At 62.4% G+C, this 55,799-nt stretch carries 55 protein-coding genes, 2 pseudogenes and 1 riboswitch (2 of these 58 cut by a window edge); of the genes and pseudogenes, 20 read left to right on the top strand and 37 right to left on the bottom strand.

The window, feature by feature from the left end; translation table 11 throughout:
- The 6 genes from LPA36_RS23485 to LPA36_RS23460 all read right to left on the bottom strand — a co-directional run.
- On the bottom strand, positions 1 to 252 hold the start of the coding sequence (locus LPA36_RS23485; protein ID WP_228882144.1) for an ATP-binding protein. 1,482 nt of this gene lie to the left of the window's left edge; only the first 252 of its 1,734 coding nucleotides appear in the window; the start codon lies at positions 250 to 252; its stop codon lies beyond the left edge, outside the window.
- A complete protein-coding gene (locus LPA36_RS23480) occupies positions 249 to 1,316 on the bottom strand; it encodes a SpoIIE family protein phosphatase (protein WP_228882142.1) in 1,068 nt (355 codons plus the stop codon). The genes LPA36_RS23485 and LPA36_RS23480 overlap by 4 nt, the downstream gene beginning before the upstream one ends.
- The gene (locus tag LPA36_RS23475) at positions 1,304 to 1,756 is read right to left on the bottom strand and encodes an anti-sigma regulatory factor (protein WP_228882139.1); all 453 of its coding nucleotides are present in this window, start codon (positions 1,754 to 1,756) and stop codon (positions 1,304 to 1,306) included. The genes LPA36_RS23480 and LPA36_RS23475 overlap by 13 nt, the downstream gene beginning before the upstream one ends.
- Before the next feature lie 40 nt (positions 1,757 to 1,796).
- A complete protein-coding gene (locus LPA36_RS23470; RefSeq protein ID WP_228882137.1) occupies positions 1,797 to 2,156 on the bottom strand; it encodes an STAS domain-containing protein in 360 nt (119 codons plus the stop codon).
- Positions 2,157 to 2,161: 5 nt separating this feature from the next.
- A complete protein-coding gene (locus LPA36_RS23465) occupies positions 2,162 to 3,070 on the bottom strand; it encodes an STAS domain-containing protein (protein ID WP_228882136.1) in 909 nt (302 codons plus the stop codon).
- Between the two features lie 363 nt (positions 3,071 to 3,433).
- Entirely contained in the window at positions 3,434 to 4,171 is a 738-nt protein-coding gene (locus tag LPA36_RS23460) for a hypothetical protein (RefSeq protein WP_228882134.1), read from the bottom strand.
- A gap of 75 nt (positions 4,172 to 4,246) precedes the next feature.
- Between LPA36_RS23460 and LPA36_RS23455 the strand changes: the two genes are divergently transcribed.
- The 3 genes from LPA36_RS23455 to LPA36_RS23445 all read left to right on the top strand — a co-directional run bounded on the left by LPA36_RS23455 (position 4,247) and on the right by LPA36_RS23445 (position 6,084).
- Entirely contained in the window at positions 4,247 to 4,462 is a 216-nt protein-coding gene (locus tag LPA36_RS23455; RefSeq protein ID WP_228882131.1) for a hypothetical protein, read from the top strand.
- A gap of 285 nt (positions 4,463 to 4,747) precedes the next feature.
- Complete coding sequence (locus LPA36_RS23450) at positions 4,748 to 5,422, top strand: HAD family hydrolase (protein WP_228882129.1); 675 nt, start codon at positions 4,748 to 4,750, stop codon at positions 5,420 to 5,422.
- 284 nt (positions 5,423 to 5,706) lie between these two features.
- Entirely contained in the window at positions 5,707 to 6,084 is a 378-nt protein-coding gene (locus tag LPA36_RS23445) for a DUF2917 domain-containing protein (protein ID WP_228882126.1), read from the top strand.
- Between the two features lie 52 nt (positions 6,085 to 6,136).
- On the opposite strand, the gene cuyB is transcribed toward LPA36_RS23445, so the two are convergent.
- Genes cuyB through LPA36_RS23430 form a run of 3 tightly spaced genes read right to left on the bottom strand, consistent with a single transcriptional unit; the run spans position 6,137 to position 8,620 of the window.
- The gene (gene cuyB / locus LPA36_RS23440) at positions 6,137 to 6,859 is read right to left on the bottom strand and encodes a cysteate racemase (protein ID WP_228882123.1); all 723 of its coding nucleotides are present in this window, start codon (positions 6,857 to 6,859) and stop codon (positions 6,137 to 6,139) included.
- 19 nt (positions 6,860 to 6,878) lie between these two features.
- Positions 6,879 to 7,100 (bottom strand): hypothetical protein, encoded by a 222-nt coding sequence (locus LPA36_RS23435; RefSeq protein ID WP_228882121.1) that lies wholly within the window; start codon positions 7,098 to 7,100, stop codon positions 6,879 to 6,881.
- Between the two features lie 20 nt (positions 7,101 to 7,120).
- The gene (locus LPA36_RS23430) at positions 7,121 to 8,620 is read right to left on the bottom strand and encodes an RNA polymerase factor sigma-54 (RefSeq protein WP_228882119.1); all 1,500 of its coding nucleotides are present in this window, start codon (positions 8,618 to 8,620) and stop codon (positions 7,121 to 7,123) included.
- A gap of 501 nt (positions 8,621 to 9,121) precedes the next feature.
- Here LPA36_RS23430 and LPA36_RS23425 point away from each other — a divergent pair.
- Complete coding sequence (locus LPA36_RS23425) at positions 9,122 to 9,460, top strand: BON domain-containing protein (protein WP_228882117.1); 339 nt, start codon at positions 9,122 to 9,124, stop codon at positions 9,458 to 9,460.
- Positions 9,461 to 9,654: 194 nt separating this feature from the next.
- On the opposite strand, the gene LPA36_RS23420 is transcribed toward LPA36_RS23425, so the two are convergent.
- Positions 9,655 to 10,107, bottom strand: coding sequence for a PA2169 family four-helix-bundle protein (locus LPA36_RS23420; RefSeq protein ID WP_228882115.1), 453 nt, complete (start codon positions 10,105 to 10,107; stop codon positions 9,655 to 9,657).
- A gap of 336 nt (positions 10,108 to 10,443) precedes the next feature.
- Here LPA36_RS23420 and LPA36_RS23415 point away from each other — a divergent pair, with 336 nt between their 5' ends.
- Entirely contained in the window at positions 10,444 to 10,680 is a 237-nt protein-coding gene (locus LPA36_RS23415) for a hypothetical protein (protein ID WP_228882113.1), read from the top strand.
- 99 nt (positions 10,681 to 10,779) lie between these two features.
- Here the strand turns inward: LPA36_RS23415 and LPA36_RS23410 are convergent, their stop codons facing one another.
- From LPA36_RS23410 to LPA36_RS23395, 4 genes are all read right to left on the bottom strand, one after another.
- Positions 10,780 to 11,355, bottom strand: coding sequence for a hypothetical protein (locus LPA36_RS23410; protein WP_228882111.1), 576 nt, complete (start codon positions 11,353 to 11,355; stop codon positions 10,780 to 10,782).
- A gap of 61 nt (positions 11,356 to 11,416) precedes the next feature.
- Positions 11,417 to 11,761: a DUF1488 family protein gene (locus LPA36_RS23405; RefSeq protein WP_228882109.1), complete on the bottom strand. Its 345-nt coding sequence runs from the start codon at positions 11,759 to 11,761 to the stop codon at positions 11,417 to 11,419.
- Positions 11,758 to 12,294 carry a DUF4142 domain-containing protein gene (locus tag LPA36_RS23400; protein ID WP_228882108.1) on the bottom strand — a complete coding sequence of 179 codons (537 nt, stop codon included), beginning with the start codon at positions 12,292 to 12,294 and terminating at the stop codon, positions 11,758 to 11,760. Before LPA36_RS23400 ends, LPA36_RS23405 begins: the two co-directional genes overlap by 4 nt.
- A 27-nt stretch (positions 12,295 to 12,321) precedes the next feature.
- Positions 12,322 to 12,873: a type 1 glutamine amidotransferase domain-containing protein gene (locus tag LPA36_RS23395; protein ID WP_228882106.1), complete on the bottom strand. Its 552-nt coding sequence runs from the start codon at positions 12,871 to 12,873 to the stop codon at positions 12,322 to 12,324.
- A gap of 354 nt (positions 12,874 to 13,227) precedes the next feature.
- Here LPA36_RS23395 and LPA36_RS23390 point away from each other — a divergent pair, with 354 nt between their 5' ends.
- From LPA36_RS23390 to LPA36_RS23380, 3 genes are all read left to right on the top strand, one after another.
- Positions 13,228 to 13,758 carry a PRC-barrel domain-containing protein gene (locus LPA36_RS23390; protein WP_228882104.1) on the top strand — a complete coding sequence of 177 codons (531 nt, stop codon included), beginning with the start codon at positions 13,228 to 13,230 and terminating at the stop codon, positions 13,756 to 13,758.
- Positions 13,759 to 13,885: 127 nt separating this feature from the next.
- A complete protein-coding gene (locus LPA36_RS23385; RefSeq protein ID WP_228882102.1) occupies positions 13,886 to 14,296 on the top strand; it encodes a DUF3175 domain-containing protein in 411 nt (136 codons plus the stop codon).
- 90 nt (positions 14,297 to 14,386) lie between these two features.
- Complete coding sequence (locus LPA36_RS23380) at positions 14,387 to 15,706, top strand: cation:proton antiporter (protein WP_228882100.1); 1,320 nt, start codon at positions 14,387 to 14,389, stop codon at positions 15,704 to 15,706.
- 31 nt (positions 15,707 to 15,737) lie between these two features.
- Here LPA36_RS23380 and LPA36_RS23375 read toward each other — a convergent pair whose 3' ends face one another.
- Together LPA36_RS23375 and LPA36_RS23370 are read right to left on the bottom strand one after the other, a co-directional pair.
- A complete protein-coding gene (locus LPA36_RS23375) occupies positions 15,738 to 16,796 on the bottom strand; it encodes an aldo/keto reductase (RefSeq protein WP_228882099.1) in 1,059 nt (352 codons plus the stop codon).
- A gap of 211 nt (positions 16,797 to 17,007) precedes the next feature.
- A complete protein-coding gene (locus LPA36_RS23370) occupies positions 17,008 to 17,931 on the bottom strand; it encodes a LysR family transcriptional regulator (RefSeq protein WP_228882097.1) in 924 nt (307 codons plus the stop codon).
- Positions 17,932 to 18,433: 502 nt separating this feature from the next.
- Between LPA36_RS23370 and LPA36_RS23365 the strand changes: the two genes are divergently transcribed.
- From LPA36_RS23365 to pdeR, 5 genes are all read left to right on the top strand, one after another.
- Positions 18,434 to 21,271, top strand: a complete 2,838-nt coding sequence (locus tag LPA36_RS23365) for an ATP-binding protein (protein WP_228882096.1) — start codon at positions 18,434 to 18,436, stop codon at positions 21,269 to 21,271.
- A 3-nt stretch (positions 21,272 to 21,274) separates the two neighbouring features.
- Positions 21,275 to 22,312, top strand: coding sequence for an L-idonate 5-dehydrogenase (locus tag LPA36_RS23360; RefSeq protein WP_228882095.1), 1,038 nt, complete (start codon positions 21,275 to 21,277; stop codon positions 22,310 to 22,312).
- 79 nt (positions 22,313 to 22,391) lie between these two features.
- Entirely contained in the window at positions 22,392 to 23,159 is a 768-nt protein-coding gene (locus LPA36_RS23355) for an SDR family oxidoreductase (RefSeq protein WP_228882094.1), read from the top strand.
- A 123-nt stretch (positions 23,160 to 23,282) separates the two neighbouring features.
- Complete coding sequence (locus tag LPA36_RS23350) at positions 23,283 to 27,767, top strand: DEAD/DEAH box helicase (RefSeq protein WP_228882093.1); 4,485 nt, start codon at positions 23,283 to 23,285, stop codon at positions 27,765 to 27,767.
- Between the two features lie 241 nt (positions 27,768 to 28,008).
- Positions 28,009 to 30,012 (top strand): cyclic di-GMP phosphodiesterase, encoded by a 2,004-nt coding sequence (gene pdeR / locus LPA36_RS23345; RefSeq protein WP_228882087.1) that lies wholly within the window; start codon positions 28,009 to 28,011, stop codon positions 30,010 to 30,012.
- A 115-nt stretch (positions 30,013 to 30,127) separates the two neighbouring features.
- On the opposite strand, the gene LPA36_RS23340 is transcribed toward pdeR, so the two are convergent.
- The 3 genes from LPA36_RS23340 to LPA36_RS23330 all read right to left on the bottom strand — a co-directional run bounded on the left by LPA36_RS23340 (position 30,128) and on the right by LPA36_RS23330 (position 34,139).
- Positions 30,128 to 31,015, bottom strand: a complete 888-nt coding sequence (locus LPA36_RS23340) for a crotonase/enoyl-CoA hydratase family protein (RefSeq protein WP_228882084.1) — start codon at positions 31,013 to 31,015, stop codon at positions 30,128 to 30,130.
- 510 nt (positions 31,016 to 31,525) lie between these two features.
- Positions 31,526 to 32,632 carry a malate/lactate/ureidoglycolate dehydrogenase gene (locus tag LPA36_RS23335; RefSeq protein ID WP_228882082.1) on the bottom strand — a complete coding sequence of 369 codons (1,107 nt, stop codon included), beginning with the start codon at positions 32,630 to 32,632 and terminating at the stop codon, positions 31,526 to 31,528.
- 43 nt (positions 32,633 to 32,675) lie between these two features.
- Positions 32,676 to 34,139, bottom strand: a complete 1,464-nt coding sequence (locus LPA36_RS23330; RefSeq protein WP_228882080.1) for a M20 family metallopeptidase — start codon at positions 34,137 to 34,139, stop codon at positions 32,676 to 32,678.
- A 155-nt stretch (positions 34,140 to 34,294) separates the two neighbouring features.
- Here LPA36_RS23330 and LPA36_RS23325 point away from each other — a divergent pair, with 155 nt between their 5' ends.
- From LPA36_RS23325 to LPA36_RS23315, 3 genes are all read left to right on the top strand, one after another.
- A complete protein-coding gene (locus LPA36_RS23325; protein ID WP_228882078.1) occupies positions 34,295 to 34,615 on the top strand; it encodes a superinfection immunity protein in 321 nt (106 codons plus the stop codon).
- 43 nt (positions 34,616 to 34,658) lie between these two features.
- The gene (locus tag LPA36_RS23320) at positions 34,659 to 35,813 is read left to right on the top strand and encodes an epoxide hydrolase family protein (protein WP_228882076.1); all 1,155 of its coding nucleotides are present in this window, start codon (positions 34,659 to 34,661) and stop codon (positions 35,811 to 35,813) included.
- Between the two features lie 62 nt (positions 35,814 to 35,875).
- A riboswitch (ZMP/ZTP riboswitch) is annotated at positions 35,876 to 35,990 on the top strand.
- A 50-nt stretch (positions 35,991 to 36,040) separates the two neighbouring features.
- Positions 36,041 to 36,673, top strand: coding sequence for a LysE family translocator (locus LPA36_RS23315; protein WP_228882074.1), 633 nt, complete (start codon positions 36,041 to 36,043; stop codon positions 36,671 to 36,673).
- A 177-nt stretch (positions 36,674 to 36,850) separates the two neighbouring features.
- Here the strand turns inward: LPA36_RS23315 and LPA36_RS23310 are convergent, their stop codons facing one another.
- The 3 genes from LPA36_RS23310 to LPA36_RS23300 all read right to left on the bottom strand — a co-directional run bounded on the left by LPA36_RS23310 (position 36,851) and on the right by LPA36_RS23300 (position 40,154).
- On the bottom strand, positions 36,851 to 37,135 hold the full coding sequence (locus LPA36_RS23310) for a YodC family protein (RefSeq protein ID WP_228882072.1): 285 nt from the start codon (positions 37,133 to 37,135) through the stop codon (positions 36,851 to 36,853).
- 825 nt (positions 37,136 to 37,960) lie between these two features.
- Positions 37,961 to 39,442 carry an MFS transporter gene (locus LPA36_RS23305; protein ID WP_228882364.1) on the bottom strand — a complete coding sequence of 494 codons (1,482 nt, stop codon included), beginning with the start codon at positions 39,440 to 39,442 and terminating at the stop codon, positions 37,961 to 37,963.
- An 85-nt stretch (positions 39,443 to 39,527) separates the two neighbouring features.
- Positions 39,528 to 40,154 carry a TetR/AcrR family transcriptional regulator gene (locus LPA36_RS23300; RefSeq protein ID WP_228882070.1) on the bottom strand — a complete coding sequence of 209 codons (627 nt, stop codon included), beginning with the start codon at positions 40,152 to 40,154 and terminating at the stop codon, positions 39,528 to 39,530.
- A 138-nt stretch (positions 40,155 to 40,292) separates the two neighbouring features.
- Between LPA36_RS23300 and LPA36_RS23295 the strand changes: the two are divergent.
- Positions 40,293 to 40,376, top strand: a pseudogene (locus LPA36_RS23295) (tyrosine-type recombinase/integrase); the annotation flags it as partial.
- 97 nt (positions 40,377 to 40,473) lie between these two features.
- Here LPA36_RS23295 and LPA36_RS23290 read toward each other — a convergent pair.
- The 5 genes from LPA36_RS23290 to LPA36_RS23270 form a co-directional block, all read right to left on the bottom strand.
- Entirely contained in the window at positions 40,474 to 40,881 is a 408-nt protein-coding gene (locus LPA36_RS23290; RefSeq protein ID WP_228882068.1) for a hypothetical protein, read from the bottom strand.
- A gap of 64 nt (positions 40,882 to 40,945) precedes the next feature.
- The gene (locus LPA36_RS23285; RefSeq protein ID WP_228882065.1) at positions 40,946 to 42,031 is read right to left on the bottom strand and encodes a porin; all 1,086 of its coding nucleotides are present in this window, start codon (positions 42,029 to 42,031) and stop codon (positions 40,946 to 40,948) included.
- 108 nt (positions 42,032 to 42,139) lie between these two features.
- Positions 42,140 to 43,456: an MFS transporter gene (locus LPA36_RS23280; RefSeq protein ID WP_228882063.1), complete on the bottom strand. Its 1,317-nt coding sequence runs from the start codon at positions 43,454 to 43,456 to the stop codon at positions 42,140 to 42,142.
- A gap of 66 nt (positions 43,457 to 43,522) precedes the next feature.
- Positions 43,523 to 44,629: a M14 family metallopeptidase gene (locus LPA36_RS23275; RefSeq protein WP_228882062.1), complete on the bottom strand. Its 1,107-nt coding sequence runs from the start codon at positions 44,627 to 44,629 to the stop codon at positions 43,523 to 43,525.
- 15 nt (positions 44,630 to 44,644) lie between these two features.
- A complete protein-coding gene (locus LPA36_RS23270; protein ID WP_228882059.1) occupies positions 44,645 to 45,433 on the bottom strand; it encodes a gamma-glutamyl-gamma-aminobutyrate hydrolase family protein in 789 nt (262 codons plus the stop codon).
- 110 nt (positions 45,434 to 45,543) lie between these two features.
- Here LPA36_RS23270 and LPA36_RS23265 point away from each other — a divergent pair, with 110 nt between their 5' ends.
- Positions 45,544 to 46,452, top strand: coding sequence for a LysR family transcriptional regulator (locus LPA36_RS23265; RefSeq protein ID WP_228882057.1), 909 nt, complete (start codon positions 45,544 to 45,546; stop codon positions 46,450 to 46,452).
- Positions 46,453 to 47,190: 738 nt separating this feature from the next.
- Here LPA36_RS23265 and LPA36_RS23260 read toward each other — a convergent pair.
- The 4 genes and pseudogenes from LPA36_RS23260 to LPA36_RS23245 all read right to left on the bottom strand — a co-directional run.
- Positions 47,191 to 47,328 (bottom strand): annotated as a pseudogene (locus LPA36_RS23260) (alanine--glyoxylate aminotransferase family protein); the annotation flags it as partial.
- 105 nt (positions 47,329 to 47,433) lie between these two features.
- Positions 47,434 to 47,787, bottom strand: a complete 354-nt coding sequence (locus LPA36_RS23255) for a DOPA 4,5-dioxygenase family protein (protein WP_228882056.1) — start codon at positions 47,785 to 47,787, stop codon at positions 47,434 to 47,436.
- Positions 47,788 to 47,904: 117 nt separating this feature from the next.
- Positions 47,905 to 48,267 carry a translation initiation factor Sui1 gene (locus LPA36_RS23250; protein ID WP_228882054.1) on the bottom strand — a complete coding sequence of 121 codons (363 nt, stop codon included), beginning with the start codon at positions 48,265 to 48,267 and terminating at the stop codon, positions 47,905 to 47,907.
- Positions 48,268 to 48,420: 153 nt separating this feature from the next.
- On the bottom strand, positions 48,421 to 48,828 hold the full coding sequence (locus LPA36_RS23245; protein WP_228882052.1) for a GFA family protein: 408 nt from the start codon (positions 48,826 to 48,828) through the stop codon (positions 48,421 to 48,423).
- Positions 48,829 to 48,946: 118 nt separating this feature from the next.
- Between LPA36_RS23245 and LPA36_RS23240 the strand changes: the two genes are divergently transcribed.
- The gene (locus LPA36_RS23240) at positions 48,947 to 49,468 is read left to right on the top strand and encodes a hypothetical protein (RefSeq protein WP_228882050.1); all 522 of its coding nucleotides are present in this window, start codon (positions 48,947 to 48,949) and stop codon (positions 49,466 to 49,468) included.
- Between the two features lie 144 nt (positions 49,469 to 49,612).
- Here the strand turns inward: LPA36_RS23240 and LPA36_RS23235 are convergent, their stop codons facing one another.
- Together LPA36_RS23235 and LPA36_RS23230 are read right to left on the bottom strand one after the other, a co-directional pair.
- Entirely contained in the window at positions 49,613 to 50,068 is a 456-nt protein-coding gene (locus LPA36_RS23235; protein WP_228882049.1) for a YdhR family protein, read from the bottom strand.
- 96 nt (positions 50,069 to 50,164) lie between these two features.
- A complete protein-coding gene (locus LPA36_RS23230) occupies positions 50,165 to 51,547 on the bottom strand; it encodes an FAD-dependent oxidoreductase (RefSeq protein WP_228882046.1) in 1,383 nt (460 codons plus the stop codon).
- A gap of 176 nt (positions 51,548 to 51,723) precedes the next feature.
- Between LPA36_RS23230 and LPA36_RS23225 the strand changes: the two genes are divergently transcribed.
- Positions 51,724 to 52,134 (top strand): hypothetical protein, encoded by a 411-nt coding sequence (locus tag LPA36_RS23225; RefSeq protein WP_228882045.1) that lies wholly within the window; start codon positions 51,724 to 51,726, stop codon positions 52,132 to 52,134.
- Here the strand turns inward: LPA36_RS23225 and LPA36_RS23220 are convergent.
- The 4 genes in view from LPA36_RS23220 to LPA36_RS23205 are tightly spaced (at most 19 nt apart) and all read right to left on the bottom strand, a layout consistent with a single transcriptional unit that may run on beyond the window.
- On the bottom strand, positions 52,121 to 52,990 hold the full coding sequence (locus tag LPA36_RS23220) for an amidohydrolase family protein (protein WP_228882043.1): 870 nt from the start codon (positions 52,988 to 52,990) through the stop codon (positions 52,121 to 52,123). The two genes, LPA36_RS23225 and LPA36_RS23220, sit on opposite strands and share 14 nt — an antisense overlap.
- Before the next feature lie 6 nt (positions 52,991 to 52,996).
- Complete coding sequence (locus tag LPA36_RS23215) at positions 52,997 to 54,019, bottom strand: hydroxyacid dehydrogenase (protein ID WP_228882041.1); 1,023 nt, start codon at positions 54,017 to 54,019, stop codon at positions 52,997 to 52,999.
- Complete coding sequence (locus LPA36_RS23210) at positions 54,016 to 55,101, bottom strand: LacI family DNA-binding transcriptional regulator (RefSeq protein ID WP_228882039.1); 1,086 nt, start codon at positions 55,099 to 55,101, stop codon at positions 54,016 to 54,018. The genes LPA36_RS23215 and LPA36_RS23210 overlap by 4 nt, the downstream gene beginning before the upstream one ends.
- A gap of 19 nt (positions 55,102 to 55,120) precedes the next feature.
- A protein-coding gene (locus tag LPA36_RS23205) for a TRAP transporter large permease (protein ID WP_228882037.1) crosses the window boundary here: on the bottom strand, positions 55,121 to 55,799 show its end. The gene runs 1,214 nt beyond the window's last position; 679 of the gene's 1,893 nt are visible here — the last part of the coding sequence; the start codon falls outside the window, past its right edge; the stop codon is at positions 55,121 to 55,123.

Below are 55,799 nucleotides of genomic sequence, written 5' to 3'. Positions count from 1 at the left end.
CATGCCGGGCCCGGCGTCGGCGATACGCACCGTCAGCAGTTGCGGCGGCACGCTGCCTTCGACCTCGAACGATACGCGGCCGCCATTTGCAAACGCGAGCGCATTGCGGGCTATCTCGAGCACGGCTGTGGCAATACGCGCGCGGTCCTGCTGGCCGAATCCGAGCGCCGAGCTGATCTCGTGCGCACGGCGGCGCACTGCGACCAGATCCTGTTCGGTACTGACAACGAGCGTGAGGACCGGCAGCGTCATGCGACCCCCGCCTGCGCGCGTGAACGCGCCACCAGAACCGTGACGTCATCGCGGCCACGCGAGCAGTCGCGATACAGCACGCCCGCAATCAGCGAAGGATGGCGAAGCGCGAGCCCCGGATAGTGACCGGTATCCCAGCGTGTCAGCAGTCCGTCCGAGTGCATGACGAGCTGCGAATGCGGGGACCACGGCGCATCGACTTCCTGCGCGCGACGCATGTTGTGACCGACGATGCCGTTGTGCGACATCATCTGGCGCCGTGTGCCGTCGTTCTGTATCACGACCGCCGAGATGTTGCCGACGCCCGCGAATTGCAGCTTGCCGTTCGCGCCATCGAAGCGCGCGATGCCGATTGCCGCGCCGCGCGTAGACCGCAGTGCCTCGTGTGCGCGATCCATGATCTCGACGACTGGCAATCGCGCGTTGCCGCTCAGCGCATGCACCGCTGCGACCGACGCCGTATTCGCCAGCGGACCGTGGCCGAGCCCGTCGGCCACCATGATCGTCACGCCGTCCTCATTCGACTCCACGCCCCACGCGTCGCCGCACAGCGTTTCGTCCGCTACGGGCAGATTCACCACGCCGAATTCGAACGGGCCACGCGGCTGTGCAAGCCGGCCGTCATCGCCCCATATCACGGCGCGCAGCGCCATGCCGTGACCGGGCTGGCTCCAGATATCGAACTCATCGGACTGCCGCTGGATCGCCCCCATGCCGCTGCCTGCACTGCCTGCCGTCGTATAGCCATCCTCGAAACACGCCTGCAGATCGCGGACGCCCGGGCCCTTGTCCAGCGCAAGAAGCTCGATGCCAACACGGACGTGCGCCGGATGCGGTTGAGCGAACGCGATGCGCCGCACCAGCAGCTCGCCGTGGCCGGCATGCTTGAGAATGTTCGTTGCACATTCTGTGACGACAATCGCGACACGCCCGGCCGCCGTTTCGGAAAATCCGAGCCCGCGCGCCAGATCACCCACGCTGCGTCGCGCGTGAGCCACCTGGCTGGTATCGATGACCAGAAACTGCTGCTGTGCCGTCGTGCCGTCGTTCACTAGGGCTTCCATTTTGTAATCGTCACCGTCGTTCCCACGCCGGGCGTGGAATGGATGCTGAATTCATCGCACAACCGCTTCGCACCGCCCAGCCCGAGACCGAGACCGCTGCCCGATGTAAAGCCGTCGGTCATCGCGCGGGGCACGTCGGCTATGCCAGGCCCCCCATCGACGAACGCAAGCCGCACGCCACGGCGGCCGTTGCGCTCAAGCACGTAGCATTGCGCTTCGCCGCCCCCGCCATAAAGCAGCGTATTGCGTGCGAGTTCGCTCGCCGCCGTCACGAGCTTCGTCTGGTCGACAAGCGACAAACCCTGCTCGACGGCCCGTTCACGCACGTACTGACGCAGCCGCACGATCTGCTCATCGTTTGTGATCGGCAGAATCTGTGCGGGCGCGGTAGCGTCGCGCGCGGATTCGCCACTCAGTCCACCCGTGTCGGCGTAATTCATGAAGCACTACGCTGCGGGGGGCGCATATCGCTCCCGATCGTCATGACCACTCCCCGTCTGCGAGAAGCGCCATGCCTTTTTCCACGTTCAACGCCGTACGCACGCCAGTCAGCGTGAGCCCGAGTTCGACCAGCGTAATGGCGACGGCCGGCTGCATGCCAACCACAACCGTGCGCGCGTCGAGCACGCTCGCCATCGCCGCGGTGTTGCTGATCATCCGGCCGATGAACGAGTCGACCACGTCGAGTCCGGAGATATCGATCAGCACGCCCTTTGCGCGATCCTTGACGATGCGGTTGGTCAGATCGTCCTGCAACGTCATCGCGAGGCGGTCATGCATGTCCACCTGAATCGTCACGATCAGGTTGCTACCCATGCGCAGGATCGGAATGCGTTCCATCGCGGCTACCGGAAGGACGGCATGCCGGCCGTCCCGTTCGACGGTTCGGCGGCAAGGTCCATGGGCGTCGTGACCGACTTGCCCGAACGTTTCAGCGCGATCACGAACGCGTCGGCGAGCGTGGCCTTGGTGATCACATTGGAGAGGTTCACGCCGAGATGCACGATGGTCTGAGCAATCTGCGGACGAATGCCGCTGATGATGCAGTCAGCGCCCATCAGCCGCGCAGCGGCAACGGTGCGTAGCAGATGCTGTGCAACCAGGGTATCGACGGTAGGCACACCGGTAATATCGATGATCGCGATCGCCGCGCCCGTCTCCACGATTTTCTGCAGCAGGCTCTCCATCACGACCTGCGTTCGTGCCGAGTCGAGCGTGCCGATGAGCGGCAGCGCGACGATGCCTTCCCACAGTTGCACGACGGGCGTAGAGAGTTCGAGCAGCTCCTGCTGCTGCCGCGCGATGACCTGCTCGCGGCTCGCCTGGAACACCTCGGTCGTATAGAGGCCGAGTTCATCGAAGAGGGCGCTGATCTGCCACGTGAGATCGGCGAGCGCAGCGGACTCGCTCACGAGATTCTCGCGCAGCACCGAGAAAAGCGGCTGTTTCAGCGAGAAAACGAAGCGCGCGGTCTCCGCGGGCGTGAAGCCCTGACGTGCACGCTGGGCGGAAAAGTCGGCGAGGAAACTTCGTACTTCGGCCCACGCGGGCTGCTGGATGTCAGTGGATGTCGACGCGGCAAAAGCCGGAGCAACAAGCGCAACGAACTGGGAAAACTGGTTGCGCAACTGCGCTTCGTCCACGAGCCCACGGCGCGCTACCGACGCATAGTGTTGACTCATCCACTCCGACAGCAACCTGGCCTGATTGTCGGAAAAAATACCAGCCAGTCGCGCGCCGCCGATGGTGTTCATGAGGCAATCCTTTATTCCTTGTATGGTCCATGCATGAGCATCTTCGCCCGCTGCAGGTCCAGCCTGAATGTCGTGCTTCACTGCCGCCGACAATAGCACAGCGGTACTGCGTTGGAAATGCACCAGCGCCCTTGCGTGAAGCCTTTTGATGGGTACGTGTCCACGTTTCGTACCGATACGCTGCGCGACGCGTACGCGCAAAACTGCCGCGCGTGACGGTATCGTCAAGCGCGGCACGTTTGCCGCAAGCGGAGCTTCCATGGCACACCACGTCAATGCACTGCGATGTGCCCGGGCATGCCCCGGGGCCGCAACCCTTTCACCGTCAGGTCATTCTCCGGTTCTTCCCTGTTTCGCCCTCCATCAGACAGGTCGGCGCACGCCGGTCGTCGTCGTGCGTTCGGTGTAGGTCGTCGTTGTCACCGGCACTGAATCGGCATGCTCGCGCTCGCCCGTTTCGACTACCGGTTGATGACGGAAACCGAGTTGCGCCGCAGCGGTCGCGATGATCGCGCCGAGCACAAGCAGCGCGAATGCCCACCATGTCGTACGGGCGACCTGCCTGGATGCCGAGTCGGCGGACTCGCGCATCTGCGTATCCGAGGGCGCAGCCGCTTGCGCGTTTTCACCTGGCACGTTGATGCCGTGCTGCTGCAACGTCTGCTTCGCGGAATTGATCAGCGAGTTTGCGGTCTTGCCGATTTGCCCGTTATCCGAGGTGGCCTCAGCCGTCGTCGCTGCCACGTTGCCGATGAAGTTGACCGTGTTGCCGACCAGCGCGGTCGCGAAGTAGCCGGTAAGCAGCACCACGACTGCCCACGCAAGAATGCCGTGCAGCCAGCCGAGCGCAGGCGCGCAGCGTCCCGCGAAATAGGCGCCGGTCAGCACCGCTGCGACGGTCATGAAAACGGCCCAGATGCCCGTGCCGAAAGCGAATCCCCTGGCCGGGTCCTGATACTGCAGCGGGGCAAGTGCCGATGCACCGATCGCCGCGCCCAGGATTCCCAACACGAGAAGAACGACCAGCGAAAGGATCACGCCCGCGAAGACAGCGCCCCATGAGATGCGCGGAAGCCTGTCATGCGTCACAAGAGTAGTCATGGTTGCCTCACTACTTGTAGATGAAGGCGAGCGGCACGCCTCAGTTAAAGGTGGACCGCCCGCGATTGCATCAGGGTGAGCCTGCAGCTGGCTGAAAATCCTGAACCTGCTGCCAGGGCCGTCATTGCCTTAAGTGCGATCAAGGAAAACAACGAAAAGTGCTTAATGGAAAACCAGGTAGAGCAAAACCAGAACGATGAGCGGTACACCGAGGAACCAGCCAAGGATGTAAGGCATGATCTCTCCTCCCTTATTACTGTTTTGAAGTTGCTTCTCCAGCTTTGTGGATGAAGCCCGTAGCAAACAGTCAGCAAAAAGTGTGCCCTTCTGCAGGGTACGCTGATGCATAAGGGGTTCCGGGATTTACACAGAGGGAAAAACAGCGCAACGGCAGGTATTTTTCTGGCCCCGGCGCGTCGGTTTTACGCGCCCGGGGCAAAACTTCCACGGGCACGTTTCAGGGCCATTGACACCTTGCCGTGCCGCACAATCCGTTCGATACTGGATCGCGCTTCAAGCGACGTGCTGCGTGTGCACATCGTTCGATGTATTTCCCACCTGCCCCGGAGACGCCCCATGCGAATGGAAACGGCCTTCCTGTTCGACCTCGACGGCACACTCGTCGACAGCGTGTATCAACATGTCCTTGCATGGAAAGAAGCACTCGACGCGGAAGGCATCGAACTGTCGGTGTGGCGCATTCATCGAAAGATCGGCATGAGCGGTGGCCTCTTCACGAACCAGTTGCTGCGTGAAACGGGTGGCGATATCAGCCAGGAACGCGTCGACCGCCTGCGCCGTACGCATGCGGAAGCCTACAAGCGGCTGCGCGCGCAGGTCTGTCCGCTGCCAGGCGCGCGCGAACTGCTTGCAACACTGACGCAGACCGGCACACGCTGGGCCATCGCCACGAGCGGCCGCATGGAAACTGCGGCGGTCAATCTCGAAGCGCTGGGCGTCGATCCGTCAAAGGAAGTGGTCGTCACGCGCGACGACGTGAAGTATGCGAAGCCCGACCCTGATCTTTTCATTGCTGCGGCCGCGCGCCTTGGCGTGCCGGTTGAACAGTCCGTCGTGGTCGGCGACAGCATCTGGGACATGCTCGCCGCGCGTCGCTGCCGCGCGCTTGGCGTGGGCCTTCTGTCGGGCGGCTACGGGCTCGACGAACTGGAGCGTTCGGGCGCGCTGCGTGTCTATGAGGATCCGCACGACCTGCTGCTGCATCTGGATGAAGTTGCGGCACGGCCTTGAACGGCCATGAGGGTCAATGAAGGGCATCCAACGCATGCGTCGTGTCGTCACAATAATTTCTTGACAAGATATCCGCGTCCTAAGACACTCAGCGACATGCTCAAGCTCCTGTCTATCGCGAACGCGATTAATCACCCAATTCACGCCATCATCGGCGGGTTTTGGTCAGGACGCGTGCGCTAGATTCATCGATACACGCAGATTCCCCAAGGCCCCGCCGGAAACGACGGGGCCTTTTTCTTTATATACGTCCCCGTTGTGCCGGCATTCAGACGGAGACGATAATGGACAGGAGCAGTCAGCAACCCCGCGCTTTACCGCGTGACGCAGAGGATTCGCAGGAGCAACGCCGCTATGTGATTCAGTTTGCAGTCGCGGCGGGCGAGACGGTGGCGTTGAAGATTCGCCATGACACAGTCGTGTCGTCGGCAGGCGCACGACTGTGGGTGACACGTGCCGGCGACAAATGGGACTACTGGCTCAAACCGGGCGAGACATTACGTCTGCTGCGAGGCGAGCGCATCTGGGTGACGGGCGATATCGATGCACACGCAACGACCGGCGCCCAGCCGGACGCCGACGTGACGTTGACAATGCAGCTCGCGCGACCGAGGCGCGTCCGCTGGAAGTGGGCGCGACAACCGGTATTCGCGGTGTGGTGACGAAGCACGTCGAAACGGGCCTCATGCGCAGGCGACGCTTACTGCATGCCGCTCAAATGCGATCCAGCGCAACCTGCTGGGGCGCATTCCAGCCGCGTGCAACGGCAAACGCAACGGTGGCGCGCGCGAGTTCGAGCGTGCTGTCGATCAGTGTGACCGGCGGCGCGGAGAGATTGCGTGCGGCGAGCGGAATTTCGGTGCAGGCCATCACGGCTGCACGCACGCCCTGTGCAATCAGGATCGCAAGTGCGGCCGAAAGCTGGACTGTGGATTCGTCCACGTCATTCGCCTTTGCTGCCCTGACGCTCGCGTCAAGTCGCGCCTGCGTGATTTCGTCCGGGACGACCGGCATGATTCCGCGCGAGGCGAGCGCTTCCTGATAGAAGCCGGAGGCGATCATGCCGCTTGTGCCCAGTATGGCGACGCGCTGCCGGAGGTCGGGAATCGCGTTGACGCAGGCTTCGCCGATATGCAGGATCGGGGCGGCGCTACGCGCCTGCAGTTGCGCATACCAGTGATGGGCGGAATTGCACGGAATCGCGATCACGCCGACTTCATTGCGGTTGAGCAGATCGATGCCCGAGAGCATCGCGGGCAGCGGATCTTCGCCGCCATCGAGAATCGCGAGCGAACGGTCGGGGATGTAAGGCAGGTTGGCGACCAGCATCGGCAGATGCGCCTGATCGCAGTCGGCGCGCGTGAGACGCACGACCTTTTCCATGAAATCGACAGTCGCAAGCGGGCCCATCCCGCCGAGAACTCCGATGAGTGCCATCCCTGAGGCTCCAGTGACTTCAACGGACGCGGCCCACATACTGGATGAGCCGCGGCATCGCCTGCACAGTGCGGCAGGCGTGCGCAGCATAACGCAGAATGGTCGGTTTAATACAGTCGGTGGCGCACAGAAAGCGCGAGGCCAGGTTAAACCATGAGACGCCGGTCGCGGCCCGCACGTATCCACCGTCCGACGGGCCGCCCTGCCCATGAAAAAGGTCTCGCGAGGAGACCTTTTTCATGGGCAAGCCGCGAGGGCCGCTTAAATCTGGCGACGCAGTTCTGCGGGCGGCACCTTCATCAGATGCCGGTATTTCGCCACGGTGCGGCGCGCGACGAGCACGCCCTGGTCGGCCAGCATTCTTGCGAGCGTGACGTCCGAAAGCGGATCCCGGGTATTTTCCGCGGCGATCATTTCCTTGAGCAGCGCGCGCACCGCCGCCGCCGAACAGGTCCCCCCGCTTTCTGTGCCGAGTTCGCGCGGGAAGAAGTGCTTGAACTCGAAAATGCCGCGCGGCGTGGCCATGTACTTGTTGCCCGTCGCGCGGGAGATCGTCGATTCGTGCAGGCCGAGTTCGTCCGCCACGTCGCGCAGCACAAGCGGCTTCAACGCAATCTCGCCGTACTGGAAGAACGCGCGTTGATGGGCCACGATACATTCGGCCACACGCTGGATCGTGTCGAAACGCTGCTGCGCGTTGCGGATCAGCCAGCGCGCCTCCTGCAGCTGCTGCGCAAGCGGCGAGCGGCTCGCGCCAGCCGATTGCGCAAAGAGCTCCGCATACTTGCGATGAATCCGCGCGCGCGGCATCACGGCAGGATTGATCGTCACGACCCACTTGTTGCGAACCTGACGCACAATCACATCGGGCACGACGTAATTGTCTTCCGCGCTACCGTAGTAGTGACCCGGTTTCGGATTGAGCTTGCGCACAAGCGCGCATGCAATCCGCAGTTCGTCCGCACTGCATCCGATCTGCTTTTGCAGTTCCGCCTGCTCACGTCGCGCGAGGCGCTCGAGATGATGCTCGACCACCTGGATCGCAACATCGCGGCCCGGCGTATCGCTATCCATGCAGTCGAGCTGCAGCTTCAGACATTCGGACAGCGAGCGCGCGCCGAGGCCCGGCCGGTCGAGCGACTGCACGAGTCGCAGCGCGACGAGCAGTTCGTGTCCGCTCAGTGCCGGTTCGACATCGAATACGTCCGCGAGATCGGCGAGATCCTGACGCAGATAGCCGTCATCGTCGAGCGATTCGATGATCAGACGCGCGACTTCGCGATCGCGCGCGTTCAGCGGATACAGGCGCAGTGCGTCGTGCAGCTGTTCGTGCAACGAAGGCTGCGAGCGCGCCCACTCCGCGGGATCACTGCCTTCGCTATCTCCGTTGTGACGCGACGATCCGCGATCGAATGAATCCCCGCCGTAGTCGCTCGCGTAGTCGTTGCCGTAGTCGCCTGCCGGTTCGTCCTGTGACGAGGCGTCGACGCTGTCCCGCGATACAGGTGCTTCGGCAACCACTTCCGCGCCCGCGGACATCGGCGCATTGATCGCTTCGGTGGCTTCGCCCGTGTTTTCCGCTGAAAGCGCGGCGTCCTCGGTTTGCGACGCGTCGTATTCAAGGAACGGATTCGTATCGAGTGCCGTGCGCAACTCCTGCTGGAACTCGAGCGAAGACAGCTGCAACAGGCGCACCGATTGCTGCAGACGCGGGGTCAGTGCAAGCGATTGTCGTGTGCGTAGCTCGATTGAAGGCGGCATGGTAGTGCGATCCCTGTTAAAGACTCTGGTTCAGACAACCCGAAGCACATTGCTTTCGGGCAACTGTCGTTTGTCTGAATAGAGCAATCGCCATACCAGGTTTCGCAAGGCGCTGTTTTTACAGCAATTTGATACTTATATCCGGTGTTTCCCAAGCGTGGCGGGGCGCCCCCGCGCGACATTTTTACAAGCGCCCGGAAAAAACCGGGCCTGCGGACGACTCCGTTTCAAAACGCCTCCTGTGCGATCTACTTCATCTGCCCGGCCCTGCTAGCCGGGCCGTGAGCATGACGGACCGCGTCACGGCGCCGGCGTGGCACGCGGCTTGCGCTTCCCGGATGTGGACGAATGCAGACACAGTGCATTCGATGTCGACCACGGGGCTGACGGAACCGTCATGCGGCCACCCTCCCCCAAGCGTGTCATCAACGGCGACTGCCGCGATCGACCGCACAGGCAACAAGACCGCAGCACTCTTCAACAACCCGAAAGGAGAAGTCCATGAAAACGATCCAGTTCCTCAAAGCCGCAGGCAGCGTTGCATGTATCGCATTTGCCCTTAACGCGAACGCACAGTCGACCGCATCGGCACCGGCTGGCGTGTCGGAATCGATGGGAGCTCACGTCGATGACACGACCATCACCACCAAGGTCAAGGCCGATCTGCTTGCTAACAAGAACGTCAAGTCGACCCATATCCACGTGAAGACGGAAAAGAGCGTCGTCTGGCTGACGGGGACCGTGCCGTCGGCGGCAGACAAGACTGCTGCTGAAGATGTCGTGAATCAGGTCAATGGCGTGAAGGGCATCAAGAACCACCTGAAGGTTGCTGCAGAATAAACGCTGCATCTGCGTCAGGCCCCGGCCGGTGTCGAGGCCTGACCGATGAAAGCCGTTCGTGCAATGCGAACGGCTTTTTGTTTTTGCAGCGCGGGCTGTTTTAACGCCACGCGTGCCGCAAACGGAATCGGGCGGCAGGAATGATCCCGCCGCCCGACTCTCTTTCCCCCCGTTATTACAGAGTGACGCCCCGGCTAGCGCGCACGCGCCGCATACTGGTCGCGCAGGTCGCGAATGCGATCGTGGTTTTGCAATACGCCCTGATACTGACGTTCCACGATCGCGCGGACATCGGCCGGCAGGTCTTTTTCAAGTGCGTCGTGGTAACGCTTCTTCGCGACGTCCTCGCCCTTTTCGCATTCGGCGAGGATTTCATGGTCGCTACGATTGCTCACCGCCGACTTCAGATCGACCCAGCCGCGATGCAGCGCGCCCGTCATCGAGCCGCCGGTATCCGGCTTGCCGCCGAGCTGCTGAACCGTGTCCTGAAGTTCGCGTGCGCCGCGTGCGCAATCATCGGCGCGACTGACGAAAAGCGATTTCAGCTGCGAATCGTGAGCGTCTTCTGCTGCCTTGCGAAAGCCCTTCTCGCCATCCTTCGAAGTCTCGACCAGATCATTCAGTTCGGAAACAACGTTCGTAGCCATGTAACGCTCCTTAAGTCCGGTTGAAAACGGTTGCCGCGATCTCTCCGCGGTCAGTCAGGAAGACGCACGTGGCGTGCCCGCGTCACGACGCGTGCAGAACGCCCTGCGGCTACGTAAAAGTTGCCTCAACGCGCTGACGATCGAGCGGCCGCCATAAATCGTCGCGACGATAAAACCCGCATAACCAGCGCATTTTTCTGCGATTTTCATGCGCCTGGGTCGAATGGCACGGTGTTTGCTGAATGAAGCGGGTGCGGTGTTGCGTGCTGTGTTGACGACGGAACATCAGCCAGTCAAGACAAGGGCAGACAGGATCGACAGGTCAGGGAGAAAAACATGAAAATCAGACGGACTGGGTGTCTGGTGCTGGTCGCACTGGTGAGTTCAGCGGCTGTGATGGAACTTCGGCTGAATACCCTCGATACCACGCCGCAATCCACAACGCAGGCAACGCGGTGCGCGACGATCCAGCAACAAGGCGTCGCGCCGGCAGGATGCGGCCTGAAGCAGCACGAGCATCGCGTGGAAGGGACCGTTCCGCAATCGCATCGCGCGTCGGCGCTTTGGGTTTAGACGGCGCGATACCCGAAGGAGATTCGTCGTCAACGCAAACGGCCCGGAGAACCGGGCCGTCTGTCTAACCATTGAAGCATCCAGCGATCCGCTTCGCCCTTATGCGCGACCTTCGTTCAACTCGCTGATGGGTGTCGGCGGCCGGGTCGGATCGAAGTCGGCCCAACGGCCCTGCTGCCAGCGACCCGTTGCGCGCTCTATCGTGCTGCCGCCACATTCGCGCAATACGCGCGCGGCCTCCATTTGCGTATCCGGCGAAACATGGACCGCCAGCAATACGCCGGAATCGCGCTCTTCGTGATGCGACCAGTGGCCATGCCGGCTGGCTTCATGCGTATGCGACATCGCCCCGACGAGTGAACCGATATACGCGCCCACCCCCGCCGCGATCGCGGAAACAAGCAGCGGCGCATGAAACACCGCGAAGAGCCCGGCGCCGACAATCGCACCGGCTACCGCCCCTATCGTCACGCCCTTGCCAGCGCCCTTCGGTGTATCGCGCGCGCCGGGATCGACATCCTCATCGCCGCCGAGGGGATAGCGCGCGTGCTGCCCGCGCGGATTCACGAAAAACAGCGTGACGTCTTCTTCGACGAAGCCGTTCGCGAAGAGACGGTGCGCGGCAGCCTCGGCGGCCGGAAAAGTCGTAAAACGTCCTGCGACTATCAGTGACATGACGCCTCCTTTCATCCTTTCAGATGGTGTGCGCAGTTGCCGTCGCCGGCTTACTACAATGTTATGCCTTTAATCCGCGATCCGGCTCCATTCCTTCGACCCGGAAGAGCCCGCTGTGCAGCACGACGCTTTCGCCGTCGTTCTGATCGAGCGCCTCGGCGCACACGGAACGGATCCGGGCACGTCCGTGCTGGAATGCCTTCAAAAGCGTGTCTTCCAGAGGCGAGTCTGCGCCAAAATGGTCTTCAAGTGCTTCCGCCGTGATGATGCAGATAACGGGTTGCCCGTCGACGGCCGCGGTGAAGCGCACCGTGAGGTTCGCGCCGTCGAATACCGGCGCCTCATCGGGAAAAGTGATGGTCATGTTCGCATCCTCCCAGGCGGCTCTCGACAGAATCGCACTCATGATGTGCTCTTCTTCGCGTCAGCCAGTTGCTGCGCCATCGCGAGATGGTGCTGGATCACCGGCAATGCCTTCGTAGCCGCCGCCTTCAGTTGCGCATCGCCGCCGCTTTCGCTTTCCTTCTGGAACAGTTCGACCGCCTTCTGATGACCGCCCACCGCCACGTCGGCGATATAGGCCTTGTCGAAATCGGCGCCCTTGAGCCCCTGCAACTTTCCTGTGACTGCTGAATCCGCGGAAGGCGGCGATTTCAGGCCTTTCTTCTCAGCGATGACATCGAGGTTCCGCGCGAGTTTCGTGTGATCGGCGATCATCTGCGACGCGAATTTCCTCACTTGCGCGTCGTTGGAGTTCTTCAGCGCCAGTTTGCTCGCCGCGATTTCCGTCGCGCCTGCCTGCGCGGCGTCCTGCATGAACTGCTGATCGGCCGTCGAGAGTCTCGTCTCAGGGGCCATCTGCGCACAGGCGACGCCGGGCGCCGCAATCGCAAGAGCGGCCGCCACGATGACTGCGCGCGTTGAATGCTGGAATGTCATGCGGTTTCTCCTGTTCCGGTCCCTGCCTCACGCTGCCTTGCGCCGGCTCAACTGCGCAATCAGCGTCTTGTTGAAAGCCGGCAGATCGTCCGGCTTGCGGCTCGAAATGAGGTTGCCGTCCTGTACCACTTCCTGATCGACCCACGTGCCTCCCGCATTGCGGATATCGTCCTGCAGGCTCGGCCAGCTCGTGACCGTACGCCCCTTCAGGATGCCCGCCGATACCGGCAACCACGTGCCGTGGCAGATCACCGCGATCGGCTTTCGGGCGGAATCGACGGCCTTCAGGAACGCCTGCGCCTGCGGCAACAACCGGATCGCATCGCCGTTGACGACGCCGCCGGGTAATACCACTGCGTCGTAGTCATCGGGTTTTGCCTTGTCAAAGGTCGCGTCCACGTTCACGGTATCGCCCTTGTCGACGTGCCTGAAGCCCTGAATCGTGCCGCTCTTCGTTGAAATGACGTGCACGGTTGCGCCCGCATCGGTCAACGCGCGTTTCGGCTCGACAAGTTCTGCCTGCTCGAAGCCATCGACCGCGAGTACCGCGACCTTGCATCCCTGAAGCGTGTTCGCCATGAGTTCTCTCCCTGTATCGCTGCAGCAGCGCCGCGCGCCGCATTTCCGCCGTGATCAGGTCACGCGGGGCTCAGCAAGGAGCGTCGCAAAAGGTGTGCCCGGCAAGTCAAGCCTGTGGAGACGCCTTGCGGCAATGCACCCCGTGCAGCACTTGCAAGTTGTGCGCTTGGCAATGCAATTGTTGCGATGCCTCGGGGCGCGATTAAAAGCTCATCCCTCTCAGAAGCATGCGGGAAATGCCCACTGAACGACGCACCACAGGTACATCGATTGCTGAAGATCGACGCGGCCACCGCGCCGTTCGATCGAGGTTTTTCCTCGCGACCCAGCCTTTGCTTTTCAGGGAGACGCATCATGAATACGCTCAATCAACCCCGCACCGGAGACGGCGCACGCATCGTCGGCGGTGGACGCGAAACCGCGGACGGCCCGGGCCCGGACGTCATGGCCGCCGATACGCTCGACGGCAACACGGTGCTCAGTGCCGATGGAGACGACGTCGGCAAGATCAAGGACATCATGCTCGACGTTCAGGGCGGACGCGTTGCCTACGCGGTACTCTCAAGCGGCGGCTTTCTTGGCATCGGCGACAAGCTGCTGGCGATTCCATGGAACGCGCTGACGCTCGATACGGACCGCAAATGCTTCGTGGTGGGCCTTACGTCCGATGAGATCAGGAACGCGCCCGGCTTCGACAAGGACCACTGGCCCGCGATGGCCGACCGCACGTGGGCCACGAGCGTTCACCAGTACTACGGCCGCGCGCCGTACTGGGGTGACGAACGTGGCGTCGGCGGCGATCTCGGTCTGCGCGACGATGTCGGCGTCGGCGATATTTCACCCGCGTCGTCAGGCGCACCGGAGGCAGGCGGCGTGAAGCTCTAGGCGTCAGCCATGTTCCGGCTGTTTGAAGAACAAGGCTTCATGCGCGACGCAGGCATCCATGACGTACGGATGTATCGCCCGCGTCGCGCGAGCAAAGCCGTCACATTGCGTGCATACGAGGGATCCCATGGCCACGAGAAAGAAGGGACATCCGGCGAAGCGCGGCCGCTCGGGCAGACCGCCGAGGCAACGCCACGCGCAGGCGCATGCCGCGCATCGCGCAAAGCAGGGCGCGTCCGGCAGATCCGGAGGCGATGGAAAAACCGGCAAGCGCTGGTCGCATCACGTCATGGAAACGAGCGACGCAATGGATATCGAACACGATATCTTCAGGACCGGTAGCGCGCAGGCGATTGCCGATTCGCTAAAGCGCTCGTCGACGCGCAGCAAACGCCGCAAAGGCACGCCGTTCCAGTCGGCCATGTCGATGCTTAACTTCTATATCAATCGCGCGGGGCGTAATCTGCCGAAATCGCGTCGCGCGACGCTGCAAACGGCAAAGCGCAAACTACGCGAGGCATTCGGCCGCGCGCCCTGATTTGCGTCGCGCGCGAAAAGCATCTACGGGCAGGCCAGCAGCAGGCGAAACCGCACGGCAGCGTCATCAGGCTGCCTCACCGGATACCTCATGCACGAAACGATCTGGTTTCTCGTCGTCGGCGGTGTGTTCGCCTTCATGGGCCTCGCTGCGACCACGTTCAAGCGGCTGCCGTGCAGCGCCGCGATGTTCTATCTCGCGATCGGTTTCGGGCTCGGACCGCACGGAATCGGCCTGCTGCATCTGAACGTGATCGCCAATGCCGGCGTGCTGCGGATCATCACGGAAGTCGCGTTGCTGGTTTCATTGTTCGCGATCGGCCTGCGTCTGCGCGTTCCGCTTTCCGACGCACTGTGGGCGATACCGTTGCGGCTCGGCTTTGTCGCAATGCTGGTGACCGTACCGCTCCTGACCGTCTTTGGCGTCTACGCGCTGCAACTCGCCTGGGGACCGGCGTTGCTGCTCGCCGCGATACTCGCGCCGACCGATCCGGTTCTCGCCCACGAAGTACAGGTCCAGGATTCGGCCGATGTCGATCTCATGCGCTTTTCGCTTTCGGGCGAAGGCGGCCTCAACGATGGCATCGCGCTGCCATTCGCGCTGCTGGGCCTTGCGTTATGCGCCGATCACAGCGCGAATTTCGCCGACGTCTTCACGCGGACGTTCGTCGGCATCACGTTGTGGGGCATCTTTGGCGCCATCGCGATTGGCGGCGCGCTGGGCTGGGCGACGACTCACGGCGTCGCCTGGCTCAGGACGCGCCATGCGCAGGCGCTCGGCCTCGAAGCGTTTTTCGCGCTCGGGCTGATCGAACTGTCGTACGGCATCGCACAGCTTGCACAGACGTTCGGTTTTCTCGCGGTATTTGCAGCGGGGGTCGCGATGCGCCGCGTCGAGCATCGCGCGAGCGGCGAACAGTCGGCGCGCGAAACCATCGGCACCGTCGTGGCGGACGACGTCACCGCAACAGCGTCCGATCCGCAGAAAGCCCATGCATTCATGGCGGAATCCGTGCTCGGCTTCACAATCGAGCTGGAACGTATCGCCGAACTCGCGATGATGCTGATCATCGGCAACATCCTCGCCACGCTGCACGGGCCGCTCTTTACGTGGCAGAGCGCGGCGCTGATCGCGGCGCTTTTCATCGTCGTGCGGCCGCTGGCGGTCGAGGTCTCGCTGCTCGGCTCCACGGCATCCCATCCGCAGCGAAGGCTGATGAGCTGGTTCGGCATTCGCGGCATCGGCTCGTTCTATTACCTGACGCTGGCGCTGGAAGAAGGCCGCGCGAACGATGTGGAGCCGCTCATACCGTTCGCGCTGGCTGTCGTGACGGCATCGGTCGTCGTGCATGGCATGTCGGCCACGCCGTTGATGGACTGGTATCGCCGGCTGCGGCGACCCAACGGGTAGCCACAGGCGGTGCGGCAACGCACACGGCTTTTTACTTCGCCCGCACCGCTGTGCCCGACTGCGTCAACTGCTCCCGACGCTGCTCGCCTTGACGCGCGAGCATCCAGCCCGGGTATTCCGACGGCAACGCGCTCACTTCGCCGAGCTTCGACAGTTCATCCGCGGATAGCGTGACCTGCGTCGCCGCGATGTTGTCGTCGAGCTGCTCGACCTTTTTCGCGCCGACAATCACCGTTGTGACCGCACGCTGATGCAGCAGCCACGCGAGCGCGATCTGCGCAACCGAAACACCCTGCGCTTGCGCGATGCCGTGCATCACGTCGATGCAGTCGAACGCGCGATCGCGATTGACCGGCGGAAAATCGAACGTCGTACGCCGGCTGCCTGCTTCGCCCGCTTTGTCGCGTCCGTACTTGCCGCTCAGCAGGCCACCGGCGAGCGGACTCCACACCATGAGCCCCAGCCCTTCGCTTTGCAGCATCGGAACCAGTTCGCGTTCGAGATCGCGGCCGGCCAGTGTGTAATACGCCTGCAGCGTTTCGAAGCGCGCGAGCCCGAGTCGTTCGGAAATCCCAAGCGCCTTCACGATCTGCCATGCCGCCCAGTTCGATACGCCGACGTAACGCACGTGCCCATGCTGCACGAGCGTATCGAGCGCGCGCACGGTTTCCTCGATGGGTGTAGCCGGATCGAAACCATGGATCTGATAGAGGTCGACGTGATCGAGTTGCAGACGCTTCAGGCTCGCCTTCACGCCGTCGATGATGTGATAGCGCGACGCGCCCCGCGCATTCGGAAACTCACCGGTTTGCCCGAACACCTTTGTCGCGACCACGACGCTGTCGCGCGGGACCTTGAGGTTCTTCAGCGCCTGCCCGGTGATCTGCTCGGAGACGCCTTCCGAATAGACGTCGGCGGTATCGATGAAGTTGATGCCGGCATCGAGCGCGCGGCCGACGAGACGCTCGGCATCGCCCTGCTGCAGGTCGCCAATCTGCTTCCATATGCCCCCGCCGCCGCCAAACGTCATCGTGCCGAGGCACAACTCGGAAACGAACACGCCGGTACGGCCCATCTGGTTATATCGCATCTCAACGCTCCATGAGTGAGTGACGAAATCAACCGTACGAGGATACTGCACGCGTCGAAAGTCTTCATGACGCCGCGGGCGCTGAAAGCCGATGGTCAGGAAATGCGCGGCACCCGGTCGCCGCGCGCCGTCATTGCGTATGACCCGACCCTGACGCAGAAACGGGCTGCCTGAGTCGGCGCGTCCGGTACCGCGCGCCTGCGGTGCCGCATTACGCGGCGACCACTGCTGGACTCCTGCGAGCCGGCGCAGCAAGCGACGGATAGAGCTCATCTAGGATCGCGGCGAACGCACGTTTCTTCGCGCTTTCGAGCCTCGTCCACGCGACGCCAATGCCCGCGCCCGCCGTCTGCACGCGTAATGGCCGCGTGACGACGCCGGGCGGCAACGCATAGGCCGCTTTTTCCGGCAGGATGCCGATACCCTGCCCCGCCGCAACCAGCGAAAGCATGGTAGTGAACTCGCCCATTTCGCGTGCGATTTCCAGCGACACTTTCTTCCGGTGGATCGACGCGAGCACCTGGTCGTAAAGCCCCGGCGCGAACTTGCGCGCGAGCACGAACACCGGTTCGCCGACCAGATGGTCGGCGAGCACACTGGCCCGCGTGCGGAGCGCATGCCCCGCAGGCAGCGCAACCACCAGCGACTCCTCGAAAAGCAGCCGCGCATGCACGCCTGGATACGGAATGGGCACACGGATGAGGCCGAAATCGATCGAATGCGAAATGAGCGCATTCATCTGATCCGGCGACGACATGTCCTTCAGTTCGAACTCGATACGTGGAAAGCGCGCGCTCATCGTGCGCAGGATCGTGGGCAGCAGTTCGGGCAGCACAGACGAAACGAACGCAACCCGCAACACGCCGATCTCGCCCGCGCTCGACTGCCTCACGATCTGCTCGGCGTGCGCGGCCTGATGAAGCGTCGCCAGCGCTTCGGGCAGGAACAGCTCGCCTGCGTCGGTCAGTGAGACCTTGTGGCGGTCGCGCTCAAAAAGCTGGGCGCCGAGATGCTCCTCGAGCGCGCGAATCTGGGCGCTCAGGGCGGGCTGCACGATATGCAGCCGGGCCGCCGCGCGGCCAAAATGCAGCTCTTCAGCAAGTGCTGAAAATGCCCGAAGATGTTTGAATTCCACGTTTTCTTTTAAAAATCCCGGTAATTGACCTACGTGATAACGAGCCCTGATTATAAAATCATCAAAAACTATTGGCGACACATCGCGTTTACGTCCTTAATACAGTGCGAATCGCCACCCCCCTGCTGTACGGCAGAATGCCAATTACAGGTCGTACGCATTTCCTGTGCTGTTTCAGCTAGCCGTTTCGCGCCACGCATCCGTTTTAAGGCCCGTATCTGCATGACAGAATGATTAAAACGGACACAGGCGTTTCATTGCATTTCATTTTTTATCCGTCGGCTCGCCCTCTGACGATGCTTCTCGCACCCCGCTATTACGTCGTTTTTTGCGTTGCGGCGAAAAGTGACGCGCATCTTTTGTGTCAACCGGAATAACACGCGTAAAACGAAATCCCGCCCGGGCTCTGTCCTGATCCATAAGCAACGGGGAAAAGAGCGTCACGGGACTGAATAACACTGTGATCAGTCGCCCTCCCGTTTCTGGAGGCACGGAGAACACCATGATGGTTGGCAACGTCGAAGTCGTCCTCGCAAGCAGGGAAATCCGGGTGAACGGCGTCCCCGTGCTGCTGGGGAGCCGCGCTTTCGACATCCTCGAACTGCTGGTTTCATCGCGCGGCAACGTCGTTCCGACGGCCGAGATCCTGCGCGTCGTATGGCCCAGGACGGTCGTCGACGACTCCAATATCCGCGTCCATGTCTGCGCGCTGCGCAAGGCAATGGGCGCGGACGGCAAGCTCATCGCCACGGTGCCCGGCCGCGGCTACCGTCTCCTGCACTGTGGCGAAGCGGCCAGCACGCCGGCCAGCCCCGCGCGACCCAGCGCTTCGCCCGTCGAGTCGCCCTGGAGCGGCCCGGATACGCCCATTTACGGTCGCGCCGCCGCCGTCAACGAGGTGCTCGGCATGTTCCTGCATTCGCCGCTCGTCACGCTCGTGGGCCCGGGCGGCGTCGGCAAGACACGCCTTGGCGTCGAAGTCGCGCGCGCGCTCGCAGAAGAGTCCAGCGTCGCCGCGCGCTTCATTTCGCTCGCGTCGATCACGGATGCGAGCGCGGTGCTGGATGCCGTCGCTTCGGCGCTCGGCGTCCAGCGCTTCGCGGGCGACTGTCCGTTCGTGCGCCTTGGCGCAACGCTTGCCGAGCAGCGCATCATCATTGTGCTCGACAACTGCGAGCACGTCATCGAAGAGGCCGCGCACCTGTGTCACCAGCTCGTCGACCTGTGTCCGCAAATGCGCATCATCGCGACGAGCCGCGCGCCGCTCGATATCGCCAACGAGCGGGTGTATTACGTGCCTTCGCTCGCGGTGCCCAAACCTGCCGACGGCAACGACACGATTCTCGAAAGCCCTGCCGTGCAACTGATCCTCGCGCGGGTGGAGTCGCTCGGCTCGCGCAATCCGCTCGACGACGTGAGCATCGCGTTGATCGCGGACCTGTGCCGCCGGCTCGACGGCATTCCGCTCGCGCTCGAAATGGTCGCCGCGCGTATCGCCTCGCTCGGTCTACAGGTTGTCGACCGTGAACTGACCGACCGCCTCGACATGCTGACGGGCGTTCGTCGCGGCACGCCGCTGCGCCACCAGACACTCGAGGCGACGCTCGACTGGAGCTACCAGCTTCTCACCGAAATCGAAAAGATCGTGTTGCGTCGTCTCGGCGCGTTTTCCGGCAGCTTTTCGCTCGCTGCAGGGCTCGCCGTGGTCGCCGACGGCCGCTACGAGCGGCATCAACTCGCCGAAGCGATCAGTGGGCTCGTCTCGAAGTCGCTGCTGTCGAAAACGGCCGACGTATCGAATCCGCGCTTCTTCCTGCTCGCGACGACACGTGCGTACGCGCTCAAAAAGCTCGCCGAGTGGGACGAAACCGTAGCGATACTCGACCGTCATGCGCAGGTGTTCCTCGACTACTTCGAACGCGATCTCGCATCGCTTGCGAAAACGTCCAGTGAATGGCTGCAGGAACTTGAGTGCGAGATCGGCAACGTACGTTCCGCGCTCGACTGGACTGCTGCTGGCCGTGGCCGGCTCGCCACCGGCATCGCGCTCGCAGCGAGCGTCGTGCCGTCGTTTTATGACCTGTTGCTCGTGCGTGAATGCGAGGAACGCGCACGACGTTTTCTCTCGCTGTCGAGCAGAACGCTCGAATCGCATGCCGAACCGCGCATGCGGCTAGGCACGGCCTTCGCCGCAAGCCGTGCATACATATCGGGCCCGCTTGGCGAAACGCGTGCCGCGTGGCTCGACGTCCTCACGATCGCGATCCGCCGCGGCGATCGCAACTTCGAAGCGCGCGCGCTGTGCGGCCTGTGGAATTCCGCGCAACTAGCCGGTGAAGTCAAACACGCGCTGTACTTCGCGCGCCGCTTCGTCGCGATCGCGGAACGCGACCTGCAACTCACCCAGCGCCTGCTCGCACAACGCACGCTCGGTGTTGCGCTTCACTATTCGGGCGCGCAGGCGCAGGCCCGCAAGGCGCTCGAGAAGATGCTCGCCTCGTATGACGCCAGAGTGCATCGCTGGGAACAGCCTGGCGGGCGTAACGACTTCGGCGTCGCGGCGCAGGCGACGCTTGCACGCGTGCTCTGGATGCAGGGTCACGCGGTTCAGGCACGCGAGATGGCGAAACACGCGCTCGATTCCGCGCTCGCGGCAAACGACGAATTGCTGACATGCCACGTGCTGGTGGAAGCCGTCTTGCCGCTGAACATGTTCTCCGGTCACACCGACGAAGCGCATCGCAACCTGAAACTGCTTTTGCAGATCACATCGCGGCTGCAGTTCTCCGTCTGGCATGCGTGCGGGCGCTGCCATGAAGCATGGTTCGCCGCACTCAACGCCGATTCGATACGCTGCATCGCACCGTTTCGTACCGCCGTGCGCGAGATGATCGGACTCGGTTTCGTGCGTCATGCGAGCGTGTTCGAAGGACAGGTCGCGCTGCTCCTGAACCATTTCGGCCATACGCGCGAAGCGCTCGACGCCATCGCGGCCGCTTTGGTACGATCGGAGAAGCTCCACGACGTCTGGTACTACGCGGAACTGAAGCGGATTCAAGGCGAAATACTGCAGGATGCGGGCGCTCGAAGCGAAGCCGGGGCGTGCTTTAACGCATCGCTTTCGCTCGCGGTGGAGCAGGGTGCCGGGTGGCTCGAGGCGGGTGCCCGCCACAGTCTTGCGCTGGCCGGCATGGCGCACGCTTTCGTGCTCCCGCGGGAAGCCGCGCTGCCCGCCTCCTCCGGCATGCCCGCACGCGCAATCGATCCGGCACCTGGCCACATTGCATCTGCGTCGCAGCACACCGGACACCTTCCGCAACTGTTCAACAAACAGGCATAAGCCATGCAAGCGCTCGTCATTCATGCCCCCAAAGACCTCCGGATCGAAGAAGTCGAAACGCCCTCGCGGGAGGCCGACCAGTTGACGGTCCGCGTGCTGGCCGGTGGAATCTGCGGATCGGATCTGCATTACTTCAATCACGGCGGATTCGGCACGGTACGCATCAGCGAGCCGATGGTGCTCGGCCATGAAGTGTGCGGCATCGTGACCGGCGTCGGCGCGGGCGCGGAAAACGACATACCGGTGGGCACGCGGGTCGCGATCAGCCCAAGCCGGCCGTGCAGCCGCTGCCGTTATTGCCAGCAGGGTTTGCAGAATCACTGTCTCGACATGCGCTTTTACGGTAGCGCGATGCGCACGCCGCATGTGCAGGGCGCGTTTCGCCAGGAGATCGTGATCGATTGTGCCCAGGCGCATGTCGTTTCAGGTTCGTTGAGTTCGGGCGAGATCGCCCTCGCCGAGCCGTTTTCGGTTGCGCTGCACGCCGTGCGGCGTGCGGGGCCGTTACTTGGCAAGCAGGTGCTCGTGACCGGGTGCGGCCCGATCGGCGCGCTGATCGTGGCGGCCGCGCGGCGCGCGGGCGCGGCCCATATCGTCGCGGTCGACGCCAGTGCGCTGCGACTCGAGGCAGCGCGGCGTCTCGGCGCCGATGAAGTGATCAGTCTCGCCAGCCTGCCCGGTGCAATGACGCGTTTTGGCGCGGAAAAAGGCACGTTCGACGTACTGTTCGAGGCGAGCGGCAGCGCGGCGGCGCTGCGCGGCGTGATCGATGCGCTGCGTCCACGCTGCGTAGTCGTGCAGGTCGGCCTTGGGGGCGACGTCTCGCTGCCCATGAACGTCATCGTCGCGAAAGAGCTGGAATTGCGCGGCGCGTTCCGCTTTCACGAAGAATTCGCGATGGCGGTCGAATTGCTGAGCAAGGGTCTCGTCGACGTCAAGCCGCTAATCTCCGACGCGTTCTCCTGGCGCGATGCAACGCTCGCGTTCAACATTGCAAGCGATCCGGAAAAAGCCGTCAAGGTCATTCTGGATTTTCAGTAAGGCCCCGCAGTCACACCTGGCAGAAACGCCTGGCAGTCATGCCTCATGCTCAACACAACTTTTCTCTGGATTTGACTCCATGTCGCGTTTATTTGATCTGACCGGACGCACGGCGCTTGTGACAGGCTCGGTCCGTGGCATTGGTTTTGCGCTTGCCGAAGGGCTCGCGACAGCCGGCGCCGAAGTCATCCTGAACGGGACACGCGAGGATACGGTGAATGCCGCCGTCGCGAAGCTCGCGGCAAACGGCCTGCGCGTACGCGGTCGCGCCTTCGATGTGACCGACGAACGCGCGGTAGGCGAAGCGTTCGCGCAATGGGATCGCGACAACGTTCACGTCGATATCCTGATCAACAACGCAGGCATCCAGTTTCGCAAGCCGCTCGTCGAACTTGAACTGTCTGACTGGCAGCGCGTGATCGACACGAATCTCACAAGCGCGTTCATCGTCGCGAAAGAGGCGGCGCAGCGCATGATCGCGCGGCGTAGCGGCGGCAAGATCATCAACATCGGCTCCCTGACGAGCGAAGGCGCGCGCGCCACGGTCGGCGCCTATACCGCCGCGAAAGGCGGTATCAGGATGCTCACGCGTGCGATGAGCGCCGAATGGGCCGCGTTCGACATTCAGGCGAACGCGATCGGTCCGGGCTACATCCTCACCGACATGAATGCGCCGCTGGTCGAAAACGCGGAATTCGACGCATGGGTCAAAAGCAGCAACCCTTCGGGCCGCTGGGGCAAACCGGACGAACTCGTCGGCACGGCGGTGTATCTTTCGTCGGCTGCGTCGAGCTACGTGAACGGGCAGATCATCCACGTCGACGGCGGCTGGCTCGCCGTGCTGTAACCCGTCGCTGCCGGCCGCGACCCGCACCCGCACCCTGTTTTCGCGGCGCTGGCACGGGTCGCGAAAACCTGCCAGACTTTCCGTTCGACCACTGAAACGGACGGTGCCCGCCGCCCTCTGGAAATGGCACGTCGCGCCCCCACCTACGGCTCCATGACTCCCGCCTCTGCCGCAGCGGGTGCGCTGGCCGGATTTCATCCGGCAGTCGCCGGCTGGTTTCTCAAGACATTTCCCGCGCCCACCGACGCCCAGGCGGCCGCCTGGCCGCAGATCCGTAGCGGCCGCTCGACGCTCGTTGCCGCGCCGACCGGTTCGGGCAAGACGCTGACTGCGTTTCTGTCGGCCATCGACGATCTTGTCAGGGAAGGCATCGCAAACGATGGCGAGCTGCCTGACGAAACGCTCGTCGTCTATGTATCGCCGTTAAAGGCGTTGTCGAACGATATCCGGATCAACCTGCAGATGCCGCTCGAAGGCATCGCAAACGAACTGGCTGCGCTCGGCCTGCCTGCGCTCGATATCCGCACCGCCGTGCGAACCGGCGACACCACGCAGCAGGAACGCACCGCCTTGCGCAAACGCGCGCCGCACATTCTCGTCACGACGCCTGAATCGCTCTACGTGCTGCTCGGCTCCGATTCGGGCCGCCGCATGCTGTCGACGGTGCGCACGGTCATCGTCGACGAAATTCATGCAATTGCAGGCGGAAAACGGGGCAGTCATCTCGCGCTCAGCCTCGAACGGCTCGATGCGTTGTGCGGACGACGTCTGCCGCGCATCGGTCTTTCTGCGACGCAAAAGCCGATTGCGGCCGTCGCGCGCTTTCTGACCGGCGGCGCGGCAATCGATGACCCCGCGCCCGTCGATTGCGCGATCATCGATGTCGGTCACGTCCGCGCGCGCGATCTCGCGCTGGAGTTGCCACCCGTGCCGCTCGAAGCGGTGATGCCGAACGAAGTGTGGGAGCGCGTCTATGACCGCCTCGCGGAACTCGTCGCACTGCATCGCACGACGCTCGTCTTCGTCAATACGCGGCGCATGGCGGAACGCGCGTCGCGGCATCTAAGCGAACGGCTCGGCAAGGAAGCGGTGGCCGCGCATCACGGCAGCATGGCGAAGGAACACCGGTTCGACGCGGAGCAGCGTCTGAAGCGCGGCGATCTGCGCGTGTTGATCGCCACCGCTTCGCTCGAACTCGGCATCGATATCGGCGACGTCGATCTCGTGTGCCAGATGGGTTCGCCGCGCGGCATCGCGCCGCTTCTGCAACGCGTGGGACGTTCGGGGCACCAGGTGGGCGGCATGCCCAAAGGGCGGCTCTTTCCGGTTTCGCGCGACGATCTGATCGAATGCACGGCACTCCTCGACTGCGTGCGACGCGGCGAACTCGATGCGCTCACGATTCCGCGCGCGCCGCTCGATGTGCTCGCGCAGCAGATCACCGCGGAAGTGGCAAGCCAGGAATGGAGTGAGGACGCGCTCTTCGAACTCTTTCGTCGCGCCGCGCCGTACGCGGAGCTGGCGCGCGAACAGTTCGACGCCGTGTTGCGCATGCTCGCGGAAGGCTACACCACGCGTCACGGCGCGCGTGGCGCGTACCTTCATCGCGATGCGGTGAACGGCATGCTGCGCGGCCGGCGCGGCAGCAAGCTCGTCGCGGTCACGTCGGGCGGCACGATTCCCGAGAACGCGGACTACGCCGTGATTCTCGAACCGCAGGGCGTCAACATCGGCACGATCAACGAAGACTTTGCGGTCGAGAGTCTCGCGGGCGACGTATTCCAGCTCGGCAATACGTCGTACCGCATCCTGCGCGTCGAAACGGGCCGCGTGCGCGTGGAAGACGCGCACGGACAGTCGCCGAACATTCCGTTCTGGCTTGGCGAAGCGCCGGGGCGTAGCGACGAACTGTCGCTGGGCGTCGCGCGGTTGCGCAGCGAGATCGACCGCCTGCTGGCGTCGGCGCCCGAACCGTCAGACGTTGCTCGCGCCGCCCGTGTGCCCGCGGGTGATGGCATCGCGCTCGCGGAGCCCGAAGCGAAAACGCTCGCGCCGCAGATCGATCACGCCATCGGCTGGCTGATTGAACACATCGGTATCGATGAATCTGCCGCGCGGCAGATCGTCGAATATCTCGCACGGGCACGCTCGGCGTTACGCGTACTGCCGACGCAGGACACCCTCGTGATGGAGCGCTTCTTCGACGAATCGGGCGGCACGCAGCTCGTCATTCATGCGCCGTTTGGCAGCCGTCTGAATCGCGCGTGGGGTCTCGCGCTACGCAAGCGTTTTTGCCGCACGTTCAATTTCGAATTGCAGGCCGCCGCGACGGAAGACGCGATCATTCTTTCTCTGACAGGCAGCCACAGCTTCGTACTCGATGAAGTGTGGCGCTATCTGCATTCGAATACCGCCGGGCATCTGCTGATCCAGGCGGTGCTCGATGCGCCGCTCTTCGGCGTGCGCTGGCGCTGGAACGCGACGACCGCGCTCGCGCTGCCGCGCTACAGCGGTGGCCGCAAGACGGCGCCGCAAATCCAGCGCATGCGCAGCGACGATCTGCTCGCTGCGGTGTTTCCGGATCAGGCGGCGTGCCTTGAAAACATCGTCGGCGAACGTGACGTGCCGTCGCATCCGCTCGTCGAGCAGACCATCGACGACTGTCTGCACGAAGCGATGGACAGCGACGGCTGGCTCGCGCTGTTGCGACGTATCGAGGCAGGCACGCTGACGCTCGTTACACGTGATCTGCCGGCGCCCTCGCCGCTCGCCGCCGAAATTCTGACGGCAAAGCCCTACGCCTATCTCGACGACGCGCCCATCGAGGAGCGCCGCACGCAGGCTGTGATGAACCGCCGTTATAGCGACCCGGCATCCGCCGACGATCTCGGCGCGCTCGATCCCGAGGCGATCGAAAGCGTGCGGCGCGAAGCGTGGCCCGAGGCACGCAACGCCGATGAAATGCACGAGGCGCTGACGGGTCTCGCCTGCATCAGCGAAGCGGAAGCGCAGCGTAACGAAGGCTGGTCTGCCTGGCTCGATACGCTCGCCGCGGGCGGACGCGCAACGCGCATGCAGTCCGGCCAGGGCGACGCGCTATGGTGGCCCACCGAACGCCTCACGTGTCTGCGTGCGATCTACCCCGACGCACCGCTTCAACCGGTGCTCAAGGCTCCGCGCGGCTACACCGGAACGTGGTCAGAAGACGATGCGATCACCGACGTCGTCCGCGCACGCATGACGGGTTCCGGACCGCTGCCCGTCACGCGGATCGCGAGCCCGCTCGCGCTACCAGCATCGCGCGTGGCGCAGGCGCTGGTGCAACTCGAAGCCGAAGGCTACGTGATGCGCGGCCGCTTCACGCCCGACGCAAGCGAAGAAGAATGGTGCGAACGGCATCTGCTCGCACGCATCAACCGCTATACGGTGAGACGGCTGCGTCGCGAAATCGAACCGGTGGAACGGCACGATTTCATGCGCTTTCTGTTCGCGTGGCAACACATGGCGCCTGAAACGCGTGGCGAAGGACGCGATGCGCTGGCGGCGATCATCGACCAGCTCGAGGGCTTTCAGGCTGCCGCGGGCGCGTGGGAAGAAGACATCCTGCCCGCACGTCTCAAGGACTATTCGATCACCGCGCTCGACGAACTGTGCCGTTCCGGCAAGGTGGTGTGGACGCGCCTGACCGAACGCACGAAGGTCGCCAGCGGTCCGGTACGCAGTACGCCGGTCGTGTTGTTGCCGCGCCGGAACGTGAATGTCTGGAGCACGCTCGTCGATACGTCGATGCCGCCCGCGTTGTCGGCACGCGCACAACACGTGTACGACGCGCTGAAGGAACACGGTGCGATGTTCTTCGACGAGCTGTTGAGCGACGTTCACGGCCTGAAGATCGAACTGGAGAACGCGCTCGGCGAACTGGTGGCCGCCGGTCTCGTGAACTCCGACAGCTTTGCGGGTTTGCGCGCGCTGCTCAAACCGGTTGCGAAGCGCAACGCCTACTATGGCAGCCGCCGTCCGCGTGGCGCAGGTGCGCTGATCGGAGGCATGGACGACGCGGGGCGCTGGGCGCTGGTGCGACGACGCCCGCAGCAACCCGAGCAGCCCGTTGCAGCGGTTTCTACCACGCCAGGCCGCACGCCGCCCACCGATCCCGACGTGCTCGAACATATCGCGATGACGCTGCTGCGCCGCTACGGCGTCGTGTTCTGGCGTCTGCTCGAGCGCGAAGCCGACTGGCTGCCGCCGTGGCGCGAACTGCTGCGCACGCTGCAAAAGCTCGAAGCACGTGGCCTCGTGCGCGGCGGCCGCTTCGTCAACGGCCTTGCCGGCGAGCAGTTCGCGCTACCCGAAGCGATTCCCATGCTGCGTGAAATACGTCGTCATGCGAACGATGGTGCTTTTATCAGCGTATCCGGGACGGACCCGCTGAATCTCGCCGGCACGTTGTTGCCAGGCGACAAGGTGCCTGCCGTGAGCGGCAACCGCCTGCTCTATCGCGACGGGGTGCCGGTGGCGACGCTCATCGCGGGTTCGTTCGGCTATCTCGCCGATTTCGACGCCCAAACACGCGATCGCATGCGAATTGCGCTGATACAGCGCGGGTAGCATCGCACGCTGCCTGAGGCGCTTCCAGTGCGGCACACAGCGCGCTCCCAGCGCTACGCGTGGCTTTCAACCCGCAAATCTGTTAAAGAAATGGGATTCGCGCGTCGTTAACCTGTTACGAATCCCGTCATTCGTCCAACTGGATACAATGAAGCCAATCTTCGACGGAAGACCGAATTCTGCCCGACCGCTCGCCAGCGTCCATAGCGAGCCGGACGGCGGAGCCTGTCCGGGGGACTCAATGCAGGACGACCAACACCATCTGGTGCTTTTTGCGCACTTCGGCACGACCAGCCCATGCTGGCGCCTGTCGAAGGACAGCAATGCGCTGGAGTTGACCGCGGAAACCGGTTCCGGGCCCGCCGACGTCGCCATTGCACTCACCCTCTCGCAGGCCGCGCAGATCCGCCGCCTGACCGGCATTACCTCGAACCTGATTCTCGATATCCAGCTGTTTGGCGAACCGCTGCGTCTGCATCTCGTTGGCAAGAAGCTGAACAGCGCATCGTGGGCCGGCACGGCTTCGGCCTATTCCGATACCGAATCCGTCGCCCGCGATCTGGTGCACGGTCTGTCGTTTGCCGAACAGGTCGTCTCGGAAGTCAATTCGCTTGTCGTGATTCTCGACCAGGCCGGCCGCATCCAGCGCTTCAACCGTCTTGCCGAAGAACTGTCCGGCATGAAAGAAGAGGACGTGATCGGTAAAAACGTCTGGGCGCTCTTCATGTCTTCCGAAGATGGCGCGAAGTCGAGTTTCAACATCAGCGGCTTTTTCAACCGAGGCGTGTCGTACGAGGTCGAGCGACTCGTCAAGACGGTGCACGGCGACCGTCTGTTCGTGTTCCGCAACAAGTTCGTGAAGAGCGGCAGCGGTGTCGACGAGCAGTTCCTGATCTGCTCGGGCACCGATATCACCGAAGAACGTCGCGCCCAGGCGCGCCTGTCGGAGCTGGCCAACACTGATTCGCTCACCGGTCTGCCGAACCGCAATGCCATCCAGGACCAGATCCGCGAGGCGATCGAATCGTCGAAGGAAGGCGAATCGGTCGGCATTCTCTTTCTCGATCTCGACAACTTCAAGAAGGTCAACGACCACTACGGCCATGTGTTCGGCGACCGGCTGATCCAGGACGTGTCGTCGGCGATCCGCGGCTGCCTCGATGCCCGCGACACGCTCGCGCGGCTCGGCGGCGACGAATTCATCGTGCTCTCGGTCGACGCGAGCCGCACCGCACTGGAAGAAACCGCTGAGCGCATTCTCGAACGCCTGCGCACGCCGTTCAGCCTCGGGCTCGTCGAGGTGTACACGGGCTGCTCGATCGGCATCGCGCTGTGCCCGGAGCACGGCGACAGCCTCGAATCGGTCATCCGCTCCGCCGACACCGCGATGTACGTCGCGAAAGACGAAGGCAAGCGCACCTGCCGCGTGTTTTCTCCGGAGATGGACCGCAAGGTCGCGGAGTACATGTGGCTCGATACGAACCTGCGGCGCGGCCTCGACGAAGGCCAGCTCACCCTCTTCTATCAGCCGAAGATCGAACTCGCGACAGGCACCGTCAAGGGCGTCGAGGCGCTGGTGCGCTGGAACTCGCCGGAGCGCGGCCAGATCCAGCCGAACGAATTCATCCGGTACGCCGAAGAATCGGGCCTGATCGGGCCGCTCGGCCGCTGGGTCATGCAGACCGCGGCGATGCAGGCCGCCGCGTGGAAGGCGCAGGGACTCGATCTGCGCGTCGCGATCAACGTATCGGCGCGGCAACTGGTGGATACTGCCGTGGTTCGGCACTTCGGCGAAGCGCTGGAGCACGCGAATCTCGATGCCTGTCTTGTCGATCTGGAGTTGACGGAAAGCTGCCTGATCGAAGACGAAGCCGCCGCGATCGACCTGATCACGCAATTCCGCAACCTCGGCGCGCAGGTACATCTCGACGATTTCGGCACAGGCTATTCATCGCTGTCGCAGCTGGGCCGGATTCCGCTCGACGTGATCAAGCTCGACCGCAGTTTCGTGCGCTCGATCAATGCGGACAAGAAGGCGCAGGCGCTGGTGCGCTCGATGGTGGCCGTGGCTCAGGAACTGGAGCTGAAGGTGGTCGCCGAAGGGATCGAGACCGAAGCCGAAGAAGTCTTCATGAAAGGACTCGGCGTCGAATACGTGCAGGGGTTCCGTTATGGCCGGCCGATGCCCGCCGCGGAATTCGAATCGTGGTTGCGCGACAGACAGAAAATCAGACTCATCGCCTGAGAGCCTGCTGTCGCGCTTACTGCTACTGCTACTGCCATTACCAGTTACCGTTTTCTGTTGTTATTGGCCGTGTCGATCCGGGCGCTGGGTGTACTCATCGTGGACGGAACGGCCGTTACGCAACGTTCGCGCTCGGCGTCGGGGTTGCGCGCAGATTCGACGTGCGGCGGTTCTGCAGCATGACGAGACGCTCCATGAACGCGAGATCCTTCTCCTCGATCGTGAACGCCGCTTCGACCCAATCCTCCGTGATTTCCATCAGTTCGGCGCGCGAGAGCTGCAGCACGCGCTGACGCGCCCGCATCATCGCGCGAATGCCGTTCAGCTTCGGTCGCATCGTGTCGATGAAGGTGCGCGTGGCGAGATACGCGTCGCCCGGTTCGAACAGCTGGTCGACGAGCCCGCGCGCCGAATGCCATTCCGCCGTATGCGATTCGCCGACGCCGATCAGTTCCTCCGCGAGGCGCATGCCCGCCTTGCGCGCGACGAGCGAATAACCGCCCATGCCCGGAAACAGGTTGAACGCGATTTCGGGGAAACCCATGCGCGCATCGCTCTGGGCGAGCAGGAAATGGTGCGCAAGCGCCGCCTCGAAGCCGCCGCCCAGCGCCGTACCCTCCACCATCGCAATCGAAATCGCGCCGGTGTCGAAGCCGCGCGCCGCCGCGTGCACGCAATCGACACATGAGCGCGCATAGGCCATCAGTTCCTCGCGCTTGCCGCTGCGGATCGCATCGGCGAAAAAGTCGAGATCGCCGCCGACATTGAACATCGACGGGATCAGCGAACCGGTCACCCAGAAGTCGATCGGCAGCTTTGATTCGCGCGCGGAACGCGCGAGGCTCAGGATGTCGTGGACCAGTTCGATGTTAAAGCACGGACGTGGTTGCGCGCGCAACATCATCCACATGACGTTACGGCCTTCTTCGTAGTAGGCGGAAATTTGCGACAGATTGCCGGCTTCGAGGAAGGGGCGGCAGGCGTGGTGGTTACGGAGATTCATTTTTGGTCCTCATCAGGTTTTTTAAATACAGGTAAAGCAATGGGAGCCTAAAACAGACCTGAATTCCGTGGGGAGCGGGTCCTAACAGAAGATGGTAAATCCCTATATGGATTTCCTGATTGCCAATTGAAAAATCGCGTGCATATGCGCCCGAGCCCCCCTCCGACGCCCGGTTTCGTGCCTGGCGCGGCGCTGCGGCGACACGCGCGGGCCACTGGAAGAAAACCTCCAGACACGCAACGATATAAAGCTGATTGAAAGAATTCGGTGAATTGATTGATGAAGAACCCGAATAGGGCTATTCAATTTGCATAGGTAAAAAATTCGCTTTTCGACAATATGTGGCGAATTGCGGAATCAAGAAGCGAAAAGCGCGTTTATCCTTATTGCGGACAATGCGCTTTACAGATAGGCGGAAATAGACGGGAATGCCGGAGACGCAGGCCACCCACTGGGCGGCGTCCGGCTGGTTGCGATGTCATCGAAAACGGGGAGCGGCCGTTGCCAGGTTCAGTGGAGCTTCCGCGCCCACGTGTCGACGTCGGACGCCGGCATGCCGGCGTCGCGCGCGGCATCGAGAATCTGTTGCCACGTCGCCGGGTCGACCGGCACGCCCGCTGCGCTCCGCTCGGCGCGTGTGGCGCGTTCCGGCTCGCCGGGCGCGAAAATCTGGCCGGTGCCCGCCGCGAGCGGCGATGCTTTCACCCATTCGAGGAACGCGTCGGCTTCTGCCTCGGCATTCGGTGCGTCGAACGCGTTGGGGTCGAGGATCACCGACAACATGCAATTCACGATTGCATTCGTCGTGCCGAGCGTGTCGGCGTGCGTGGTGAACCCGCCTGAAAGCGCGCCGCCGAATATCTCGCACATTGCGGCAAGGCCGAAACCCTTGTGGCCGCCCATGGGCGTCAGTGATCCGAACGGCGCTTCCATCATCACGCGAGGATCGACGCTCGCGCGGCCTTCGTGATCGATCAGCGAGCCGGGCGGTGTCGCCTTGCCCTGGTTGAACGCCACGCGCGCCTTGCCGTATGCGATCGCACTGGTTGCGAAGTCGAGTACGAGCGGCGGCCTGCCCGTACGCGGGAACGCGGCGCAAAATGGATTCGTGCCGATGCGCCGGTCCGTGCCGCCGAAAGGTGCGACGAGCGGATCGCCCGCCACGTTCACGAAGTGAAACGATACGAGGCCGGCCGCGGCGCACTGCTCGGCCCAGTGGCCGATACGTCCGATGTGATGCGCGCCGCGCAGCCCGACCGCGCAGACGCCGAGCTTTTTCGCGCGCGCGATGCCGAGTTCCATGGCCTCGAACGCAACGACCTGACCGAAGCCCTTGTTACCTTCGATGGTAAGAACGGCGCCTGCGTCGCGCACGACCTCTGCATGCAGGTTCAGCTTGAGCTCGTTGTCGCGCATTGACGCCACGTAACGCGGAATCATGCCGACGCCGTGCGAATCGTGTCCCGTCAGACTGGCCCCGACGAGGTGATCGGCAACGAGCGCCGCTTCACGCGGCGCACTGCCCGCCTGCTCCCAGATCGCGCACACGAACGCATGCAATTGAGCGGCTTCGATGCGCAGCGGCACCGGCTGTTTCTTGCTGTGCGGTTCGGTCATCTTTTGAGCGTCGTGTGTGGCCGGAAAGGGTGCTGGTGCGGAATCAGGGTGCAGCCGCGATCACTTCGGCGACGGTCGCCGTCAGCTTCTTCGCGTATGGCACGTGCAGAAATTCGTTCGGCCCGTGCGCGTTGGATTTCGGACCGAGCACGCCGCACACCATGAACTGCGACTGCGGGAACCCTTCCTTCAACACGTTCATCAGCGGGATCGTGCCGCCCTGCCCGATATACGCGCAGTCCGCGCCGTAATGCTGCTGCGATGCGCCGTTGAGTGCCGACGCGAGCCACGGCGCGAGGTCGGGCGCGCTCCAGCCTGTCGCCGCGCCCAGGTCCGGCTTGAATGTGACCTTCGCGTTGTATGGCGGATCGAATTCGAGCAGCGCCTTCAGGTCAGCGACGGCCTTCGCGGCGTCGACGAGCGGCGGCAATCGCAGCGACAGCTTGAACGCCGTGCGCGGCCGCAACACGTTGCCCGCATCCGCGAGCGAAGGCAGGCCCTCCGCGCCCGTTACCGACAGCGACGGCCGCCACGTCGAATTCAGCAGCGCTTCCTGCGGATCGGTCGTCGTGGGCAGCACCTGACGGCCATCCTGGCCGCAAGCCCACGGAATTTTCTTCCATACGTCGTCGCCGAGTATCTGTGCGGTGGCTTCTGCTTCGCGCAGCCGCTCAGCCGGAATCGCGCAATGAAAACCCTTCGGCAGCAGGTTGCCGGTCGACGCGTCTTCGAGCCGCTCGAACAGCTGGCGCATGATACGGAAGCTCGACGGCGTGATGCCGCCATAGCCGCCCGAATGAATGCCTTCGTCGAGCACCTGCACTTCCAGGTCGCCCGCGACGAGACCGCGCAGCGACGTGGTCAGCCACAGCTGGTCGTAATTGCCCGCGCCCGAATCGAGACAGACGACGAGGCCCACCTTGCCGAGACGCTCACGCAGTGCGTCGACATACGGCAGCAGATCGTAGCTGCCCGATTCCTCGCAGGTTTCGATGATGCCGACGCAACGCGGGCGTTCGACGCCCTGCGCGTCAAGCGCGGCGAGCGCGGTCAGGCTGGCGTAGATCGCATAGCCGTCGTCGGCGCCGCCGCGGCCGTACAGCTTGCCGTCTTCGAGTTTCGGCGTCCACGGGCCGAGGTCGTTGCGCCAGCCCGCGAATTCAGGCTGTTTGTCGAGGTGGCCGTACAGCACGATGGTTTCGGCGCTGCCCGAGCGGGTCGCCGCGGTTTCGAAGAAAATCACCGGCGTGCGGCCCGGCAGTCGCACGATTTCGAGCTTGAGACCGCGCACCGGCTGCTGCTCGGCCCACTGTGCGGCGTCGGTCACCACGCGCTCGATATAACCGTTTCTGACCCAGTCCGGGTCGAAGGCCGGGCTCTTGGCCGGCACCGCGATGTAGTCCGTCAAGGCGGGCACGATTTCATCGTTCCATTTGCGCTCGACGAATTCCCGCAGCGCTTCGTGATCGACCTGTTGAGCGTGTTGAGTGGTGTCGTCAGAAATCATGATGGCGGTCCGTGCGTGCAAAACGCCAATGATAGTCCTCGTACGACGATCGTGAAACGTTCCGTACCGCCTGCAGGCGGCTCTACAGAAACAGTGCACGATTGCGACGTTCGCGCGACAATTGCCTTACACGCCACGCATCCGGGAGCCATTTCATGGAAGTGAGCCTGCTTGCGCAGGCCATCGGGGCCGCGATCGCGCTCGTCGTCTACTTTCTGCCGGCGATCCTCGCGGACCGTCGCAAGCGCCGTGACGTACTCGTCATCGCGCTCTTCAATGCCGTGCTCGGATGGACGGGGTTCGGCTGGGCGCTTGCGCTCTACTGGTCGCTGCAGCCGAATCCGCCCGTCAACGTCGCGGGCGAAGTGATCGAGAAACGGCGTAACGTGACGATGCGCGGGTTCTCGAAACAGCTCGTCGAGCGCGTACGGATCCGCGCGTCGCGCACCGCGACGCGCGACCAGTCCACGAAATAGCGCGCGACACGCACGAGGACTGTTTTTGCATGGGAGAAGCTGGATGGAGGCGACACCGTTCCTCATTGCGATCCCCGAGACGCAGGTCCTCGCGCTCAGCGCGCGGCTGCAGCACACGCGCTGGCCCGATCACTACGACGGCTCGCCGTGGGCGCTCGGCGCCGATCCGGCGTATGTGCGCGAACTCGCGCACTACTGGGCGACGGGCTACGACTGGCGTATCGCCGAGCAGCGGCTGAACCGGGAGCCGCAGTTCATCGCGAAGGTGGGCGGCCTCAATATTCATTATGTGCACCGGCGAGGTGTCGGGCCGAGGCCCTACCCGCTTGTCATCACGCACGGCTGGCCGGGGTCGTTCATCGAGTTCATGGAACTGCTGCCGCATCTGTGCGATCCGGCGTCGGTGGGCGCCGACCCGGCCGACGCGTTCGATGTCGTCGTGCCCTCGCTGCCCGGCTTCGGTTTTTCGGAGCATCCGGTCAAACCGGGCACCTCGGCATTCGCGACGGCGGACGTGTGGGCCGAACTGATGCACGGCCTCGGCTATGAACGGTTCGGCGCCCAGGGCGGCGATCTCGGCGCGGCGGTTTCGATTTCGCTCGCGTTGCGCCATCCGCAGCACGTCGACGGCATCCATCTGAATTACCTGCCGGGCTCATACGAGCCGCCCCTGAGCGCCGACGATCCGCCCGTCACGCCGCGCGAACAGACGTTCCTCGACGCGAGGGCCATGTGGACGGCGCTCGAAGGCGGCTACGCGCACGTGCACAGCACGAAGCCGCAGACGCTTGCCACTTCGCTGAACGATTCGCCGGCGGGGCTCGCCGCGTGGATCGTCGAAAAATTCCGCGCATGGAGCGACTGCAACGGCGATATCGAAAGCGTGTTCTCGAAAGACGAATTGCTGACGAACCTGTCGCTCTACTGGTACACGCAGACGATCGCGTCGTCGATGCGCTTTTACTGGGAGATGCGCCTGAAGCCGCTGCGCTTCGCGCACGGAGAACGGGTGCAGCCGCCGCTGGGATTCGCGCGCTTTCCAAAGGAAATCAGCCGGCCGCCGCAATCGTGGATCGAACGCGTGTTCGATCTCAAGCAATGGGCCGACATGCCACGCGGCGGGCACTTCGCAGCGATGGAGCAGCCCGCGCTGCTCGCCGGGGAGATCCGCCGGTTCTTCAGGCCGCTGCGGCGCTGACCTCGTGGGGGGCCGCGCTGTGCGCGGCTTCTCACGCAATCCGTGCACTCGTGAAATAATGCGCTGGTCCGCGCGACTGGCGCTGAAAGATGGAGACACCATCGGGAAACGCGGACCGTGAGCGCTATTTTCATCGTGATGTACGCTCATGTCTGGCCGCGCGCCTGGGCATTGCCTGATTGTTTGTGGATCACTCCGCTATCGATAACTTTTCACGGAGCCATGCAATGCCGCATCTTTCCAGTCTGCTGACCTTCGGACTCGTCTCGCTCGGGATGGCGCTCACGCCCGGCCCGAACATGCTCTACCTGATCTCGCGCTCCATCTGCCAGGGCCGCACGGCCGGCCTGATTTCGCTCGGCGGCGTCGCGCTGGGATTCGTGTTTTACATGCTGTCCGCAGCGCTCGGCATTACCGCGCTGCTGCTCGCCGTGCCATTCGCGTATGACGCGTTGCGCTTTGGCGGCGCAATCTACCTGTTGTGGCTCGCATGGCAAGCCGTCAAACCGGGCGGCCGCTCGCCGTTCCAGGTGCGCGACCTTCCCGCCGACGGCCCGCGCAAGCTCTTCGCCATGGGCTTCGTCACGAATCTGCTGAACCCGAAAATCGCCGTGCTGTATCTGTCGCTGCTGCCGCAGTTCATCGATCCCGAGCACGGCAGCGTACTCGCGCAATCGCTGACGCTCGGCTCGGTGCAGATCATGATGAGCCTCAGCGTCAATGCGATGGTTGCGGTCATGGCGGGATCGATTGCGGTGTTTCTCGCGCAACGTCCGGCCTGGATCGTCGTGCAGCGCTGGCTGATGGGCACGGTGCTCACCGGGCTCGCCGTGAAAATGGCAACCGAGGCGCGCCGCTAGGCGCATGAAGACGCAGGGAAGCGATGCGTTAAAACGCGCGAAGCAGGCAGTGAGTTGTGCGGCCGCGTGGATGCGGCCGCTTCCGGATCGCCTCGGCCCGTGCGACGCGAACAGGCGCCACGGCGTGAGGCGATGGAGACCATCACAAATGCGTGGATCGCCAGCGGCGACCCGAAATCAGCGCCCGTAACCCAGACGCACGAAGCGCTGCTGCATCTGCACGGAACCGGCAGAGATCGAGCGCGGCTCGGGTCGCACGCGGTCAAGTGCGAACATGTCCTGGCGTAGCTCCCCCTGCTCGTCGAACCACTGACAGACGAGCCAGTCCCCTTCTGCCAGCGCGACAGGACCCACGTGGGTCACGGTCATGCGCGGGCCACCCGATTTCAGTGTCACCACATCGCCCACGTGGTACGTGACGGGCTGCGGCGTATCAGCAGAGTCGAGGGTAGCAGTCAACATAGGTATCCCCGGTACGAATAGATCGATTACGTCCAGCTGTCGGTGCCGCGATGCGTGAACCGGAAGCGGGCCACCTGACGCTGTGTGCGACGGGACGCCACCCACCGGCGGGCTCCGTTCATTCAGCAACAGGAACGACAGTCTGGTCCAAGACGTCAAATCAGGCTTTTCGGCGATACAACCAATGATGCGCGAGCGATGCGAAGAATTACGCAAAGAGATGAACTGGCATAAAACACAGGACGCAACTGAAGCAGATTCAGACTGCTCAACCCATGCAGAACCTGGCTATTGAATGCAAACCGCGATTTAAGCACTGTCGTTCACAAAACCAGGCATTGCCTTCAATCCTGACCCTCGAATCCCGATCACCGGATTGACGTTAGATTTAAAATGCCTGCCAAGATTAACAACCGAATTTTATTGAGGCAAGTGCTTTTTCAACAAACACGGTTTATTACTTTCAGGAACTGATTGAAACATACCGCGGCGCAGGCTGACCGTAACATGCCAGCCAGTGACGCGCTGCCGCAAAACCCTTACTGTCCGGGGCTCACCGCCCTCCCGTGAGGGGTACTATTTACGTGAAAGGCACGGAAAGTTGCAGCAGGGTCGCGCAACAATTTCCGGGCCACGCGTTTATGATTAATAAAATTTCCATTATCACCCGAAGCGGATTTGATTTTAATCATCCGTGAACGTGCGATGCAGGGATGGATTTTCATCGGCTATAAAATATTCGCGTGGAATCTGGAAATCGTTTTCGCACCGCAGTAAATAACCTTGACGATTTTGTCATCCGTATGACAACCCGTCGTTTGAACCTTAATCGGGCTTCGTCGCAATCAGGGTGGGTCCCGATCGCGCATTCCGCGCCGCGACTCGCTGATGCCGGACCAGCAGCATGCTCAAGGCAATGCAGACGAACAGCAGCACAGTGATAATGCCAATACAGACCTGAAACGCGTGCGACCAGGCAGCAGGCGTGGTCTCATGTCCGAGTACGCCGAAGAACACACCACTGATTGCAGCGGTGCCGAATGCCGCGCCGATCTGCAGCGTCGACGAAACGATGCCCGAGGCGAGCCCCGCCTTTTCCGGCACGACCTCGGCAAGCACGATGCGCATCAGCGAAGGCAGGACGAGCCCCTGTCCTATCCCCGCGCAGATGAGGCCAAGATAGAAAACCGGCTCCGGAATCGCGCTCTGGCCAGCCGCCCACGTCGTCACCGAAAAGCCCGTCGCCAGCATCGCAAAGCCTAGCGTCAGCACATGGCTGCCGATGCGCCGCACGATGGCCGGCGACATGAACGGGCCAACGATAAAGCCGCTCGCGAACGGCATGATCGCGATACCGGAGGCAAACGGCGACCAGTGCAGACCGGTCTGCAGATAAATACCGTACGTCAGGAAGAACGCGCTTTCGCAGTAAAACAGGAACGCGAGCACCAGACCGGTCGCGAAGGCCGGATTACGGAACAGCTTCAGATCGACAAGCGGATGACCGCCCGCGCGCTCGATGCGGCGCTCGACGGCGATAAAGAGCGCGAATACTGGCACGCTGAGCGCGAACATCACGAAGGTCCACGCGGGCCATCCGGCTTCGCGGCCATGCGTCATCGGATAGATGACCAGCATCAGCAGCAGCGACAGCAGCCCCACGCCCTTCAGGTCGACGCCCGTGCTTTCGGCCGGATGACTCTCCGGCACAAAGCGCCACGTGCCGAGAAACGCCAGGATGCCGACGGGAATGTTAAGCAGGAAAATGCTGCGCCAGTCGAGACCGAACGGGTGATACGTGATGAGCGCGCCGCCGCCCAGTTGCCCGACGATCGACGAAAGCCCGAATACGAAGCCGTAGAAACTCATCACTCTGGTTTGCTGGTGCGGCGGGACGACTGCGCGGATCGTCGCGAGTACCTGTGGTGCCATGACCGCTGCGGCGATGCCCTGCACAATGCGCGAGAGCACGAGCATGTGCCCGGAAGTCGCAAAGCCGCACAGCGCCGATGCGAGTACGAACGCCGCCATGCCGCCCATGAACATGCGCTTGCGGCCAAACAGATCGCCGAGGCGCCCGCCCGTGATCAGCAACACCGCATAGGCCGACGCATAGGCGGAGACGATCAGCTGCAGCTGGGCGTCGGTGGCATGCAGGCCGGTATGGATCGACGGCAGCGCAAGATTGACGATGAAGTAATCGAGCGGCGCGAGGAACGCGCCGATGAAGAGCACGGTCAGCGCGTACCCTGGTCGCTCGAACCGCTGCGGTTGAGCCGCCGGACGCGCGCGCGGCGTGTCGCCCATAGCGCGAGGTGTCACCGCGCCCGATACAGCAGGCTCCATGGATTGATTATTCATGACCATTCGTTCAAAAATTAACGAAAAAAAATCAGACGAGCGCGCGCAGGGCGAGATCGACGATGGAAGTGAGCTGTGCTTCGTCGCGCGGCGTTTTGCCGAGCACGCGCAGCCCTTGTGTGATGCATAACAGGAATTCGCCGACGGATTTCTCATCGAGCGTGGTGTCGAACGCGCCGCTTGCCTGTCCACGAATAACCGCCGCCGACAGCAGCGTGATCGTGCGGCGCTGGATGCATTCGATACGCTCGCGCAATGCGATGTCGTCGGCAGACATTTCGAGCGTGGCGTTGGTGATGAAACAGGCGCGTTGCGCATTCAGCGCCGACGCGGCGCGCACGTGGTGCATCAGCGCGTCTCGCAGCGCTTCTTCGGGCGGCACGTTCGCATTCAGACGTTCGGCGAGCCGTGCAATCGAGCCGTCCGCGTAGTGGTCGAGCGCGGCCAGCATCAGCCCGTGCTTGTCGCCAAACACGCCGTACAGGCTACCGCGCAGCACGCCGGTCGCCTTGCAAAGATCGTCCACCGATGTGGCGTGATAACCGTGACTCCAGAAAACCTCACTGGCGCGGGTCAGTACCGTTTGTTCGTCGAACTCGCGCGGGCGACCGCGACCCGGCGAGACAGAGGGTTTACGGGAGATGGCAGGCTTGTTCATCCTGCGTATATTATGACTGTACGTTCAAGAATTCAAGTGTTTTCGTCAGCACGCTTCAAAGCGGTTACTTGTCCCTGCACAATAGACTCCAAAAAACGCGCAACAGACCCGAATAGAAACGGTCAGGGGTGGCCAACAGGACATCGCAAGATTGAAAGCACCATCAGGTACCCTGGCATTGAAGTCGATGACGCGCTTGAGATTTCGGAGCAGACTGAACTCGAGTGCGGTCAGCGCTGGCCGCACAATCTGATGTTGCATGCGCAGTCGTGCGGCAGCTTTCTGTCGAGGGCTTGTCTGGCGAATATTGCTGCATTTTTCAGGTGTCGCGACGAAGGTCGGGCATGCCGGGAATGCACATATTGAACGAATGGCGGTCAAGGAATGGCCGTTTCGGCAGTAACACGGCTTCCGCAGCACCTATCGTCATGAGCATGACAAAAAGAGCGGCAGGATCATGCCGAACCACAGCGAACCCCGTCTCCCCGAGCGTGCCATTGAAGCGCGGGTCTGCTTCCGTAATATCGACGTCATCATGTAGCCCAAGCACTCGGGCTCCTGAAACGATCGTCCAGCATTCCGGTAGCTTCAGCAGTATGTCCCGCACGTCGCCGTATTCGCATATGACAGCGGCCTGTGCGTGATCGGGCCGGCAAAACCACTCGGGTTCCGCCGCCGGTTCGACAAGAATCGCAGCAACCGGAAACAACAGCGATTCAATTTCCATCAGGTATTCGAAGCGTTCTTGCCAATTGTTGCGTCGGGCGACGTCGCGTCGGAGTCACGTGAAATCAGAAGAAGTGCCGAAGGCCAACCCGGGATACGAACTGGGAGTCGGTCGACGAAGGACCCATCACCGCGATCGACGCGACCGTCCCGGACGCTCCACCCGCCTTCTGGCCCACGAGCTCAAGATAGATATCGGTTTGTTTTGACAGCAGATAATCCGCGCTCGCCGCAACGGAATACCAGTGTGAACCGTCAAGCTTGTCGTAGGACACCTTGGCCGCGAGATCGACATCAGGCTGCGGACGGTAGTCGCCGCCGACGTGTACCACCTGGTCGGTGGCCGAGTTGCCATTCAACTGGAGCCTGGTATTGGTGTAGATCGCCGACGCGCGCCAGCTGCCAAACGTGTACATACCCGCCGCACCCAGGATGCGCTGATTGTCCACCAGAAGTACAGTCGAGGGGGTCAACCGCTGGCCGAGCAGAGTCGGCGCCCCAGTTGCTCCCGCCAATACCGCAACCTTGTTGATGTCGGTCACCACCAAAGCAGCCGAAAACGGTCCATAGCCGTACTGGACGTTCCCGCTGTACGCGCGCCCGATATTGGTGGACGAAGTGCCGGCGTTCTGCCCAAACGCATACATGGCACCGAAGGTGAATCCACCAAAATTTGCACTGTTGAATTGCACTGCGTTGTTCAGACGCTCGCCAGACGCGCGATCCAGGTCACCGTTCTCGAAGACCATAATCCCGCAGTTCAGGAATGGCTGCATATACCGTTCAAGCTGCAGCGTGTAGTCGTACTGGCGGCCGAGGTAGACATCACCCACGCCGGATTTCCCGAGCCCGACATACGCCTGCTTGCCGAACATCAGCCCTTGACCAAGCGCTCCGCTATTCAGAGAGAAGCCGTTCTCGAGCTTGAAGATCGAATGCAAGCCTCCGCCAAGATCTTCGGTGCCGGTGAAACCGAGCGCGTTGGATTTGTTGATGCCATCCTGCATCTTGACTACCGACTTTCCGCCTACGTTGTTGACGTAGGTAATGCCGTTGTCAACACTGCCGTAAATCGTTATCGAAGACTGGGCAAATGCGCCGCTGCCGATCGACTGGAGCATCAGCATTGCAGCAATGTGGTGTCTCTTCATTTATTTTCCTGACAACGTTTGTTGATTTAAAAAACAGTGCTCCCTGGCGGGTGTTGGCCCCGCCTGGATACTTCTCAATAACCCTGGATCTCAATGCACCCCTGCTGGTCACTCACCGATAAGCCGGTTGCGCGTTTCAGGCAGCCACGCTGTCGCGACGAGGCTGATTACGCTGGTTGCCACAACGTAGTAAGCGGGAGCCAGTGCACTATGGGTAACGGAGATGATCCAGGTAACGGCAAACGGGGTCGTGCCGCCAAAGATTGCAGTTCCCACACCATAGGTAATAGCGATGCCTGTGCTACGAAAGGCTGCCGGCATCAATTCAGGAATGGCAACCAGGCCTCCGGCAGCGCTGGCCGCTGTGAGCGATGCCAGCACGGCCGTCGTGATGAGGAGGCTCATGGCCCCCGGCGCCGCGTTGATCCAACAGAACATCGGTACGATCAGAACGGCCAGGGCGATGCGCGGCGTGACCATCGCGAACTTCCGCCCTCGTGCGTCACAAAGAACACCTCCAGCCAGACCAAACACAAACGTCAACGCCCCGCCAACCAGAACGCTCATTTGAGCAAGCGTCGGTGACAGCTTGAGGACCTGAATCGCATAGGTCGTCATGTAGTTGCCGACCTGCGAGGAGACCGCACCGGCCAACAGGACCAGCGTGCCAAGCACGACGAAGCGAAGGTTCCCTGAGAGTCGGCTCGTTTCACGTTGTGTCGTGATCTCTCCCTGTTCGTGTTCAAGCGTTTCAGGGATATTTCGGCGGATATAGGTTGCGACCGGAACCAGCAGGAGACTGAACAGGAATGGAAGCCTCCATCCCCAGCTGGCGAGTTGTGACGTGGTGAGCGACAGCGAAACCGCCACGCCGGTCAAGCCAGCGACGGTGACCGCGATACCCTGACTCGCGAGTTGCCAGCTCGCGTAAAGACCCCGGCGGTGCGCAGGTGCAGCTTCGATGAGAAACGCTGTCGAGGGCCCGACCTCTCCACCAAGGGCGAACCCCTGGACCAACCGACAGATCACCACAATGATCGGCGCCGTCGTGCCGATAGCCAAATAACCTGGTGTCACGGCAAGACCCAGGGTGCCGACCGTGATCAGCACGACGGTGAGGATCATCGCCGGCTTGCGCCCGACTCTGTCGGCGAATCTGCCGATCAGGACTGCTCCCAGCGGACGGATAACGAAGCCGACGCCAAAGGTTGCCATCGACGCCAGCAGGCTGCCAAACTCTCCGCCAACTGGGAAGAAGGTCCGGCCGATATAGACGGCAAAGAACGCGTAGATGACAAAATCGTAGAACTCGAGCGCGTTACCTGCTACCGCCCCTGCTACCGCTACGCGGCTGATCGCAGGGCGTGTCTGACGCACGCCGCTGCTATCTTGCCGACCAGCTTCAAACGTGCTGGAAGTGGTCATGTCGTGTGTCTCCTCTTGTGATTTCCGGGATGCTTTGCAGCACCTGAACAGGCTCGTATGCCAGGCTTACTCGCCAACGACTCTTTGCAGACCGTTGAGCGACTGCAGACAGACTTCACGTCCCTGTACCCAGACCGCCAGTTTCCAGTCGTCGGATTGCGGGTAGAAGGCGCGCTTGAGTGCGGCCTTGACGGCGTTCCGCCGGGACTCGTCTGCGCAGCCGTAGCGGTGCAACCAGTGCTCAGCCCGCATGGCGAGAATGACTTCCTCCATGGGGTAGGTGCCAAACTCAAGACACACATTCGTCTGTAATGCCTGTGGGCACTCTTGCGAGAGCGATGCCTGGATGGGACCGGTCAGCGGAATACTTGCGGACGTCCCGGCAGAAACCGAGGTGAGGTTGTCGCCCCACCATCGGCGCGAGCGGGCCAACGTAGCCGGGTTGTCAGGCGCCGCGAAAATGCGCTCGCCCACCCCGTACGGGCCGAGACCGGTGTGGATGTCGATCGATCCGATTTGCCGGCATGTAGTGGCATATTTCCGCAGAATTTTCCGGAACGTCTCGTTGCTCCACGTCGGCGCCAGTCCGCCGAAGTGCAGTCCGTCACTGAACGCATACTGGCCCAGCGAAACAGCGCGCTGGAAGCCCCGTGCACCGACGCGTTCACGAAACTCGTTCAGATGCGCCTCATTTTCTTTTCGCGGCGGCCACTCGGGCGGCAGAAGCAGATCATGGATTTCCGCATAGCCACCGTTTTCCGGAAGCCCGGTTGAGAAGTCAACAAAGTTGCGATTCAGGTCGACGTTTTCCTGCGTAACACGGCGCGTATGGGAGAAGCCATACGGATTGATGGCGTGTACATGAAGCACGGCGGTATTTTCGGCTTCAAATCTGGCGGCCGGATCCAGAGCAAGCTCGAGAAGGCCTGTCTGGATTGCGGATCCGCAGTAGCCTTCAACGCCATGGCATCCGCTGATAACGAGCAGCAGGTTTGACGCTCCGACCGGTCCGTCAAGAACGACATCGGTCGCCAGGGTCTCGCCGTCGGCCCCGCTCAGCGGCAGTGTGTACGAATCGACGGCGAGCCCGCGTCGGGATGCCACGTCGAGAAATTTCTCCCGGGCTTCGGCATAGCTGTTGCTGAACAGCTTGTTGATTTCAGGTTGTGCCACGATCAGTATAACTATTCAGTTTGAATGGTGAGATTGCAGGCGTTCTTCTTGCCGGGTCCGGCAGGCGTCGCCAAACGCGGTAAAGATCGCGTGCGCAAGCGGGCTGTCACCAACCCGCATTTCGGGGTGCCACTGCACGCCCAGCGTGAACTGCGTTGCCGACTCAACCGAGATGGCTTCAATCAGGCCATCGGGCGCTTTTGCCTCGACGCGCAATCCTTCACCCAACCTGTCGACACCCTGATGGTGCAGAGAGTTGACCATCACAGTTGCCTGAGCGCTCAACTTCGCGAGACGCCCTCCCGGAATGATCCCGATCGCGTGGCGGTCGTCGTACCAGCGCTCTACCGGCCGTTCGTGGTCTCCCTCCCGGTGGTCAAGGCGCCCTGGCTGATCATGGACGGCTCGCTCAAGGCTGCCACCGAACGCGACATTGAGCTCCTGAAAACCGCGGCAGATTCCGAGAAATGGCAAGCCAGCCTCAAGAATCAGTGGGAGCAGTTGCAACGAGACCGCATCGCGCGCCGGATCAATAACCGTGGACACAGGTAGCGGCGGCGCATCGTAGCGCTCAGCGGCGACATTCGAAGGGCTGCCGGTCAGCAGAAAGCCGTCGATCGAAGAGATGAGTGTTTCCGCGTCAACCCCTTCGGCATGGGCCGGGACGATTATTGGAAGCACTTTCGCAACCTGCGCGAGTGCATGCACGTATCCCTCAAGAACTGCATGCGTCGCGTGCTTCTGACGTTCGAAGCGATCAGCCACAATTGCAACGACGGGTCGACGAGGGTTCGGGTGGTTCATGTCTGCTGGAAATCCTGAAATTGTCGAGCGAGTCTAGGCATCCCACTTAATTGTGTAAATTGCATATTTATTTGGTATATATTGCATTTATTGCAACTGATAGCCGCCCCGTGAACACCCGCCAATTTCAACATTTTCTGGCCCTGTTAAGTGAAGGTTCGCTGAGCGCCGCTGCGGCGAGCGTCCATCTGAGTCAGCCGGCGCTATCCCGGAGCGTCCGGGCGCTCGAAGAATCGCTTGGTGTACCGCTGTTTGACCGGACTGATCGCCGGCTGCAACCCACTGCCTACGCCTACGCGTTCGCGGAACGCGCGCGGCGGGTTGTCTTCGAAGAGAAGGAAGGTATGCGGGCTATGGAGCTCATGCGCGCAGGCGGCGCGGGGACGCTGACGTTTGGGATGGGGTCATCGCTTGCAGGTCCGCTCCTGAAACCGATCATGGTTCAGCTGCTCAAGACTTCCCCGCAGGTAAAGCTGCGCTCTGTAATTGACACGTCCGACCGGCTGATGCAGTTATTGCTGGAAGAAAAACTCGACTTCTTTATCGGAGACATCAGGGTTGTCGCTTGTCATCCTGACATAGCCGTAGAACCAGTCTATCGGTGTCGTTTCGGCTGGTATGGGCGCATCGGTCACCCGCTGTCGAAGCTCCCGGCGGTCACAATAAAGGAACTGATGCAGTTTCCACTGATTGCGACGGGATATCTCGAGGACTCCCTCGCGCGCCGCTTCATGGAGCTTTACGGTCTCGCCGCGCCGTTCGCAGATCACTTTGCTGTGATCGCCAGCGATCTTCCTGCCATACATGACCTTGTTTCGTTGTGCGACGCGATCGTCACGTCGACCGATTTTGGGATGCGCACGACCGTACAAACTGGAAAGGCGGAGCTGCTTAACGTCACCCCGCAGCCTGACATGGAACTGACGCTAGGGATTGTCCGCCTTAAAGGGCGAACCCTCGTCCCTGCTGCTGAACGGGCCTTTGCAATTGTGCGTGAGCGCCTGGCCGGCGCTGCCTGAATGACTGAGTGCGTGCGTGCGCGTCCGTCAAATGCTGCACCCATCCATCAGCATTCAAGGAACTACGACCGGTTTCACATACTGTCGACTACTGCCTGCGCACTGTAGATACAAAGCCGCCCTTCACTGAATGGAGCGGCACACTCATTGTTGAATTTTGGCTGGTATCGGAAACCGCGGCTCCCGACCATCTACGGCCGTCCGCCAGAACGCTCGCATGGACACTCGAACGGTTAATCCACACCGGCGCAGATTATTGACTTGACAATCACGCTAGTCGGGCCGTCGGCCATTGTCGAAATTCAAGCTATCAGTCTCGCTGGATCGAGCAGAAGCCACGTTGTACCCGCTGAGCCATACCGCCCCGAAGCTGCCGCTTTCGCGTACTGAATGTTTTTGATCGGCGGCTTACGGCGAAGTGGCTAAACGCGTACAGTTCAACGATTGAGATACATACATGGTCGGGTTCGCGTAGATCGCGCGGCTCCAGCCAACCGGAATTCAGACGGTATCCAGGGAGGAAAAGCTCAACCCTTACCCTGACATTCGCCGTTGCTGCAGCGTGAATGACCGGAAAGCGGCCTGCATGCAGTCGCCTCACAGGCGTCGTTACGTCAACGTCAGCAAAGGCCGACGCGTGCGCATCGCTATTCCGGCAGGTTCGGGGGTCTTCCTGTCGATGGGGTTGCGAGGGCCTGCCATGCGTACATGCTGTACATGCTCCGGAAAAGCGGCCTGAAGAATACTGTCCAACGCCTTTGCGAGCCTGGCAACCGCGCCTTCGACGGCATGCAGTTTGTCCGGACCAGATAATCCGACGCGAAAGGTCCTGAAGCCATCAGGCTCGTCACATTGAAGGGGAACGCCGGGCGCGATCGGGCATCGGCAGGGATACCCCGTTATCCATCCAGCAGGTGGACCGGTTACAGGTGCGGAGTCAACCCGCAGCAAGTGGTCCCGGGCAGTGTCGCCGACGGGATGTCAGTTGCTGAGCGCGTCGAGATTCAACGGATACGACTTGCCGATCCACATCGCCGCATCGCGATGATCGCCCAGCGCATCACCGGTATCAGGATGCACGAAAATGTCGAGCATGCCGTGATTCAGTACGAGCCACGATACGATCGCGGCGAAGTGGGCAGGTTCGAAGGCGATCTGATATGACCACTGCGGATGAGGCCCGACGGGCCGTTCATGGAAGCGCCCAAGCTGGATGATCGCGCCGAGATCCTGCTCGACGGCCTGCCGGAATGCCAACGCCGCGTCGCGGCTGTCGGCGTTGAAGTAAACATGTGCGTGCCAGCTTTTGATGGTGCTAGTGCGGGAGCGGGTCATAACAGGGCCTGGAAGAGAATGAGAAAAATTGTCGGGCCATCATCGACCATCACGTCATTTTCGCGCATGGCCGCACGCGGTGCATTGAACGCATCACCCCGACGCGCATTGAATCGATTAGCCCCCGGCCCTCTTCGCGTTGTGGCCATACTTTTTGAGCACTTCGATGACCCGCTCGCAATGATCACCTTGCACTTCAATCACGCCATCCTTGACCGTTCCACCCGAACCACAGGTCTTACGCAGCTCCTTGCCTAACACGGTCAGGGCAAGAGGATCGAGGGCGAGCCCTTTAACGATCGTCACGCTTTTTCCGCCCCGGCCCTTTGTCTCACGCGTCACTCGCACCGCGCCGCTACCTGCTGGCAATGTCCTGGCAGCCGTCTTGCAGATACATGCCGCAATCGTCTGCCCGCATTCGGGACACATCCGCCCGCCATCCGTGGAATAGACAAGCCCACCCTTTGAATTATTCTTCATGACTGGCTTACTGAAGGACTCTAACGTCAGGAATCGGAACGCCATTCAACGCAGCGGCGCGACGCCGACACGCGCTGTTTTGCCCTCGTTGTGGCAGCCTGCTGTTCGGAACACCGCATCACGCGCCGGAAGACGGGCACCTGACCAGTAAAATCAAAGATGTCGGCTTTCCGGGGGCGGATTGTCCCAATCGTTCTCCAGGCCATTCCGACAGGTAACCGGCGCATTCAGCGCTTCGTTGAGGTCAAGGTCCTCGAGGCACATGATGTTCACATTGATATACGGGTACCCTGTTCCGTTTGGCGTATCCACGCGATCGAATACGTGAACACCGCACCGTTTGCAAAACGGGTGATGGGCGACCGGGTTTTTACCTTGATACTCCGTCAGTGTCGTTTCATCCGAAAGGAGGCGAAACGCTTCCGGACGAAGCTGGACGTGCCAGAGTCGCAGCTTGCTACACAGACTGCAATTGCATTTGAATGTGCCGTGGTCGAAATCAATCCGGGCTTCAAATCTCACCCGCTGGCAATGGCAACCACCCTGGTATGTACGCAGCATCGGGCTCTCTCCCCGGTTTATGGATATGCTCGGCACGGCTTTTGAGTCTATCAGACTGACTCGCTCATCGAATTGTTGAGCAGATCTGCCAGTCCCATCATGGGTCGAAGGTCGGCGCATGGACGGCATCTCCAACGTGGGAGGCAACGTCAGCATCAACAACATTGGCGCGATGACCGTCGGCGCCGCTGGTGTCAATGCGACAGGCGGCATCGATCTGCCGGTTGCCAGCAGCGCGGGCTCGGCCGCCAATCTCACGCTCAACGGCGTGCTTGCGTCCGCCGGGGGGAACATTAACTCGCTCGCCGGCAACAACATATCGGTCAATGCAGACGTCGCAACATCGGCACCGGGCCTCGTCACACTCACCGCCGTCAACGGTGTCATCACGTACGCGGCTGGCGTCAGCATTTCTGATGCCCATGGCACGGTCATTCCGGTGCCTGTGGTGCCGCCGGCTGTGATGCCTGTCAATCCTGCGAGCCCTGCGGCTCCAGTGGCGCCCTCGCCGCCGGACGGTGGCGTCTCTGGTGACGCTCGCCGTGACGCCAGTATCGAATGCCGTCGTTCAGGCTGTAACGTCGACACCCGCCGTTGCCGCGACTGTCACGCCGGTCGCAGCGCCATCCGGCGCCAGTAGTTCATCGCCGACGGAGCCGATGACGGTTGGCGGTGAGCCGGACACGTTCGGGGGCGCCGATACGAAAACAACCCCGGAAAAAAGCGGCACAAAATCCACGACCAAACTTTATTGCAGCTGACATCCCGACAATGAAACGAGTCATTAACACAAGCCAGTCGTATGGCCGCGCCATGTTACAGCCCGCGCGGCAATTCCTGTTTCTGCTGGTCGTCCTGGCCTGCGGCCGCGGCGCATACGCGCAGGCCGTGGGCACGGTGACGCACCTGTCCGGCGTGCTGACGGTGAAACACGCGGACGGTGGGACTGCGGTGCGTTTTCCACCAGCGCGGCAATCTGCACGAACTCGACGTCAGGGCGTACTCCGTAGAGACCGGTTACCCGATCGAGAAGCTCATCGATGAAGAACGCTTTGGCGGCGTCCTCTGACTCCCAGACGTAGAAGTTCGTGGCCTCACGCTTTCCGGAATTGAACGTGAACGCTTTCGAGCGTAGTCCCGGCATGACCTCAAACTTTCCACGCGCGGTCTCGGCGATCTTCCGCACGGCCCGTTCATCGAAATTGTCTCCATAACGAAACGTAACGAATACACCGATCATGTCGCACGCCTTTCGAGGCAATCGAGGCGGCATTCGCAGCCCCGAGTGGTCGCAGCCCTGCGGCCGGGGCTTTCCCAGACGAGGTCAGCTCAATTTTCACATCGTAGGGCGGGTGCCTTCGATTGCGGGCGAGGAAGCCGCTAGCGCAGACCTCCGGTTGCCCCGCCAGACCCGCCAGACCCGCCAGGCGATCGCAGGGCTGAGCAGCGACGGCGGCGGAATCGTCAGGTTTACAACCTTCAGAAAGGCAACCGCCAGCGTGCTGTCCCGCGTCGCGGCAACATGAAGCCTGCCGATGTACCAGTTGATGAAACGCAGCATCAACGGGCGCGCGCCCTTTACCTGCGGATGGCGAAGGTCGTTGCCAACCGCGATGTCCCATGGAATGTCGACGATCTTCGCGCTCGCCCGGAAGAATCGCCGCGCAAGATCGTTCGAACCCGCGCGCAGGCACTCCTGCAGTGTCAGCGCCTCCTGCGCCGCGACTGTCATGCCCTGCCCATAGACCGGATTGAAGCTGCAGATGGCGTCGCCGAAAACCAGGTAGTTCGCGGGGAAGCGGGCAAGCTTCTCGTACCGCCGGCGCAGGTTGGAGGCGTAGCGGTAGCGCCTGTAGCCGGTCAACGGCTCCGCTCCTGCGACGACGTCGTGAATCTCCATGGTCGGCAGCGTCGCCAGATACGCGAGAAAGCCTGGATCGTTGTCGGGCGCATCGTCGCCAAGGAAGCCGCCGGTGCTGACGATCCAGCTGTCGCCCTCCTGCGCGAGCAGGGCACCGTTCCGCCAGTTCGGCGCACTACCGGCGATAACTATGCCGAGCCTGCCATTCAGATCAGTCGGCCGACGTCGATAGGTACGGGTCATGTAGCCAATGCCGATTTCGACCTTCTCGCTGGCGGGAGGCTGGTAGCCGAGTTCTTCAAGCCACGCCGCGCTGGACGAGCCACGCCCGGTTGCGTCAACGACAAGATCGGCGTTGACGGTCTCTTCCAGCTTGCTCTCGACACGGGTGCGCACACCGGTCACGCGTGTGCGCGCCGGGTTGCTGGCAAGACCTCGCACATTGCAATGCTCTACGGCGTGCACGTTTGGCAACGCCAGGAGCCGTCGGCGCAGATGCCCTTCGAGCACGGGACGACTCGCAAGCAGGCCGATCAGGTCGCTCGTGCCGTTGGCGAGCTTGACGTTGCGACCTATCCACGTCACATCGTTGGCGGCATCGCCGAGCAATCCGCCGCTTTGCGCGACAACGTCGCGGTTATATCCCGGGAAGAATTCCTCGAGTACCGCGCTGCCGCGCGAAAGAAGCCCATGAATATGGTGACCCTGTGGGACGCCCTTGCGCGGAGTGTCTGCTGCCGGAAACGCATCGCGTTCGAGCACGGTGACGGTGGTATAGAAATCCGATAGTGCACGCGCAGCCAGCAGCCCACCCATGCTGGCACCGATCACGATCGCATGCTCACCCAGGTGCTTCATGGCAATCCTCCAGCTCAATCCATCGCAATGGGTCTGGCGACGATCGTCTGTCCTCAATGGCGGGATCGCCACGACCCCTGAGCGTCCCGTGGACGCCGCCATTGAGGGCCCCGTCACGATGGCTCGGTTCAGCGTGCGGACGCCTGGATTTCCGGAGATCCATCGGACGGCCGGCCGTGCCCGCTGCGCTTGCGCAAGAACCTGCCCTGCCGGTCTATCTTGCCGAAGCGAATGGCCCAGTCGGGCGGGACGTCATCACAACCATGTTGTGGCCGGAAAGCTGCGAAGACGTCGTACGGGCGCGGTTGCGGCGGCTGTTGCATCGCCTCCAGCTTACGCCTCGCGACGATGTTTCCACAACCGACCGGTCGACGGTTCGATGGTCATCCGCGATGGACCTGCAACCGGATTCCCAGCTGTTCGAGCAGCCCTGCGACCACGGCGCGTCCGAGCGGGTCTGCCTCCATTATCCCGGCCGCTTTCTCGATGGTTTTTCGCCCGGTGACTGCCCGCAATCCGGCGAGTGGGCTTATCTGGTCACCACCCACCACATCGCCGTGCGGCGGACGACGACTAGCGAGCGTTGATGCCGCACGCATCCTCATCGGCGCCGACTTCGGACCGGAAACCGTAGAGTTCACGCGGATTGTCGACGAGTATTTTTCGCGTGGTGCTCTCGCTACCTGCGCAGCGTGTGAGCCAGTCCAGCAGCACTGCATCGACAGGACGCGGCTGTGCATTCGGATGCGGCCAGTTAGTGCCCCACAGGCAGCGTTCCGGATATCGCGCGGCAAGCGTCCGCGCAAGCAATGCGACATCGTCGTAACCGGGCGCTCCAGCCCGTGAGGTTTCATAAGGCGCCGACAGTTTCACCCAGCAATGCCCGCGATCCAGCACGCGACACAAGGACTGGAAAGCCTCACTGTCAGGCTGTACCGGCTCCAGAAACTTGCCGGTATGGTCGATGACGAGTTTGCCGGGCAGACGCATCAACGTGGACTCGTGACGCGGAAGGTCGCGTCCATCGAGTTGCAGATCGATGTTCCAGCCAAGCGGTGCGATACGCGCGGCGTCAGCTTCAAGGCCGCTCCACGTCGACAATCCGCCGGCCAGCATCATGTAACGCATGCCGCGCACACCGGCATTGTGAAGGCGGGCAAGCTGGTCATCGGCACTGTCCGGCGGCACCATCGCGACGCCGCGTGCCGCGCTGCCAAACTGCTCCAGCGCGGACAGCATGCAGCGGTTGTCGAACCCGTAGCCCGTCGGTTGCACGACGACCACATGCGTCAGCCCCAACGCCCGCTGCACCTCGCGGTACGCTGACACAGGCGCCGGCGCCGGCCTGAACGTCGCACCCGGCGCAAGCGGATAGCCGTCCTCGTAGACGTGGATGTGACAGTCACATGCGCCGGCGTAGCGCGGCGCGGAAGTGGACTCCATCAGCGATCAGTCCTTGAGCGGCACGAACGAAGCAGCGTCGTGTCCGAACTTCCGCAGCCGCGTGGCATGGCTTGCATTCACTGCGCCGACAGGCATGTGCCCGCGAAATAGCGCCTGAACCTGCGCGACCGTCTCCATCGCCTGGTGTTGCGTGGCGTCAGGTGTGAGACCGCCCACATGCGGTGTCGCCAGCACGTTCGGATGACGCGCGAGGATCCGTGACGGCATCTGATCGGCTTCACGGCCCACATCCAGCGCGCAGCCCGCAAGATGCCCCGACTCCAGCGCGGCGAGCAACGCGGCGTCGTCGACGAGTTCGCCGCGTGCCGCATTGATGAAACACGCCCCTGCTTTCATCGAAGCGAAGGTTCGCGCGTTCATCAGGTTCGCAGTCTCGGGCGTGGATGGCGCAAGACAGACGACATAGTCGGATTCCTTCAGCAGCGCCTCCAGCGCAACGTGCTGCACGGCTGTCTGATCGATGGTCGCATACGGGTCGGCGACGAGCACGCGCATGCCGAATGCGCACGCCAGGTCGCACAGATAGCGCGAGATCTGGCCATAGCCGATCACGCCAAGTGTGGCGCCGCGCAGCTCGCGCCCCATCGCGGGCGCACGCGGTTCGCTGCGATGGTAGGCCGCCACATACGCGCTCGTCCCTCGCGCGAGATCGAGCATCACCGCGATCACCCATTCCGACACCGCCGGCACGAAGCCGGCGCTCGCGCGCGTCACCAGCACGCCGTGCGCGCTCGCCGCTTCCACATCGATCGTGCTGATATCGACCGCGCAGCGAACGAATGCGGCGAGATCAGGCAGCGCACCAAACAGCGCGCCGGGCGCCGGGGTTTGCCGGTAGGCGATGATGGCATCGCAGCCGTCGGCCGCGGCGATCAGCTCGCCGGTATCGAGCTCGCGATGCTCCGGATTGAATCTGACATCGGAAAACGCGCGCAGCGCCGCAATCGCGTTGTCGCCGAAGTAGCGGTCCAACATGTTCTGGGGATGACTGATGAAAACCGTATTCATGTATTTGCCTTACGTGACCCTGTTCCGGCCGCCTGAGCAATAGCGGGCGGCGGGCCGACGGATTCGCGCTCGATGAGCACGGTGGGGGTAAAGACGCGTTCTCCGACATCCTTCCCAGACTCGGACTGGCGGGTCATCGCACGGTCTACCATCGCGCGCGCCATTTCGGTGACGGGCAATTGCACGGTGGTCAGCGCCGGGTTGGAGATCGCCGACAGAAAGAGGCCATCCATTCCGACGAGCGACATGTCGCGCGGCACGCTCAGGCCCATTTCACGCAGGCCGGCCATCAAACCCAGCGCCATCAGATCGTTGACGGCGACGATACCGGTCGGCCGCGCTTCAGCCTTGACCATTTGCCGCGCAAGGTCGCGGCCCACTTCGCCTATGACCGAATCGCCGTATTCGTTGAGCGGGCCTCCCTCGACGACGCACGCGTGTTCGCGCAACCCGGCTTCGCTGGCGGCAGCATGGAAGCCGCGGATCTTGTTGCTGCGGCTCATCGTCATGCCGGCCACCGTCGCAAAGGCGAGACGTGTGTGGCCGTGCGCGATCAGGTGACGCGTGGCGATCCGCGCAGCTTCGAAGTTGTCCGGCGCGACGTGATCGACTTCGGACGTTTCGCCTGGCGTCGCGCGCCGGTCGTAGCTGACGACAACCATGCCGCGCTGCACCGCCCGCTCAAGGTGCCGCTCGTCGGCAAGCGACGAAATCACGATCACGCGCCGCACGCCGTGCGCGAGCAGGTCCTCGAAAAACGAGGCTTCCTTCTCCTGGTCGCGATAGGTGTTGCCGATCAGAACCCGGTAGCCGTACTGCTCCTGCGCGAAGGTTTCCACTTCGCGGGCGATGTAGCCGTACATCGGGTTGGCGATGGACGGCACCAGCAGCCCGAGCAGCGGCGTCTGGCCAGTCTTGAGCTGGCGTGCGAGCGTATTGGGCCGGAACTGCAGCGCGACGATGGCGGCTTCGACGCGCGCGAGGGTTTCCTGACGCATCTTGTCGGTGCGTCCATTCAGCACATTCGACACTGTGCTCACCGAGACGGCAGCGTGCCGGGCGACGTCCTGTATCGTACTCACGAAATCCTCGGTAAAGCGGCTACATGCCTAGCCGCGACGGCAACCACAATGAGAAGCCAGGAACCAGCACCAGCAGGACCAGCGTGATGCCGAGCACCAGCAGATACTTCAGCATCGGCCGCGCGACCTGCGAGACCTGCGTGCCGGTGATTGCGCAGGTCGCGAAGAGCCCCAGCCCGACTGGCGGCGCAAAGAGGCCAAGGCCCATTGCCACCACGGTCACTGTTCCGAAGTGTAGCGGGTTGATGCCGAGCTGCTGCGCGATCGGCGTCAGGAGCGGGCCGAAGATGATCAACGCCGGCGCGCCTTCAAGCACGGCGCCAAACACGATCATGATCAGAACCGACAGCAGCAGGAACATGGTCGCTCCATAGTGGCTGCCGAACGAGACCATCACGCCCGACAACAGATTCGGAATCTGTTCGATGGTCAATGCGAATGACACGCTCGACGCCGCCGCCACGATGAACAGAATGCCGCCCGCCATCGACGCCGCGCGCACGAACAGACGCGCGACCGAGCGCAGCGTCAGTTCGCGGAACGCGAGCCAGCCGGCGACGAGCGCGTAGACCACGGCGAACGCGGATACCTCGGTGGACGTCGCGACGCCGGAGGTCACGCCTTTGCCGATCATGCCGATCATGATCAACGCGACCAGCGCGCCGCCGAGCAGCGGCAGCAGCCGCCGGCGCTGGCTG

The sequence above is a fragment of the Paraburkholderia saeva genome (assembly GCF_907164555.1).
GTDB lineage: Bacteria > Pseudomonadota > Gammaproteobacteria > Burkholderiales > Burkholderiaceae > Paraburkholderia > Paraburkholderia saeva.
The sequence above is the reverse complement of the archived record's forward strand: the minus strand, read 5'-3'. Positions and strand labels throughout refer to the sequence as shown.

Bases quoted from the DNA above. Each gene is read 5' to 3' on its own strand.
- LPA36_RS23480 (WP_228882142.1), bottom strand. From the start codon at position 1,316: ATGGAAGCCCTAGTGAACGACGGCACGACGGCACAGCAGCAGTTTCTG.
- LPA36_RS23475 (WP_228882139.1), bottom strand. From the start codon at position 1,756: ATGAATTACGCCGACACGGGTGGACTGAGTGGCGAATCCGCGCGCGAC.
- LPA36_RS23470 (WP_228882137.1), bottom strand. From the start codon at position 2,156: ATGGAACGCATTCCGATCCTGCGCATGGGTAGCAACCTGATCGTGACG.
- LPA36_RS23465 (WP_228882136.1), bottom strand. From the start codon at position 3,070: ATGAACACCATCGGCGGCGCGCGACTGGCTGGTATTTTTTCCGACAAT.
- LPA36_RS23460 (WP_228882134.1), bottom strand. From the start codon at position 4,171: ATGACTACTCTTGTGACGCATGACAGGCTTCCGCGCATCTCATGGGGC.
- LPA36_RS23450 (WP_228882129.1), top strand. From the start codon at position 4,748: ATGCGAATGGAAACGGCCTTCCTGTTCGACCTCGACGGCACACTCGTC.
- LPA36_RS23445 (WP_228882126.1), top strand. From the start codon at position 5,707: ATGGACAGGAGCAGTCAGCAACCCCGCGCTTTACCGCGTGACGCAGAG.
- cuyB (WP_228882123.1), bottom strand. From the start codon at position 6,859: ATGGCACTCATCGGAGTTCTCGGCGGGATGGGCCCGCTTGCGACTGTC.
- LPA36_RS23435 (WP_228882121.1), bottom strand. From the start codon at position 7,100: ATGAAAAAGGTCTCCTCGCGAGACCTTTTTCATGGGCAGGGCGGCCCG.
- LPA36_RS23430 (WP_228882119.1), bottom strand. From the start codon at position 8,620: ATGCCGCCTTCAATCGAGCTACGCACACGACAATCGCTTGCACTGACC.
- LPA36_RS23425 (WP_228882117.1), top strand. From the start codon at position 9,122: ATGAAAACGATCCAGTTCCTCAAAGCCGCAGGCAGCGTTGCATGTATC.
- LPA36_RS23420 (WP_228882115.1), bottom strand. From the start codon at position 10,107: ATGGCTACGAACGTTGTTTCCGAACTGAATGATCTGGTCGAGACTTCG.
- LPA36_RS23415 (WP_228882113.1), top strand. From the start codon at position 10,444: ATGAAAATCAGACGGACTGGGTGTCTGGTGCTGGTCGCACTGGTGAGT.
- LPA36_RS23410 (WP_228882111.1), bottom strand. From the start codon at position 11,355: ATGTCACTGATAGTCGCAGGACGTTTTACGACTTTTCCGGCCGCCGAG.
- LPA36_RS23405 (WP_228882109.1), bottom strand. From the start codon at position 11,761: ATGAGTGCGATTCTGTCGAGAGCCGCCTGGGAGGATGCGAACATGACC.
- LPA36_RS23400 (WP_228882108.1), bottom strand. From the start codon at position 12,294: ATGACATTCCAGCATTCAACGCGCGCAGTCATCGTGGCGGCCGCTCTT.
- LPA36_RS23395 (WP_228882106.1), bottom strand. From the start codon at position 12,873: ATGGCGAACACGCTTCAGGGATGCAAGGTCGCGGTACTCGCGGTCGAT.
- LPA36_RS23390 (WP_228882104.1), top strand. From the start codon at position 13,228: ATGAATACGCTCAATCAACCCCGCACCGGAGACGGCGCACGCATCGTC.
- LPA36_RS23385 (WP_228882102.1), top strand. From the start codon at position 13,886: ATGGCCACGAGAAAGAAGGGACATCCGGCGAAGCGCGGCCGCTCGGGC.
- LPA36_RS23380 (WP_228882100.1), top strand. From the start codon at position 14,387: ATGCACGAAACGATCTGGTTTCTCGTCGTCGGCGGTGTGTTCGCCTTC.
- LPA36_RS23375 (WP_228882099.1), bottom strand. From the start codon at position 16,796: ATGCGATATAACCAGATGGGCCGTACCGGCGTGTTCGTTTCCGAGTTG.
- LPA36_RS23365 (WP_228882096.1), top strand. From the start codon at position 18,434: ATGATGGTTGGCAACGTCGAAGTCGTCCTCGCAAGCAGGGAAATCCGG.
- LPA36_RS23360 (WP_228882095.1), top strand. From the start codon at position 21,275: ATGCAAGCGCTCGTCATTCATGCCCCCAAAGACCTCCGGATCGAAGAA.
- LPA36_RS23355 (WP_228882094.1), top strand. From the start codon at position 22,392: ATGTCGCGTTTATTTGATCTGACCGGACGCACGGCGCTTGTGACAGGC.
- LPA36_RS23350 (WP_228882093.1), top strand. From the start codon at position 23,283: ATGGCACGTCGCGCCCCCACCTACGGCTCCATGACTCCCGCCTCTGCC.
- pdeR (WP_228882087.1), top strand. From the start codon at position 28,009: ATGCAGGACGACCAACACCATCTGGTGCTTTTTGCGCACTTCGGCACG.
- LPA36_RS23340 (WP_228882084.1), bottom strand. From the start codon at position 31,015: ATGAATCTCCGTAACCACCACGCCTGCCGCCCCTTCCTCGAAGCCGGC.
- LPA36_RS23335 (WP_228882082.1), bottom strand. From the start codon at position 32,632: ATGACCGAACCGCACAGCAAGAAACAGCCGGTGCCGCTGCGCATCGAA.
- LPA36_RS23330 (WP_228882080.1), bottom strand. From the start codon at position 34,139: ATGATTTCTGACGACACCACTCAACACGCTCAACAGGTCGATCACGAA.
- LPA36_RS23325 (WP_228882078.1), top strand. From the start codon at position 34,295: ATGGAAGTGAGCCTGCTTGCGCAGGCCATCGGGGCCGCGATCGCGCTC.
- LPA36_RS23320 (WP_228882076.1), top strand. From the start codon at position 34,659: ATGGAGGCGACACCGTTCCTCATTGCGATCCCCGAGACGCAGGTCCTC.
- LPA36_RS23315 (WP_228882074.1), top strand. From the start codon at position 36,041: ATGCCGCATCTTTCCAGTCTGCTGACCTTCGGACTCGTCTCGCTCGGG.
- LPA36_RS23310 (WP_228882072.1), bottom strand. From the start codon at position 37,135: ATGTTGACTGCTACCCTCGACTCTGCTGATACGCCGCAGCCCGTCACG.
- LPA36_RS23305 (WP_228882364.1), bottom strand. From the start codon at position 39,442: ATGGGCGACACGCCGCGCGCGCGTCCGGCGGCTCAACCGCAGCGGTTC.
- LPA36_RS23300 (WP_228882070.1), bottom strand. From the start codon at position 40,154: ATGAACAAGCCTGCCATCTCCCGTAAACCCTCTGTCTCGCCGGGTCGC.
- LPA36_RS23290 (WP_228882068.1), bottom strand. From the start codon at position 40,881: ATGGAAATTGAATCGCTGTTGTTTCCGGTTGCTGCGATTCTTGTCGAA.
- LPA36_RS23285 (WP_228882065.1), bottom strand. From the start codon at position 42,031: ATGAAGAGACACCACATTGCTGCAATGCTGATGCTCCAGTCGATCGGC.
- LPA36_RS23280 (WP_228882063.1), bottom strand. From the start codon at position 43,456: ATGACCACTTCCAGCACGTTTGAAGCTGGTCGGCAAGATAGCAGCGGC.
- LPA36_RS23270 (WP_228882059.1), bottom strand. From the start codon at position 45,433: ATGAACCACCCGAACCCTCGTCGACCCGTCGTTGCAATTGTGGCTGAT.
- LPA36_RS23255 (WP_228882056.1), bottom strand. From the start codon at position 47,787: ATGACCCGCTCCCGCACTAGCACCATCAAAAGCTGGCACGCACATGTT.
- LPA36_RS23250 (WP_228882054.1), bottom strand. From the start codon at position 48,267: ATGAAGAATAATTCAAAGGGTGGGCTTGTCTATTCCACGGATGGCGGG.
- LPA36_RS23245 (WP_228882052.1), bottom strand. From the start codon at position 48,828: ATGCTGCGTACATACCAGGGTGGTTGCCATTGCCAGCGGGTGAGATTT.
- LPA36_RS23240 (WP_228882050.1), top strand. From the start codon at position 48,947: ATGGACGGCATCTCCAACGTGGGAGGCAACGTCAGCATCAACAACATT.
- LPA36_RS23235 (WP_228882049.1), bottom strand. From the start codon at position 50,068: ATGATCGGTGTATTCGTTACGTTTCGTTATGGAGACAATTTCGATGAA.
- LPA36_RS23230 (WP_228882046.1), bottom strand. From the start codon at position 51,547: ATGAAGCACCTGGGTGAGCATGCGATCGTGATCGGTGCCAGCATGGGT.
- LPA36_RS23220 (WP_228882043.1), bottom strand. From the start codon at position 52,990: ATGGAGTCCACTTCCGCGCCGCGCTACGCCGGCGCATGTGACTGTCAC.
- LPA36_RS23215 (WP_228882041.1), bottom strand. From the start codon at position 54,019: ATGAATACGGTTTTCATCAGTCATCCCCAGAACATGTTGGACCGCTAC.